Annotated in this window: 45 protein-coding genes (1 of these 45 running past the window's edge); 18 read left to right on the forward strand and 27 right to left on the reverse strand. The window is 64.0% G+C overall.

The annotated features are described in order from the left end of the window. Both AAGA68_11900 and AAGA68_11905 read left to right on the forward strand, forming a co-directional pair. Positions 1–3860, forward strand: a 3860-nt coding sequence (locus AAGA68_11900; GenBank protein MEM9385757.1) for a cadherin domain-containing protein, incomplete at its 5' end; no start/stop codon positions are given. A gap of 156 nt (positions 3861–4016) precedes the next feature. Further along, complete coding sequence (locus AAGA68_11905) at positions 4017–6047, forward strand: hypothetical protein (GenBank protein MEM9385758.1); 2031 nt, start codon at positions 4017–4019, stop codon at positions 6045–6047. Between the two features lie 19 nt (positions 6048–6066). Here AAGA68_11905 and AAGA68_11910 read toward each other — a convergent pair whose 3' ends face one another. Genes AAGA68_11910 through AAGA68_11920 form a run of 3 tightly spaced genes read right to left on the reverse strand, consistent with a single transcriptional unit; the run spans position 6067 to position 8654 of the window. Next, positions 6067–6990 (reverse strand): prenyltransferase, encoded by a 924-nt coding sequence (locus AAGA68_11910; protein MEM9385759.1) that lies wholly within the window; start codon positions 6988–6990, stop codon positions 6067–6069. 21 nt (positions 6991–7011) lie between these two features. Continuing rightward, positions 7012–7707 (reverse strand): ferrochelatase, encoded by a 696-nt coding sequence (locus tag AAGA68_11915; protein ID MEM9385760.1) that lies wholly within the window; start codon positions 7705–7707, stop codon positions 7012–7014. A 5-nt stretch (positions 7708–7712) separates the two neighbouring features. Further along, positions 7713–8654 carry a prenyltransferase gene (locus tag AAGA68_11920; protein MEM9385761.1) on the reverse strand — a complete coding sequence of 314 codons (942 nt, stop codon included), beginning with the start codon at positions 8652–8654 and terminating at the stop codon, positions 7713–7715. 626 nt (positions 8655–9280) lie between these two features. Between AAGA68_11920 and AAGA68_11925 the strand changes: the two genes are divergently transcribed. The 6 genes from AAGA68_11925 (at position 9281) to AAGA68_11950 (ending at position 19135) form a co-directional block, all read left to right on the forward strand. Further along, on the forward strand, positions 9281–10327 hold the full coding sequence (locus tag AAGA68_11925; protein ID MEM9385762.1) for a 2Fe-2S iron-sulfur cluster binding domain-containing protein: 1047 nt from the start codon (positions 9281–9283) through the stop codon (positions 10325–10327). Positions 10328–10498: 171 nt separating this feature from the next. Next, positions 10499–13687 (forward strand): outer membrane lipoprotein-sorting protein, encoded by a 3189-nt coding sequence (locus AAGA68_11930; GenBank protein MEM9385763.1) that lies wholly within the window; start codon positions 10499–10501, stop codon positions 13685–13687. Then, entirely contained in the window at positions 13684–15039 is a 1356-nt protein-coding gene (locus AAGA68_11935; protein ID MEM9385764.1) for a DUF1302 family protein, read from the forward strand. Before AAGA68_11930 ends, AAGA68_11935 begins: the two co-directional genes overlap by 4 nt. Before the next feature lie 258 nt (positions 15040–15297). Next, positions 15298–15960 carry a proprotein convertase P-domain-containing protein gene (locus tag AAGA68_11940; protein ID MEM9385765.1) on the forward strand — a complete coding sequence of 221 codons (663 nt, stop codon included), beginning with the start codon at positions 15298–15300 and terminating at the stop codon, positions 15958–15960. A 461-nt stretch (positions 15961–16421) separates the two neighbouring features. Continuing rightward, positions 16422–17633, forward strand: a complete 1212-nt coding sequence (locus AAGA68_11945; GenBank protein ID MEM9385766.1) for a hypothetical protein — start codon at positions 16422–16424, stop codon at positions 17631–17633. Positions 17634–17650: 17 nt separating this feature from the next. After that, positions 17651–19135: a hypothetical protein gene (locus tag AAGA68_11950; protein ID MEM9385767.1), complete on the forward strand. Its 1485-nt coding sequence runs from the start codon at positions 17651–17653 to the stop codon at positions 19133–19135. A gap of 57 nt (positions 19136–19192) precedes the next feature. On the opposite strand, the gene AAGA68_11955 is transcribed toward AAGA68_11950, so the two are convergent. From AAGA68_11955 to AAGA68_11970, 4 genes are all read right to left on the reverse strand, one after another. After that, positions 19193–22435, reverse strand: a complete 3243-nt coding sequence (locus AAGA68_11955; protein ID MEM9385768.1) for an error-prone DNA polymerase — start codon at positions 22433–22435, stop codon at positions 19193–19195. Between the two features lie 177 nt (positions 22436–22612). Continuing rightward, the gene (locus tag AAGA68_11960) at positions 22613–23287 is read right to left on the reverse strand and encodes a hypothetical protein (protein MEM9385769.1); all 675 of its coding nucleotides are present in this window, start codon (positions 23285–23287) and stop codon (positions 22613–22615) included. Further along, positions 23259–23507: a hypothetical protein gene (locus AAGA68_11965; protein ID MEM9385770.1), complete on the reverse strand. Its 249-nt coding sequence runs from the start codon at positions 23505–23507 to the stop codon at positions 23259–23261. Before AAGA68_11965 ends, AAGA68_11960 begins: the two co-directional genes overlap by 29 nt. A 4-nt stretch (positions 23508–23511) precedes the next feature. Then, a complete protein-coding gene (locus AAGA68_11970) occupies positions 23512–23766 on the reverse strand; it encodes a DUF2147 domain-containing protein (GenBank protein ID MEM9385771.1) in 255 nt (84 codons plus the stop codon). A gap of 313 nt (positions 23767–24079) precedes the next feature. Here AAGA68_11970 and AAGA68_11975 point away from each other — a divergent pair, with 313 nt between their 5' ends. Continuing rightward, positions 24080–24673 carry a TetR/AcrR family transcriptional regulator gene (locus AAGA68_11975; GenBank protein ID MEM9385772.1) on the forward strand — a complete coding sequence of 198 codons (594 nt, stop codon included), beginning with the start codon at positions 24080–24082 and terminating at the stop codon, positions 24671–24673. A gap of 106 nt (positions 24674–24779) precedes the next feature. Here AAGA68_11975 and AAGA68_11980 read toward each other — a convergent pair whose 3' ends face one another. Next, entirely contained in the window at positions 24780–25235 is a 456-nt protein-coding gene (locus tag AAGA68_11980) for a DUF2147 domain-containing protein (protein ID MEM9385773.1), read from the reverse strand. A gap of 396 nt (positions 25236–25631) precedes the next feature. Between AAGA68_11980 and AAGA68_11985 the strand changes: the two genes are divergently transcribed. The 3 genes from AAGA68_11985 (at position 25632) to AAGA68_11995 (ending at position 27622) form a co-directional block, all read left to right on the forward strand. Continuing rightward, positions 25632–25955: a helix-turn-helix domain-containing protein gene (locus AAGA68_11985; protein ID MEM9385774.1), complete on the forward strand. Its 324-nt coding sequence runs from the start codon at positions 25632–25634 to the stop codon at positions 25953–25955. A gap of 160 nt (positions 25956–26115) precedes the next feature. Then, positions 26116–26601 (forward strand): MipA/OmpV family protein, encoded by a 486-nt coding sequence (locus tag AAGA68_11990; GenBank protein ID MEM9385775.1) that lies wholly within the window; start codon positions 26116–26118, stop codon positions 26599–26601. 202 nt (positions 26602–26803) lie between these two features. Then, on the forward strand, positions 26804–27622 hold the full coding sequence (locus AAGA68_11995) for a DUF5694 domain-containing protein (protein ID MEM9385776.1): 819 nt from the start codon (positions 26804–26806) through the stop codon (positions 27620–27622). Between the two features lie 46 nt (positions 27623–27668). Here the strand turns inward: AAGA68_11995 and AAGA68_12000 are convergent, their stop codons facing one another. The 4 genes from AAGA68_12000 to lexA form a co-directional block, all read right to left on the reverse strand. Further along, on the reverse strand, positions 27669–28787 hold the full coding sequence (locus AAGA68_12000) for an AI-2E family transporter (protein MEM9385777.1): 1119 nt from the start codon (positions 28785–28787) through the stop codon (positions 27669–27671). 692 nt (positions 28788–29479) lie between these two features. Continuing rightward, positions 29480–31051 carry a DNA polymerase Y family protein gene (locus AAGA68_12005; protein ID MEM9385778.1) on the reverse strand — a complete coding sequence of 524 codons (1572 nt, stop codon included), beginning with the start codon at positions 31049–31051 and terminating at the stop codon, positions 29480–29482. Between the two features lie 12 nt (positions 31052–31063). Next, entirely contained in the window at positions 31064–31765 is a 702-nt protein-coding gene (gene imuA / locus AAGA68_12010; protein MEM9385779.1) for a translesion DNA synthesis-associated protein ImuA, read from the reverse strand. A gap of 85 nt (positions 31766–31850) precedes the next feature. After that, entirely contained in the window at positions 31851–32456 is a 606-nt protein-coding gene (gene lexA, locus AAGA68_12015) for a transcriptional repressor LexA (GenBank protein MEM9385780.1), read from the reverse strand. A 182-nt stretch (positions 32457–32638) separates the two neighbouring features. On the opposite strand from lexA, the gene AAGA68_12020 reads away from it, so the two are divergent. Next, positions 32639–34975 (forward strand): EAL domain-containing protein, encoded by a 2337-nt coding sequence (locus AAGA68_12020; protein ID MEM9385781.1) that lies wholly within the window; start codon positions 32639–32641, stop codon positions 34973–34975. Between the two features lie 130 nt (positions 34976–35105). Continuing rightward, positions 35106–35336, forward strand: a complete 231-nt coding sequence (locus AAGA68_12025; GenBank protein ID MEM9385782.1) for a hypothetical protein — start codon at positions 35106–35108, stop codon at positions 35334–35336. Between the two features lie 84 nt (positions 35337–35420). On the opposite strand, the gene AAGA68_12030 is transcribed toward AAGA68_12025, so the two are convergent. From AAGA68_12030 to AAGA68_12040, 3 genes are read right to left on the reverse strand one after another with little or no spacing between them, the layout of a single operon-like run. After that, a complete protein-coding gene (locus AAGA68_12030; protein MEM9385783.1) occupies positions 35421–36389 on the reverse strand; it encodes a beta-ketoacyl-ACP synthase III in 969 nt (322 codons plus the stop codon). Between the two features lie 45 nt (positions 36390–36434). Then, positions 36435–36635, reverse strand: coding sequence for a 50S ribosomal protein L32 (gene rpmF, locus AAGA68_12035; GenBank protein MEM9385784.1), 201 nt, complete (start codon positions 36633–36635; stop codon positions 36435–36437). Between the two features lie 5 nt (positions 36636–36640). After that, on the reverse strand, positions 36641–37186 hold the full coding sequence (locus tag AAGA68_12040; protein MEM9385785.1) for a YceD family protein: 546 nt from the start codon (positions 37184–37186) through the stop codon (positions 36641–36643). Between the two features lie 32 nt (positions 37187–37218). Between AAGA68_12040 and AAGA68_12045 the strand changes: the two genes are divergently transcribed. Beyond that, positions 37219–37860, forward strand: a complete 642-nt coding sequence (locus AAGA68_12045) for a Maf family nucleotide pyrophosphatase (protein MEM9385786.1) — start codon at positions 37219–37221, stop codon at positions 37858–37860. Between the two features lie 157 nt (positions 37861–38017). Here AAGA68_12045 and AAGA68_12050 read toward each other — a convergent pair whose 3' ends face one another. Further along, positions 38018–39028: an RluA family pseudouridine synthase gene (locus tag AAGA68_12050; protein MEM9385787.1), complete on the reverse strand. Its 1011-nt coding sequence runs from the start codon at positions 39026–39028 to the stop codon at positions 38018–38020. 493 nt (positions 39029–39521) lie between these two features. On the opposite strand from AAGA68_12050, the gene AAGA68_12055 reads away from it, so the two are divergent. Then, entirely contained in the window at positions 39522–42239 is a 2718-nt protein-coding gene (locus AAGA68_12055) for an Rne/Rng family ribonuclease (GenBank protein MEM9385788.1), read from the forward strand. A gap of 7 nt (positions 42240–42246) precedes the next feature. On the opposite strand, the gene AAGA68_12060 is transcribed toward AAGA68_12055, so the two are convergent. From AAGA68_12060 to AAGA68_12110, 11 genes are all read right to left on the reverse strand, one after another. Next, entirely contained in the window at positions 42247–42741 is a 495-nt protein-coding gene (locus AAGA68_12060; protein MEM9385789.1) for a low molecular weight protein-tyrosine-phosphatase, read from the reverse strand. 19 nt (positions 42742–42760) lie between these two features. Next, positions 42761–43504, reverse strand: a complete 744-nt coding sequence (kdsB, locus tag AAGA68_12065) for a 3-deoxy-manno-octulosonate cytidylyltransferase (GenBank protein MEM9385790.1) — start codon at positions 43502–43504, stop codon at positions 42761–42763. 48 nt (positions 43505–43552) lie between these two features. Continuing rightward, complete coding sequence (locus AAGA68_12070; protein ID MEM9385791.1) at positions 43553–43747, reverse strand: Trm112 family protein; 195 nt, start codon at positions 43745–43747, stop codon at positions 43553–43555. Continuing rightward, positions 43737–44777, reverse strand: coding sequence for a tetraacyldisaccharide 4'-kinase (gene lpxK / locus AAGA68_12075; protein MEM9385792.1), 1041 nt, complete (start codon positions 44775–44777; stop codon positions 43737–43739). The genes AAGA68_12070 and lpxK overlap by 11 nt, the downstream gene beginning before the upstream one ends. Positions 44778–44854: 77 nt before the next feature. Then, positions 44855–46654: a lipid A export permease/ATP-binding protein MsbA gene (gene msbA, locus AAGA68_12080; protein ID MEM9385793.1), complete on the reverse strand. Its 1800-nt coding sequence runs from the start codon at positions 46652–46654 to the stop codon at positions 44855–44857. Positions 46655–46685: 31 nt separating this feature from the next. Further along, positions 46686–47126 carry a biopolymer transporter ExbD gene (locus AAGA68_12085; GenBank protein ID MEM9385794.1) on the reverse strand — a complete coding sequence of 147 codons (441 nt, stop codon included), beginning with the start codon at positions 47124–47126 and terminating at the stop codon, positions 46686–46688. Continuing rightward, positions 47123–47878, reverse strand: a complete 756-nt coding sequence (locus AAGA68_12090; protein ID MEM9385795.1) for a MotA/TolQ/ExbB proton channel family protein — start codon at positions 47876–47878, stop codon at positions 47123–47125. Before AAGA68_12090 ends, AAGA68_12085 begins: the two co-directional genes overlap by 4 nt. Before the next feature lie 75 nt (positions 47879–47953). Continuing rightward, positions 47954–50275, reverse strand: a complete 2322-nt coding sequence (locus AAGA68_12095; GenBank protein ID MEM9385796.1) for a DNA internalization-related competence protein ComEC/Rec2 — start codon at positions 50273–50275, stop codon at positions 47954–47956. A 115-nt stretch (positions 50276–50390) separates the two neighbouring features. After that, positions 50391–51098 carry an ATP-binding cassette domain-containing protein gene (locus AAGA68_12100; GenBank protein ID MEM9385797.1) on the reverse strand — a complete coding sequence of 236 codons (708 nt, stop codon included), beginning with the start codon at positions 51096–51098 and terminating at the stop codon, positions 50391–50393. After that, positions 51088–52344, reverse strand: a complete 1257-nt coding sequence (locus AAGA68_12105; GenBank protein ID MEM9385798.1) for a lipoprotein-releasing ABC transporter permease subunit — start codon at positions 52342–52344, stop codon at positions 51088–51090. The genes AAGA68_12100 and AAGA68_12105 overlap by 11 nt, the downstream gene beginning before the upstream one ends. Before the next feature lie 6 nt (positions 52345–52350). Continuing rightward, the gene (locus AAGA68_12110; GenBank protein ID MEM9385799.1) at positions 52351–53604 is read right to left on the reverse strand and encodes a lipoprotein-releasing ABC transporter permease subunit; all 1254 of its coding nucleotides are present in this window, start codon (positions 53602–53604) and stop codon (positions 52351–52353) included. A 286-nt stretch (positions 53605–53890) separates the two neighbouring features. Between AAGA68_12110 and AAGA68_12115 the strand changes: the two genes are divergently transcribed. Together AAGA68_12115 and mfd are read left to right on the forward strand one after the other, a co-directional pair. Next, on the forward strand, positions 53891–54247 hold the full coding sequence (locus tag AAGA68_12115) for a hypothetical protein (protein MEM9385800.1): 357 nt from the start codon (positions 53891–53893) through the stop codon (positions 54245–54247). A 125-nt stretch (positions 54248–54372) separates the two neighbouring features. Continuing rightward, positions 54373–57671, forward strand: partial view of a transcription-repair coupling factor gene (gene mfd / locus AAGA68_12120; GenBank protein ID MEM9385801.1) — the 5' portion only. The gene runs 190 nt beyond the window's last position; only the first 3299 of its 3489 coding nucleotides appear in the window; it begins with the start codon at positions 54373–54375; its stop codon lies off the right edge, out of view.

Raw genomic sequence — 57671 nt, forward strand, 5'->3', positions numbered from 1 at the left:
CCGCAGTCGGTGACGGGGATGGCGCTGCCAATTCCATCGCCGAGAGTGCCTCCATAGGCGACTCGGTCGGCGTGACGGCGTTCGCCAACGACGCCGACGGCTCCGCTAACGGCGTCGCGTACTCCCTGAGCGAAAACCCACATGAGGCCTTCGCCATCGATCCGACTACGGGCGAAGTCACTGTTGCAAATCCGGCGAGCTTGGACTTCGAATCAGCTCAGTCAATGCAGATCGAAGTGACCGCTACCTCGCAAGACGGATCCTCGTCGGCGCAAACCTTCGATATCGCGGTCACGGATAGCAACGAGTTCGACGTCTCTCCAGTCAGTGACCACGATGGTGCGGCAAATTCAATCGCCGAAGACGCTTCCGTCGGAGACTACGTCGGTGTTACAGCCATCGCCGATGACGCCGACGGTTCAGCGAACGGCATCGAGTACTCGTTGAGTGAAAACCCCAGCGGTACCTTCGCGATCGATCCAACTACGGGCGAAGTGACTGTTGCAGATCCGGCGGGTTTGGACTTCGAATCGGCCCAGTCTATGCAGATCGAAGTCACTGCCACCTCGCAGGATGGCTCCACCTCAACCCAGCGCTTTGAGATCGATATCGCCAACGTCGACGAATATGACACCTCGTCCGTGAGCGACACGGACGGCGCAGCCAGTACGCTCTCCGAGAGCGCTGGCAATGGCACCGCCGTCGGTATCACCGCCTTCGCAAGCGATGCGGACGGAGTCAATAACGAGGTGACCTACTCCCTCAGTGCTAACCCAAACGACGCCTTTGCCATCGATGCGAACACCGGTGTGGTCACGGTTAACGACAGCACCGCGCTCGATTTCGAGTCCGGCAACACGATGCAGATCGAGGTCACGGCGAGCTCCGCCGACGGTTCCTCCAGTGAGCAGATCTTCGATATCGCGCTCACCGATCAGAACGAATTCCACGTCTCCGCCGTGGGCGATACGGACGAGGCGGCCAACTTCATCTCCGAGAACGCCTCGGCCGGGGACACGGTCGGCGTGACGGCCTTCGCCTCCGACGGCGACAGCACCGATAGCAGCGTTAGCTACAGCCTCAGCGACGACGCGGGCGGTGCCTTTGCGATCGATGCAAGTACCGGCGAGGTGACCGTCGCCGATCCGTCGGCGATCGACTACGAGTCGAACGCCAGCCTGCAGATCGAAGTCACCGCCACCTCCGAGGATGGCTCGGCAACCAAGCAGCTGTTCAACATCGAGGTGGGCAACGAGTCCGAAGGGCTGTTCACGGTCAGCGCAGAGACGGAGACCTTCGACGATGGCGCCTCTGGCTGGTCCAACGATGCTACGACTGGCGAAGGCGACTCCGGCTTCGGTGCTTTCTTAGGTCGCTTTGGTTCCGCCGACGGGGCTGAGGCCACCACCAAGGACTTCGGTGTCGCCGACGATGCCGAGTTCGTCACAGTCACCTTCGACTTCTATGAGATCGACAGCTGGGATGCTGGCTATTGGGGTCCCGACGCGGGCATGGAGTCGTTCCTCGTCGACGTCAACGGCGAGCGCGTGCTCGAGGAGAGCTTCACCCACGAGAGCAGCAGCCGTCCCACCGACGTGGACCGCCAAGGCGGCTCGGATGGAGTGACGTACACGATCGATTCCGAAGAGTCCGTACAGATGGGCTACTCGGGCTGGGCCGACCAGGTGCATGAGATCACCATCACCATCGAGGCGCCGGAAGAAGGTGTCATGGCCCTCGCTTTCGGCAGCACCCTGCACCAGTCCCTGCGTGATGAATCCTACGGTATCGACAACATCCGCGTGCAGAGCTTCGACAGCGACGGCAACGAGATGCTCGTGATCGAAGAGGGCGCCGCAGGCGGGGAAGTGGTGGGCGTGCTCGCCGCGACCGACAGCGCCAGCGGGTCGGTGAGCTACGCGCTTGCCGACGCGGAGTCACCCTTCGAGATCGTCGACGGCAAACTGCAGGTGAAGGACGGCGCCACCGTCGACTACGAAGCCCAGTCCTCCTACGATCTTGAGATCGTCGCCACCGATGATAACGGTGAAGTGGAAGCGCAGACCATCACGGTCCACGTGGCCGACCGCAGCGGGGCAGACGACACCGCGGATGCAGGCGCTGCCGGAGCCCCGGGCGGCGGCGACCCCACCAGCAGCGTCGGCGCCGTCACGGACAGCGATGGAGATGGCAACAGCGTCTCGGAGAATGCCGGCACAGGCGTTAGCGTCGGCATCGTGGCCCGCGCCGTCGATGGCGATATCGGCGACGCCGTCACCTACTCCCTGAGCGAGAACGCGGGCGGTGCCTTCGCCATCGACCCAGATTCGGGGCTAGTGACTGTTGCCGACAGCGACGCGATCGACTTTGAGTCCGCCCAGTTGATGCGGATCGAGGTGACCGCTACCTCGCAGGACGGCTCGAGCTCCAGCCAGACCTTCGATATCGCGATCACCGACCACGATGAGTTCGACCTCTCCCCTGTGCTCGACAGCGACGACGCACGGAACTCCATCGACGTGACCCACGTCGCGAGCGAGGTGCCCCAGAGCGTAGCGATCGGCATCGACGTGCCGGCTTCGGTCGTCGAGGGCAGCGAGCTGCACTTCGTGGTCGAGGGCGTGCCAGAAGGTGCGAGCCTCTCCGCCGGACATGATCAGGGCGACGGCACCTGGCTGGTGAGCGCAGACGAGGCGAGCGATCTCACGCTGACTCCGCCGGCGGATGGTTCCGGGGCGGAACTGACCGTTACTCCCGTCGAGGTCAGCGCCGGCGGTGACAACCTATTGATCAACGGCAGCTTCGAGAGTGAGTCGGTACACAACTGGACCCAGGTCACGGAGCTCGATGGGTGGGAGACGGTCGGCCGCACCGAGCTGTGGGAGTCAGGCTTCTCTGGCACCGAAGCGAGCGACGGCCAAGTGTCCATCGAGCTGGACGCCAACCGCGGCGGCGCCGAGGGCATCTATCAGAACGTCGACGTCGCCGAGGGCGAAGTGCATCAGGTCAGCTTCGACCTGCGCCAGCGCCCGAGCACCGCCGAAGACACCAACACGGTGGAGGTGTATTGGAACGGCGAACTAGTGATGGAAGTCACCCCGGACTCCACGCAGTGGGAGACCGTGACCTTCGAGGTGACCGGCTCGGACGGCACTGACCAGCTGATGTTCATGGAGTCGAGCGAAGACTCGGACAGCTACGGCGCCCACATCGACAATGTCTCCCTGGTGCAGCTAGAGGTGGAGCACGAGCATCCGGCCCAAGCATTCGTGTGGGAGGAGCAGGAGGGCGTGGCCGCGGGGGACAGCGTGGGCATCACCGCCGCGGCCTCCGACGGCGACAGCTCCGACGATGTCACCTACACTCTGACGGAAAACCCCAACGACGCCTTCGCTATCGACGCGCAGACCGGTGAGGTCATCGTGGCCGACGTCGATGCCGCGCGCGAGCTCGGGGGCAGTTCGGTGGAGCTCCAGATTACCGCCACCTCGGCCGATGGGAGCAGCTCGTCGCAGGCCTTCGCGGTCGATGTGACGCGCGACAGTGACGCCGACGAGACCTTCACCGGTGGCGCGGGCGACGATACGGTGGAAGGTGCTGGCGGCGACGATCTTTACCAATTCTTCACCATGGACTCGGGCACCAACAGCTTCGACGGCGGCACCGGCTGGGACGCGGTGGAGCTGGAGGTACCTGCCGGTGGCGATGACACCCCGTGGACGATCGAGGTCGGCGGTGAGACCCTCGACTACGATCTAGATGCAGGCACGATCAATCTCGATGGCGACGCTAGCGGTACGATCACCTACGAGGACGGCAGCCAGCTAGAGTTCGAGCGTTTGGACAACATCTTCTGGTAGAGCGATCCCCGACCAATCACGGTCTCGCCACCGCCGCCGGACCTAGGAATGCCCCTGGCAGGGGCAAACGGTCATCGCCCGTACTCCTTCGATCAATGACGTTCCCGGGATACCCTCGCGGTATCTCAGACCGACTTGCTAAAGGAGTAGCTCGCGATGCTGCTGCAGTCCACGAACTCCAATCTCGCCCTCCTGCGCTGCGTGCGCCAAGCGTTAGCCCAAGGGGCGTCAATCCCCCGCGGCCGAACTCGACTCTGCGTGGTCGCCCTCGGCGCGCTCGGTGCAGCGAGCGGCGCCACCGCCGAGGACTTTGCACCGGTCATCGACCTAGGGGACCTGGCGGCCGGGGACGGTAGCGGCGGCTTCGTCCTGAACGGGGCAGAGGTCTACGACGAACTCGGGGTGGGCCTGGCCGGCCTTGGCGACCTCAACGGCGATGGCATCGACGACTTCATCGTCGCGACCGACAACGAGGACTTCGTCGCCAACCAGCCCAGTCAGGCCTACGTGGTATTCGGCTCCGACCAGGGCTTCCCCAGCGAGTTCAACCCCTCAGCGCTCGCCGACGGCGACGGCAGCACCGGCTTCGTGATCAACGGTATAAGTAACGTCGGGCGCTACGCCGCGGTTAACGCCGCAGGGGACATCAACGGCGACGGGCATGAGGACCTGGTCATCGGTTCGCCCGGCGAGCAGGCCGACGGTCTACCGCCCAACTCCGGCGTGGCCTACGTGGTGTTCGGTAACGAGAGCGGCTTTCCTCCCAGCGTCGATCTGCCGAGCCTCGACGGCAGCAACGGGTTCGCCATGCTCGGAATTGAGATCGGCGACTACGCGGGAGATGCGGTCAGCGGTGCGGGAGACATCAACGGTGATGGCGTGGATGACCTGGTTATCGGCGCCAGCGGCATCGACCAAGGCCTGATCGTCAATACCGGGGGAGCGTACGTCGTCTTCGGTAGCCGGCAAGGCTTCCCGGCGAACTTCCCCTTGGCGCTGCTCGGCAGCGGAGACGGCACCCGTGGCTTCGCCATCCGGGCGCCGGTCGACAGCTTCGGTAGCGTCGGCGTCGGCGTGGGAAGCGCGGGCGATGTCAACGACGATGGCGTGGACGACGTACTGATCGGCGGCCCCTTCTCGGGGAGCACCAACGGCGAGGCCTACCTCCTTTACGGGACGACCCAAGGCTTCACGCCAGTCGTCGATCTCGCGGACATCGCCGCCGGAGACGGCAGCGTTGGCACGGTCTTCCGCGGTGCGAACGGCGAGCGCGTCGGCGAGTTCCTCACCGAAGTCGGCGACTTCAACGGCGACAGCGTGAGCGACTTGATCATCTCCCAAGAAGACGGTGCCTACCTCTTACTCGGCAACCCGTCCGGGTTCCCCGCCGAGTTCGAACTCGAACGCCTCACCACCGGCGATGGCAGTGAGGGGGCCCTGCTTAGCGGGATGGGCGTGGATCGCGCGAACGCCGTGGGAGACGTCAATAACGACGGCCTTGCAGATGTCATCGTCAGTGACTCAGCGGCTGACGTGGGCGGTAACACCTTCGTCGGCCGCACCTACGTCGTGTTCGGCACGCGCCGAGCCTTTCCGGGTGTCTTCGCCCTGGATACGCTGGCCCAAGCCGAGGGCAGTGCCGGCTTCGTGCTCGAGGGCATCGATGGCGTGGACCGATCGGGCTACGCAATCGGCGGAGTCGGCGACATCAACGGTGATGGTACCGATGACCTCGCCATCGGCGCCTTCGCTGCCGATCCTGCAGGCCAAGCCAGCGCAGGGGAGGCCTACGTAGTCTACGGACGCCCATCGCAGGTGAGCTTCTCCGTCGAGGGCCTGGCCACCCTAGGTGCCCTTTGCCTAAACCTAACGGATCCTCAAACTGTATTCATCCCCTCGCCAGGCCAAGGCCTGTCCGCTGAGGTGTTCTGCGCCAGCACGGCGCCCTTCTCCGCTGGCGAAGGTGATGAGCTGAGGCTGATTGCAATCGGCAATAACTTCCGTGCACAGCTGTCGGGCCGCGTCATTGGCGTGATAGATGCCACCGCCAACTGCATCAACCTCACCAGTGGGCAGAACGTGATCGCACGCCTCGCAGAGGACGGTCGCTGGGACTGCGCGGCGGCAGGCTTGACGCTCGAGGACGGCGACCGAGTGAACGTGGTGCTCAGCGGTATGGCCCAATGATCGACCGCGCCTGGCGTGGTTACCACACCTCGAGTTGGCGGAGTATGGCGAGGGAAATACCCAAGGTCATTGCCGCGTTCGCACTTAGGATAAGGAACACGCGGACCAGCATCGAGCGTCGACCAGGTGTGGCCCTGGGCGAGACGCACTGAGCGACGGCGAACATGGCAGGACCGGCGATCACGGCCCAGGTTGTGAGCGCGTTAGCGCCGAAGGGAGAGACGGCGATGAAGGCGGCGATGCCTATCCCCTGAAGCACGAGCGCGAGACGCTGCGCAGGGCCCTGCCCGAGGAGCACGGCTAGGGTTCGTTTTGCGCTATGGGCATCACTCGGTTGATCGGGTAGGGCCGTGGCGATAGCCCCTGCCAGCTGGAGGGGAAGCGTGGCGAGAAGCAGCGGCCAGGGAAACCCGCCCAGCGTGCCGGCCTGGGCGTAGTAGCCGAACGTCGGCAGTACCACGCCTAAGCCCACCATCTGCAGTAGTTCGCCGCCCCCCCGGTAAGACAGGCGCAGCGGTCGATAGCTGTAGGCCCAAAGCAACAAGACGGCGAGGCCTGCGAAAATTGGCGCTAGGACGCGCGAGTAAGCGCTGGCCAGCACGCCCGCAACCGACACCAGCAGCGCCGCGCACACGATGGCCGCGATCGCAAGAGCTCGGCCGGAGAGATGCCCGTCGACGAGCACTCGGCTACCGCCGGAGAAGGGCGTGGCCGTTCGGTTGTGGCGATCTGTTTCGACGTCGGCGACGTCGTTGGCGAAGACGATGTAGAGCTGATCGAGCAGCGCAAAGAGCAGCAACCACGCGAAGATGATCCAAGAGAACCGCGTAGGTGCCGGTAGCGCTAGCACCTGGCCGAAGATCAAGGAAGGAGCGATGTTACTCTGTGCCGCTGGGCGCGCGGCGCGCACCCACTCGCCTAGGCGCACGCGAGCACAAGCCACGCGGCAGCGCGATGCCGCCGATCACTTCGCAATGCCAAGCTCCGCAGCCAACTCCGCCCGGTGTTCAGCGAAGCGAGCGCCCCACTGCGCACGCCCGAGTCGATCCCATGTAGGGACGGGAATCTGCCCACGCTCGGCCAGCATCTCGTGTAGGAGGCGCTCGTCCTGGGGCTCCCGGGAAAATCCGAAGGGGTTACGTGGGCGCTCGTCGCGCAGGCGTCCGTACTTCGCATCATCCTGCGCGATCAGCTCTTGCAGCTCCTGGCGCCTGCGCTCCAGGTAGGTCAAAAAGCCCTCATCGAAAGGCCCGATATGGGCCCGGCGTCCGGGTGCCTTAGCCACCCATTTTGCCCAATCGAATCCATAGGTGAAATCATGCACGTAGCGGAAGCGGATCACCGAGTGCATTCCGAAGCCGTCTATCAGCGCGACGAGGCGATCGCCCATTGCCTCCGTGGCATCGACACTCGCGCGATCAGCGAGCGCCTGCACGATGAGGTCGAGGTCCCAAAACACATTTTCGGGAAAGTGCATGGCGATGGCGCGCACCACTCGCTCCGTCTGCCGATACAAGGCGACGGCGTGGGCAGCCTCGAGACCCAAGGTCTGCCACAGCACCGCAAAGGACGTGGGGTGTGAGCGCCCCGGGCAGAGCGACACCCGCTCGCCTACTTCTTCATCTAGCCACGCATCGAGCGCGCCTCCATCGGTTGCCATCGCCGTCATCTCAGCTCAGCTAGTGCCGCGAGTATCGCGGCCATGATCGTCGCGCTCCACCAGATCGCGCGGTGAAGCTCTAGCTTATACCGACCCTGCTCGCGAAACGCATCAGTGACCGCACCTCGGGTCCGGGAGAGCAAGCGGGGCACGAAAGCGAACACCACTGCTGCCCCGAACGCCGTTACCGCCCAGGGCACGCGCTGCGGCATCCACCACGGTGAGCAAAGCCAACCGATCGCGCCCACCGCTAGCAGGGCTTCCACAAGCCGCCTCGTGGCTTGATTCCCCACGGTGCTCGCCACGGTGCGCTTCCCGCCCCGGCGATCACTGCGCTCATCTGAGAGCCCGCTCGCGAGAGCACTCGCAAGGGAAAGCACGATGAACGGGCCAAGCAGCAGATAGGTCGAGCTCCAGAGCTCCCCCGCCTGCGCGTAGGCATTCATCCATGGCAGCACGGCGCCAACGCCGAGGGCCTCGAGCACCTCACCTCCGCCTCGATAGTTCAGGCGCACGGGGGGCAAGGTGTACGCCCAGAAGATCGCAAGCGCCGTGCCGCCTGCGAGGCCAAGGCCCGGGCGTGCCAGCCACCCTTCGAAGACAAAGCCTACGACAAGAGCACACCCCCCTGCGGCGACGCCTGCGATGAGCAAGGCACGACCCGGCAAAATGCGGTCGGGAATGGTCTTCGCCGAGCAGCCGTCGGGGAACATTTCGCGCTTGATGCGATCGACCGCTGCATCGCCCCAGTCATTCAAAAAGACGATGTACAGGAGATCAGCGATGACGAACAGCAGACCGAAGCAGAGCGCCGCGGCGCTCACGCCTCCTCCTACGTAGGCACCGAGCCCCTGACCGAACGCCATGGGCACTAGGAGCTTCGGCCAGCTCTGCGGTTTGGCCGCGTAGACCCAGCGGGACCCTGGGCTCAAGAATTGCGTCGTCACGACATTCGATCTTCCAACGGGTGGGCGCCGGAGACCTGGGGCTACCGCCACTCGAGGCCGATCCTGCCTGCGCCGTCGATTGGACCATACCCGCAGGCGAGGTCTCCACTCGGCCCCTTCGACCGACCCCATCGCCACTGCGTTGACGTAAGACTCGAGCACTGCCAAAGCGTCACCGATGACCCGCAATAGCTCAGCAGCTTTCACGATCAGCCCGCTGATCGCCCAGACGGGTGCCGTCCGGGCGCAGGAAAGGAGTGAGCCCGCACGCTCCTGCGAGACCCTCCGGCAACACCCATGGGGTCTCGCAGACGACGATCTTCTACGCAGCGCGTCCCCCCAATGGAGCCACTGCCTGCCGATGACCAGCATCGCCTTACGTGATGATGGCTACTTCAGCCCTACGTCGCCCCCATGGGGCTCGGACACCTCAAGCCGAGGGTCCGATCGGCCGCTAACCGCACAACTACCCTTCGTCTCGCGTCTTCCATTGCCCGAAGTGATCGGGGACGACTTGGCGCGACAGGCCGACCCACAGCGATCGACGCGGCAACCGAGCGAACTGGATAGCAGACTGCGCTCGGCGCCCTGCTAAGCTGTGGCCCGCGCTTCGAAAGCCCCCAGTCATGTCAAAGTTCAAATCCACTCTCCACCGCCGCGTCACCCTGACCAACGGCACTGAGTTCGACGTAGCTCCTGGCCAAACCCTGCTGCAGGCTGGACTGCAGGCAGGGCTCGACTGGCCGAACGGCTGCCGCGTCGGCCTGTGCGGCAGCTGCCGCTGCCGCGTGACGCGTGGAACGGTCCGAGCCCTCACGAGCTTCTCTGGCGTGCTCGATGCACAGCAGCAGAGTCAAGGTCATGTTCTCGCATGCCGCAGCGAACTCGAGAGCGATCTCACGGTGGACAGCGATCGCCTCTTCGCTGGACTAGGACCGGAAGATGCGGATATCGACGGCGTGATCTCCGGTGTAGAGCAGCTGACGCCACTTGTCTGCTTGGTAGAAGTCGCGCTCGATCACGCCCACGCGCGTGGCTACAGCGGCGGTCAGTACGCACGCCTCGAGGTGCCAAACGTCATCTCGCCCCGATGCTTCTCCTTCGCCAACGCCTGCCGCGGTGACGGCGGGCTGCGCTTCTTCGTACGCTTGTTTCCCGGTGGGCAGTTGGGTGACTGGTTGAGCAGCGCCAATCGCATTGGGTCCGCCGTCCGAGTGAGCCGACCATTCGGCCATTTCGTCATGCGCAACACCCATCGCCCCGCACTCTACTTCGCGGGCGGCACGGGGTTGGCCCCGGTGCTGGCGATGCTTGAAGAGCTCGCGAGCCGGCCAGCTGCCGAGCAGCCGCCCGTGCGCGTGGCGTACGCCGCACGTGATCAGCAGCACCTGTTTCACCGACGCTATCTGGATCCGATCGTCGACCGATGGGCGGCGGGTACGCGCTTTGATTTCGTCAATGTGCTATCGCGCGAGCCGCGTCCGAGCAGTTGGCGTGGGCTGCGCGGGCACTTCTTTGATCACCTGCCTCTGCTTACGGCTGGCTTCGAGCAGGCTGATGCTTACCTGTGCGGCCCCCCGGGTCTGGTCGACGCCACTCAGCTCTTTCTGATCAAGGCCGGTTTTGCGCCTGAACGAATTTCCGCGGATCGCTTCCTGCCGTCTTTCACCTAGCCACCCAACGCCCCCGTAGATCACTTTCCCGCAGTCCCTCGTACCTCTCCTAAGGGCGCCTGCGCCCCCCTGGCTCCACGACTTGCTTAGGGAAGAGATGATGACTAAGACGGGATCAATGCTCGAGCGCCGGTCAGTCGGGACGGAGACTAGAGCGTGGGAGGCGACCAGATGACGTCGCAACGGCTGCACCAGCGACGCTCCCTATTCGAAACCTTAACTTCACGACCCCGATGGGTGCTCCTGCTCAGCGCGGGCTGGTTGGTGTGGTCTGGCGTTGGCCTCACGCACCTGCACAAGGACGTCTCCCTAGAGGCCTTCGTGCCGCCAGATCATCCCTCACTCCTCGCCGACCGCGAGATCGATGCCACCTTCGCGGTGGGCGACCCCATGGCGCTGGCGGTGGAGGTGGAGCAGGGGCGATCCGTCTTCGAACCACAGGTGCTGGCACTGGTTGAGCGCCTGACACGTGCTGTCGAAGGGCTAGACAACGTAGTGGCGAACCGCGTGGTGTCTCTCGCGACCGAGTCGAGCATCAGCGGCACTGCACAGGCCCTACACGTCGACCGGTACCTACTGGCCACGCCCATCAACCAGCTCAGCGCCACCGACAGCCGCGGGCGCTGGCGGCAGATGCCCCCGCACCAAGGCACGCTGGTGTCTTGGAATGAGCGCGGCGCGATGGTGCTGTTCGAGCTGATGGACGATGACCTTGCCACGCAGACCTACGCGAATCTGCAGGAGTTGATCGAGGACTACGCGACCGACGGAATCCGCTTCCACATCGCCGGCCCGGCGGCGGTGAGCGCAATCCTCAGCGACCGCATCGATAAGGATGCGAAGGCGATGCAGCCACTGGTGTTTCTGGTCGTCCTCGGCTTCCTCTACCTGGCCTTCCGCCGCGTGCAGGCGCTGATAGCACCGCTGGTGGTAATCGCAGGCGCGACCGTGGGCGCGATGGGCGTGATGGCTTGGAATGGGGTGCCGTACTTCGCGATCACCAACGCTCTACCCGTGATCCTGGTGGCGATAGCAGTTGCCGATGCGATCCACATCCTGTCGCACTTCTACGCCCTACGTGCGAGCGCGTCACCGCAACGCACGCGCGAGCTGGTGGTCGAGACCATGAACGTCATGGCCAAGCCCATTACCCTCACAACGATCACGACGATGGCCGGCTTTGCAGGCATCGCGCTCACGTCCATCATGCCGCCGATCACATACTTTGCCTGGTATGCAGCCCTAGGCGTGTTCCTAGCCTGGGTGTTCTCCATGCTCACGCTGCCGAACCTCCTAGTTGTGCTGCGGCCACTGCCGAGCGCGGTGTTCCGCGGCGAGCCCTCGTCAGGCGGACTCGGTAACTGGTGGCTGCGGGTTAGCCAGAGCGCTGCTCGACGGCCTAAAGCAACGCTGCTCCTGGTGCTTATGGCCATCACGATCGGTGGATGGCAAGCGAGCAGCCTGCGCTTTGACCGCTCGCAGGTAGAGAACTTCGCCCCGGATGATCCCGTGCGTATCGCCGATGAATTCATCAACGAGACCTTTGCGGGCACCGCGTTCCTCGACGTGCTCGTCGAGGCGAGCGAGACCGGCGGCTTGCTGAGAACGAGCGCCATGGAGCGTATCGCACAGCTGCAGCGGTACATCGACGCGCAGGCGCACGTACGGATCAGCGTGTCGATCGTCGACTATCTATCGTTGCTTCACCAGGCGCTGCTGGTGGACGTGGGCGGCACCGGCGGGCGGGCCCTCCAGCCCCGTTCCCTGCCCGACGAGGAAGATGCCATCGCGCAGTACCTGCTGGTCTACGAGGCATCAGGGGATCCGACCGACTTCGAAGAGGAGATCGACAGTACGGGCACGCGAGCCCTAATCCGTATTGCCCTGGACGCCTCCCACTACTCGCGTACCCGCGATGCCGTGGAGTCCATCGATCGCTACCTACGAGACCACTTCAACGACGCCCAGCTCTCCGCACGACTCGGCGGAAACGTCAACCTCACCTACCACTGGATGCATCGTCTTCAGGCGACCCACGTGGTGGGCGTTCTGCTATCTCTGCTGCTGGTGACGCTAACGGCGGTGCTGCTCCTACGCTCTGTCGGCATCGGAGTGCTCGCCGTCGCGCCCGTGAGCCTTACGATCCTCCTGCTTTACGCGGTGATGGCGAGCCTGCAGGTGTACCTGGAGCCTGCGACCAGCATGTTCGCCGCCATCTCCGTCGGGCTGGGGGTGGACTTCGCGATTCATCTGATCGTGCGCCTTCGCGCAGCAGGCAAGCGCCATGGGCAAGCGCTCGACCTGGTGCTGCGCGAAGCGGTGCCCCCGACCGCTCGCGCCTGTTTTTTCAATGCGGCCGCGCTGGGCGTCGGGTTCTGCGTACTGACGGCCAGCGATCTGCTTACCTTGCAGCGTTTCGGAGCGATGATCGCGCTGGCAGCCTTCGCGAGCTTCGTGCTCGCGCTGATCGTCATTCCCGCCTGCTACGGCCTTCTGCGCCTTCGATCGCCGATCCCGGGCGCTAGGCGCCCAAGCCGTGCAATCGCCAGCAGTCTCATCGCCCTGCTCCTCGGCGGACTCTGCATCACCCCCGCTCCATCAGCACGGGCGATGGTCGAGGTGGACGGCGACTGGGTGGCCCAGCAGGTGGCCGCGCGGCCGGAGGGGCTCGCCGTGCGGCGAGTCATCGATATGACGCTCACGGACCGGCGCGGCGCCACCAAGCAACGACAGGCCGTCGTACTCAAGCGAACCCCAGCTGACGGACAGCGCGAAACGCGCATCACCTACAGCGCTCCTCGCGCTGTGCGCCACACCTCTTTCCTGAGTCACGATCGTGGATCGTCCGGTGAAGATCTGCGTTGGCTGTATCTGCCTGCCACACGAAAGGTCAGACGCATTCCGGCGAATGAACGCGGCGACCACTTTCTCGGCACCGACTTCTCTTACGAAGACGTGCAGAGCGAACTGAAGTTCGATCTCGCCGACTACCGCTTCGAGTTGCTCGAGTCCCCCGGGCCGGGTCGCTACCTATTGGCGGGGGTCGCGGTGAACGCCCAGATCGCTCGTCAACTGGGCTACGGACGCATCGAAGCGCTCATCGACGGCGAGAGCTGGCTGCCCATTAGTATCGAGTTCTTCGACCCCGAGCTGCGCCCATTAAAGATCATCGAGGTACGTCGCCAAGCGCGCATCGACGGCATTTGGACAGCACTCGAGATTCACGCGCAGCACCTTCAGCAGCAACACAGCACCCTATTCACCTATCGCGACGTGACCTATCCGGAACAACTGGACGAGGGCTACTTCGACGCTCGGCGCCTGCTCCGCCACCTGTCGCAGGCACAGCTCGATCCATGAGCCCAAAGGGAGCACGAACAACCCTCGTCGTCTTGTCGCTGGCGGCTTCGGCGAGCGCAACTGCCGCCACGCTGACGATCGAGGAGACATCGCTGCAGGCCCGCGTGGCCTACCAGCACGCGAGCGCTCGAGCGCAGAGTATCTCCACCCTAAGTACGCTGGAAGGCGGGTTCACCGTACGCTGGCGTGAGTCTCTAAGCTTGCGGGCTAGCGCATGGGTGGAGAGCGACGCCAGCGGCAGGCTGCGCCCGCGCGACTTCGACGAGCGCCGCTTCGATCACGCGAGCAACCTGAATCGTGCGATCGACCTTGGCTCCCACGCCAACCTCGAGTTGCGAGACCTGTACCTACAATGGCAGGGAGAGCGCACGCAGGTGCGGCTCGGCAAGCAGCAGGTGGTGTGGGGCAAGCTCGATGGGCTTCGCGTACTGGATCAGGTGCACCCTGCCGATTTCCACCGCTTTCTGCTGCTGGATGACGCCCGCCGCCGCCTGCCCCAGTGGGGAGTACACAGCACGCACTACCTACCGCGTTGGAGCTTCGAGGCGTTGGCCCTGGTGGACAACACGGTGCACGACATCGCCGACCCGGGAGGCTGGTTCGCCTTTCGCGCCCCGCGCCTGCGCTACGGGTTCTCGGGCGATTCGGTAACGGAGAGCGTGGGAGTCCGCTCCGATCTCCCAGACCCATGGTCCGATCTCACGCTTGGCGCGCGCGCCTCGCGCCAAGTTGGAGTCCATGAGATTGCCTTCGTCGCCAAGCGCGGTCACGACTTCGAGGGGATCGGCGAACTGCGTGCAGCGCCAGCGGACGCGGCGACTGCATCTTCCTTACTGCTCGTGCGACAGTTTCCGCGCCAAGACCTCCTGGGTGCGTCCTGGGAGAGCAGCCTGGGTCGCGTGGTGATGCGCGCAGAGCTGGCCTTTCAGCCCCAACGGCGCTTCAACGTGCGCGACACGCAGCAGCAGGATCTGAGCACCACGCGAGCGAATCAATGGCTGGTGGGTCTCGCCCTCGATGCCGACCTGCCCTTCGGCATCCTGGCCAGCACCCAATTGCTGCTCGATCGCGTGGTGAGCGCATCGCCCGGGCTGGTGCGGCCGCAGGAGGATTGGATCGCCACCCTCAGCCTCCGGCGCAAGCTGCGGTACGACGCTCTGCAGGTGCAGCTTCGCTACCTAGGCGACCTGAGGGTGGGGGACGGCATGATCGACCTCGGCCTGCGCTACGCGATTAACGACCGTATCGCCCTGGCCCTCAGACATGCACAGTTCCACGGCGACGCGACCGGTCTTTTCGGCCAGTTCGCCGACCGTGACTTGGTCGAACTTCGGGTCGAGGCTAGCCTGTAGGCGCACGCGAGGACGTTGCTGTGAGCTCACTCTAGCGCGGCTTCCTGCGCGCGCGGGGGACTAGCGAGTTGCGCTCGCTAGGCCGCGCAGGCGACTGGGGGAGCTAATCGGCCGATCCTCAAGACGCGTTTGACCTGGAAAAAACTATAAAAATCAGTGGCCTTTTTAGCACAGCGGATCTTTTACACGGAGACCTTTACTACGCACCCAGGCACGGTAAACTCATCGCAGTACGATAAGAACCATGGACGGACCATCGTGAAACTCAACGCTCTCGGCGCCGCCGCAGCCGCACTACTGCTCCCGCTGTCGGGATTCGCAGTTACCACCGGCTTTTACCAAACCGAGGTCGGGCTAGGCCTGGATATTCCCGACAACACTCCGGCTGGGATCACTAGCACCATCGAAGCGATTGCGGGTGATACGCTGCTCGGGTTTGTGCCGGAATCGGGCGGGCTCATCGAAGACGTGGAGGTGGTGATCAGTCTCGACCACACCTTCATCGGCGACCTGATCATCACCCTGACCTCGCCCGAAGGCACCGAGATTACCCTTCTGGACCGCCCCTCCGGTGATGCTGCCTTCGACAGTTCAAATCTCGATGGCCAGTCCTTTATCTATTTCACCGACCGCTCGATCGTTGACGCGGACACCGCTGGCGCGGGCTGCGGTACCGATGACATCGTCGGCTTGGACTGCCAGGGAATCTTCGCTCCCGTAGACGTCACAACGGCCCTCGCCGGCGAAAATCTTCTCGGCGTGTGGACCCTGACGGTCTCGGACAACGCCCTCATCGACACGGGCGACCTAAACGGTTGGTACATCGAGATCGACTTCACGCCCGTTCCACTGCCCGCCAGTGCTTGGATGCTCATCGCAGCACTGGGCGGCTTGGGCATGATGCGCCGTCGCCGCGGGTAGTTCTCTCGCGCCGGGAGCCGCCAGCCTCCTATCGAATGCCTAGCACGAAGGCCGCCGTCGAGCGGCCTTTTTGCTTTTTGCCGAATAAATAGAAGACATGCGCATCGCATGCGGGTGTACCGGCTTCGACCCGCCTTAGAATCGCTGCCAACCGACACCCCTGCACACGAGCTCGGCCGGAGCGTGCGGACGCTAGCGTCCGTGCGTAACACTCCGTCAGCACTCTGTTGCTAGCTCATTTGCCTTCCGAGCTTCCTTGAAATGCGAAGGCAGCCACACCCAAGGCACTAAACAGGAAGAACTCGGGACCGAAGAGCTCTCGGCACTTTTGGGCCTTCTCAGGAGGGAAATCGGTGCTCGAGCTTGACAGATGCCGCGCTAGCTCTGGGAAAGCGTGCATGCGGACGGATCTCGCTCACCCAGAACCGCCGGGTATTCACAACGCAACGGGGACCTAGGAAGTGCAGGTAAAGCTTGAGGAAGATTCACTGGCCGAACTCGCCTACCAGTCGAGGCTTGGGCTGTTTGCGAGTGTCATGACGGACGGGCCGGAACTACTTAAAGACGCGCTTCACTGGGCGCTAGCACAACCCGATGACCCGCCTGAGCCCGAAGAAGGTATGCAGAAGCGGCGGACGGACTATCGCATACTCACGACCTTTGGCCAGTCGTTAAAGAAGTGTGGTGACGAACTCTTTGGCACCGTGGCCAAGCCCCGGAGCGAAGAGAACTCACCTGAGATCAAGATTCTTCTGCTAGACCCTCTCTGCGAACTGTCTCGCCTCAGGGAGGGTGAGCTAAAGGACAACAATCTGGACATCAAGCTCGGATTGATGCAGATCTTCAGTGCCCTTCGAGATAACAAGCACGTCGACCACAGCCTAATACCCGCAGATCTCGGTGACGGTGACGTCAACGCCTACGCGCGAACGATCCAAGATCTTGGCAAAGATGTAAATGTTTTTCTTCGCTTTTATCAGACCATGCCGAGTGGCATCAGCTACTTCTTCAAGGATCTACTCATCAAAGGGTTTACTCCCTTCAGAGTTGCTTCCAAGCAGTCGGTATGGGACATCATCGTCAATCACTTAGATCGCGATGATGACCGCTACGATCACTTCTCACGCGAATTTGATCGAATGTGGACCGATGGATCCTACACGGATCCCGGGGGCGCCCCGCCGAGCGGGTACAACATCTTCATTTCGCATACTTTCCCAAGAGGAGAAGACCAACACCTGCGGGAGGCTGGAATGATCCGACTGCAGGAACTGAGGTCGCTCATAGAGAGCTGGATGCCTGCACCCGAGTCTGATCGTGCCCGCGCGACATCTGTGGTCTACCTCAGCGCCGATGACTATCGGAACCAGGACTGGACCCTTCGACTACCAAGTGAAATGCGGCAAGCCTCTATCCAAATCATGATACTAGAGGAGGGTCAAGACCAGCTATCGGAGTACCAAGCGATGGAGCTAGGACACTTCTGGGTGGGTAACAAGGCCATCATTCCTCTTCAAATAGGCAGCAGGTCGATCGACAGCGAGGTGCTTCGAGCGAAATCCCCTGTTCACTGGAGCGGACATACATCGGATCAGACTGCGATGAGAGCCCTGCGCGAGAGAATCTTCGAAGCGCTGAAGAAGACTCCCGGGGCAACAGTATTCGATAACTGAAGAGTTTCGGGAGCTCAATGAGCAAGCAGCTTTATAGTGACGTGGCTTTCCTGACAAGCCAGGATGCCTACGTAGCGATGGAGCAGGATCTTCGAGCAGCTAGGAGCCTGTCGCTCACGTCTCTGCAGCTCGACCCTCCGGAGACTGGTACCGGTGCGAAATACAAGCTCGCGTACTTTCAGGCCGTTGATACCCTCATCGCGGACAGATCAGTCGGCTCGAAACCCGTGCGTCGCCTCACCGTTGTCTCGCCAGGGAGACTCGTTGGCATTCGGGCCAGCGTGGCGCGAAGTCTCAGCAGCAACCACTACCAGCTGCGCGAGCTAATTTTGGCCTCAGGCACAACGATATGGAACTTGCAGATTTTCGAGGGATCCGCGCTCTACCTGATGGATCCCGAGGTTTCGCAGGACAATGCCAACACCTACATTCGGCACGTGCGTATTGCGTATCACCAACGTTGGGCCGACGTATTCACTCACTTCCAGCGCCTGTATGACTCTTACTGGGAAGGTCGCGTCCCCGGTGTCGGGACTGAACCTCTCAAGACAGGAGCAGGGATCACTAGACGACTGGATGAGCTTGCGGAGGTGGAGCCGTTCCGCGATACAAGATCAGACGCGCGACGTCCAGTGCTGTTACGGCTGGAGGATGTTGATACACCTGAAGGATTCGAGAGCTGCACGACAGTCCCAGACGTTGGTGCCGCAGTCGAAACCTTGCTGACGAAGATACGAAGGCACGAATACCGCGATCTAATCCCCTACCCAGCATCCGATCTGAAGGAGCGAGTCTCGCGAGGCTCGACCGCTCTTCTTTTCGATCCAAGTGGAGAAGAGCTGCTAAGCCACATCAGCCTCAAGCCACTCCTAAACCCAGAAATTGCACGTGGGCTTGCATCGCTTGCTTGTCTTGATGGTGCCTTCGAGGTCTTCGAGATGGCGACCGGTTGGACTCACCCGAGCGTACGAGGGCGTGGATTCAGCAGTCGCTTGCGGAGAAATCTACTGCGTTCGATGCGTAGCCCCAATAGGGTCTTTGTGGGTTTTTGCAGAGGTCTCGGTGCGTCACCTGTGTTGCAGCGTCTGCGCTGGAAGTGCATTCCGTGGGATCAATTTCCGTACGTTAGCTCGCTAATCGGGTGGCGAGAGTCAGGAGCGTTCTACAAGACCGGGATCGGACTGCTGAGTCGTTGCCAAGAACCGTTCAACCAAGAATCCAGAACGTTCGAGATGACCCGTAAGACCGATCCCGATTACTTAGCGGATTGGCAAGGACGCGTTCACTTCTGGTGCAACTCCGAACATGACTCGCGGCGAATAGACGACCATCTCCGTAGCGTTGTTTCACTTTACGCCAACTCTCCTGAACTCCCAAATGAGCTAGGCAACTGCGCGTCTGCGATAGAACTCTGGCGAGCGATGATTAAGGTCGGAATACCCGAACGCCCAGAGTTGGCTGCCGCAGCCTATGCGGCACCTGATAAGCAGGCTTTACGCTAGTCAGCGAACGCAGCGGCCTTAATCAGCAGGCGCGCGTCACGGATAACCCACTTAGGATCATCGGAAGTCTCGCGACCGCGCCGTCAAGCCACCGAGGAGGTGGCTGACGTCCTCCAGGCGCCGCGCAACCACGTGCAACACCTTACCCTCGCGCTGTACCGTACCGATCACACACAGTAGCCGTGAGCCTAGCAACTCCCGCCGTTGACGCTGCGCAATCGACGGCCACACCACGATGTTCATTCCCCCGCTATCATCTTCTAAGGTCACGAAGGTGACTCCACTCGCCGTAGCCGGTCGCTGACGCGACACCACCAAGCCCGCCACGCGCACCAACGTGTGCTTCTCCAGGTCCCACAGGCTATCGCCACGGCGCACGCCACGCGCCTCCAACTGCTTACGGATCAGGGCTACGGGATGGGCACGCAAGGAGAGCCCCACACTCGCGTAGTCCGCCACCACGTCTTCTCCGATGCGGGGCGTCCGTAGCAGCGGCTCGCCCTCACTAGCCGCAGGCACATCCAACGGGGTGGGCTCCGCCACCCCCGCCACCTCCCACCGGGCCAGATGGCGATTTCCGCTGAGACCGCTCAGCGCTCCGGCGCCCGCCAAGGCGTGGAGAGCCTTCTGATCCAACCCTGCACGACGCGCCAGATCCTGCACATCACGAAACGGCCGCCGGCAACGCGCCTCAACGATGGCCTGGGCGGATACTTCCGGCAGACCTTTCACCATTCGTAGCCCCAGGCGCATTGCAGGTCCCTTCGCACCCGTCGGCAGGATGACAGGTGCCCCGTTTTCCTGTGGATCAATTTGGGGCGGCGCTCTGACGCCCGTTCGGTGGGCCGTGTTAGCCGTGATGGCGCCGCGCGCCTCTAGCACGCAATCCCACCCGCTCACGTGCACGTCCACGGGTCGCACCTCCACCCCGTGGCGCACGGCGTCCTGCACCAGCTGCGAAGGCGCGTAGAAGCCCATCGGTTGGCTGTTGAGGAGGGCCGCAGCAAAGGCCGCCGGCTCGTAGCGCTTAAGCCATGCTGAGACGTACACCAGTAGTGAGAAACTGGCCGCATGCGACTCGGGAAAACCGTATTCCCCAAAGCCCATGATCTGCTTGAACACCTGCTCGGCGAAGGCCTCGTCGTAGCCACGCTCGCGCATGCCGTCCATGAGCTTGGCCTGAAACGGCTCCAAGCCCCCGCGCCGCTTCCACGCTGCCATCGCCCGGCGCAGCTGATCCGCCTCGCCCGGCGTGAAGCCCGCCGCCACCACGGCCAGCTCCATCACCTGCTCCTGGAAGATGGGCACACCTAAGGTACGCGATAGCACATCGCGTACGGCATCACTCGGATAGCTCACGGGCTCCAAACCATCGCGTCGACGCAGGTAGGGGTGCACCATGTCGCCCTGGATAGGCCCGGGCCGTACGATCGCCACCTCGATGACCAAGTCGTAGAAGCGCCGCGGCTTCAGGCGCGGCAGCATACTCATCTGGGCTCGCGATTCGATCTGAAACACGCCCACCGTGTCCGCCTGGCAGATCATGTCGTAGACCTTGGGATCCTCCGCCGGCACGTTGTGCAGGCCAAGATCGCCGCCGCGCCAGCCGTTCACCATCTCGAAGGCGCGTCGGATGGCCGTAAGCATGCCAAGGCCGAGCACGTCCACCTTGAGCAGGCCTAGGTCTTCGAGATCATCCTTGTCCCACTGGATGACCGTGCGCTCGTCCATGGCGGCATTCTCGACCGGCACCAACTCCGCCAAGGGCCCTCGAGAGATGACGAAGCCCCCCACGTGCTGGGAGAGATGGCGGGGAAAGCCGAGCAGCTGCCCCACCAACACGAGGAGGCGACGGATCACGGCGGATGCCGGATCGAAGCCCGCCTCGCGGATGTTGGAGTCGTCTACCGTGCCCTGCCAACGATCGACGGTGCGCGCCAGGCGATCCACCTGCAGGAGATCCAGGCCCAAGGCCTTACCCACATCACGGACGGCGCTGCGCGCGCGATAGGAGATCACCGTGGCGGCCAGCGCTGCGCGGCCTCGCCCGTACTTGCGGTAGAGATACTGGATCACCAGCTCACGCCGCTCATGCTCGAAGTCGACGTCGATATCCGGCGGCTCGTTACGCTCCTTGGAGATGAAGCGTTCGAAGAGCATGTTCGAACGCGAGGGATCGACGGAGATGATACCGAGGCAGTAGCAAACGGCAGAGTTAGCTGCCGAGCCACGCCCCTGGCAGAGGATGCGCTGGCTGCGAGCGAAGCGCACTACGTCGTGCACCGTAAGGAAGAAGGGCTCGTAGCGAAGTTCCGCGATGAGTTCCAGCTCCCGCTTGATCTGGCTCATCACATCGTCCGGAACGCCCTCGGGCCAACGCTCGCGCATACCGTCTCGGGTCAGCTTGCGTAGGTGACTGGTGGGCGTTTCGCCCTCGGGCACGAGTTCGGCGGGGTACTCGTAGCGCAGCTCATCGAGGGAGAAGCGACAGCGCTCGGCGATGGCCACGCTCTCGCGCAGCAGGCGCGCGGGGTAGAAGCGCTGTAAGGACTGCATCGGGCGCAGATGACGCTCGCCGTTCGGGAACAGAGCATCACCGGCCTCGGCGACGGGAGTGCCGAGGCGGATGGCGGTCATCGTGTCCTGCAGGGCGCGGCGACTGCGCACGTGCATGTGCACGTCGCCGGCAGCAGTGAGGGGCAATGCCAGCGTGTGGCCCAGAGCCTTCAGGGTGGCGAGGCGCTCGCGATCGTCGCCGAAGGCGTGGAGTTCGACGGTGATCCACAGGCGCGCCGGGAAGCGCTCGCGTAGCCAGCGACCGGTGAGCTCGGCAGCGGCATCGACGCGCGCTGGTGGGACCCAGAGGGCGAGGCATTCGTCGAGGTCGGCGTGCGCGTCGCCTAGATCGTCCTGCAGCAGCTCGTAGTCCCCCTTCTTCGCACGGCGTCGGGTGCGAGTGATCAGGCGACACAGCTGACCGTAGCCACGGCGAGTGGTGGCGAGGAGGATGAGGCGCAGCGGCAGATACTCGTCCTCCGCGCGCGGCGTTGTGCGAAGCTCGCTGCCAACGATGATAGCGAGATCGGTCTCCTTCGCGGCCGTGTGCGCGCGCACGATGCCGGCCACGGAGCACTCGTCGGTAATGGCGAGCGCACGGTACCCGAGGGCAGCCGCCTGACGTACGAGTTCCTCAGGCTGCGAGGCGCCGCGCAGGAAGCTGAAGCTGGTAATGCAGTGGAGCTCGGCGTAAGCGGGCGCTGCCTCGGCGGCAGCGCTGCTCCTGCGTGGCGGTGGGGACACGGGTTCGACTCGTCACTCATGGACGATCTTTATACTGGTTATCTAACCAGTATCACAAGGCGAAACACATTGGCCGAGATAGCGTCCAAGCGATCGCCGCCTGCAGCCTCCGTTATTATCGTCAAGCCGAGGACAAGGCGGAGCGACGCCCGCTTCGCTCCACCACAAACACGTGGCCTACGATGGCCCGAGCTGGTTCAACAGTTCGAGGCTATCTGCCCAAAGGTCCGCCCCGGCCTCCGCTCCTCTCGCCAATGCGGAAGGCTGGACATCGATCAAGGCCTGGTCACGCACACACAGGTATCCGCCGTTACACGCCGGCGACCGATGACCAAGCAACACATCCGCGTAAGCCGCCGCCGCCGCTTCCAAGGTGCTCGTGCGATCAGCTGGCATCAGTAGGGGCACGATACGCTTGACCACTGCCGCGAGCAGCGGTGGGAACTCGCGCGCCAATCGCGTACTCGGTACGAACCCAGGGTCGAAACTCGCCGAGCAGAGCTTGGGGAATCGCCTAGCGATTTCCTTCGCCATAACGATGCAACACAGCTTCGATGCGGTGTAGGCTCGCCCCGCAGCACGCGGCCCAAAGCGATCTCGCTCAGGATCACGATGCGGATACGCCAGCCACTCGGCGTCCGCGTGACGCGGGGCTGGTGTGGGGGTCTTCTCCGCAGGATCATGCGTGCCGCTTCCGGTCATGGCCACGATGGCCTGGTCAGTCAACTGTTCGCGCAAGCACTGAAAGAGCAAGAAGTGGGAGAGAAAATTCACTTGGAAGCTGCGCTCGATGCCATCCTCCGTGAACCCGATGTTCGGGGCGTTAACCCCGTGCGTTGAGTCCAAGGCCACAGACGGGCACGCCCGCGAGCTCTCCGCAAAAGCGTCGCACGCTCGCGAGAGACTCAAGATTGAGGGGCAGCACCCTCACCTGCCCGCCCGCCAGCGCGTCCGCCGCAGCCGCTGATCGCGCACCCACGATGATCGGGTTCGCAACGCACTCGCGAATCCTCGCCAGTGCAACGGCACCGAATCCGCTGGTCACGCCCGTGAGGACGTAAGCTGATTCCATGTTGTTACTCCGGCTCGCTCTGCGCGGCAGGATACGCAGGGCTTCGATAGCCAGCGCTCGGCAGCGGTGCGTTCGCAGGGTAGCGAGGAAGGGTCGCAGTGCGTCCGAGTAGGGAGACTCCCACGAATCCGCGCATCTTCAAGTCACCTTCTCGAAGCCAAAGCTTGCCTCGGTAGGTACGGCCGTTGTCTGGCGCGTACACCCGACCGCCGATCCAACGGCTCTGACCGTCGAAGCGAAATCCACTTAGGAAAGGCACCCAAGCAGATTCCGCCCCCGGAGGCTCTGCACCGGATTCGCCGTATCGATTGGGACAGTCGCGCTCCAGCCCACCCGACCGCAGACCGATCCATCATCATGCGCGTAGATCTCTACGATGCGATCGCGGTCAGGGTTCCAGTAGAGTCCTAAGATACCGTCGGCTTGCGGCGCGCCTACGACGGCAGGCATGAGCACTAGATGGGACAGAAAAGCGATGACGAGACGCACAGCAAATCCTTGATAACAAAATATACATTTTGTCATTTAAAGATCGCTTGCACGTAAAAAGCAAGTGATCTACCGGTATTCCAATGAAAAAGACACGTCGACAAAACGACACTTCCGTAACGCGCCGCGCGATCGAACAGGAAGCAGCGAGGCTGATGGCCGTGGAGGGTGTAGCGGCACTCAACTTGTCCAGAATTGCCGATTCGCTGCAGATGACCCACGGCAATATCTATCGACACTTCCCGTCGAAGGGCGCTCTAGCTGCCGAAGTGGCCGCGCAGTGGATGGTGCAGATGCGAACCGCCTGCGAGAAGGCTGTCGCGCGAAAACGGACCGTGCGCTCACGCTTGCTCGCCCTGGTGTTGACGATCCGCGAACAACTCATGCTGCGCGCTGACGATGATGACGCCCTCTCAGTCTACGAGTTCGTCCTGAAGCACAAACCCGCGGAGGCGCTCGCCCATCATGGACACCGACAGCAACTGGTCGCCACGATCATGCACCAGGCGGGCTGGCCCCGAACCGACCACACCGCAGCCCAGGCCGATGCCATCCTGGATGGCCTGCGATTCTTCACAGACCCCTACGCCATCTCCCTAAACGCAGGTATCGATTTATCCGCGCGCCTTGAATCCCTCGTGGAACTACTGAGTGATTACATCGAGCGCAAGACCTAGTGGCGACGTCCAACGAGCTCCACCACGGCATCGGCTACCGCGATGACCGACAGGACGCCACGCAGGCAGACGCATCGATGCGAGTTCAGCACGCACCGGCGTGTTGCTATTGGCTAGCAGCCGACGGCGACGGCTCAGCCACCCGCGTCCAGCGCTGCGTTCGACCGAACATGGGCGCACCGACGTAGCCACGCACCTCAAGCGTTCGACGGTCCAGCAGCTGCAGGCGTGACTTGTACTCTTTTCCTAAGTCCGGGTCGTAGATCCGCCCGCCTACCCAACGTTTGCCCTTAAAGCGATAGCCGTAGATCAGCCGCAAATCTAGGAGGGGACGGGTGCGCAGGGCCGGGTCCGGGTTGTTCACATCAAGGGCATCAGGTCTCAAGCCGGCGGGCGCACCGATGATCACGCCGAAGTACTCATCGCCACTGCGCACGATTCGAATCCAGCCGTCTCCATCCTCATTCAGCCAAACCCCTAGGATACGCTCGGAGAGGGGGCTGCCTGTAGCCGTCCCCTGGTCGTCCGCCAGCGCGTCCCCCGCTAACCCCGAGGCGTGCATAACAGCAAGGCAAGGACACGCGTAAGCGACCATTCTGTGGAGTTGATCATGCTCTTTACCTTTGACTATCTAAACTATAGTGACTCCTGATATAGCACTAATAAGGATCGAGAAAGTCATCGTTCCGACCAGACATGAGGTGGCCGGTGAATTCAGCGCGGAATCGCTGCCGAGGCAGCAGTGCGGAGGAGCGGGTTGACAGGGCACGACTGGAAAGCCGCAATCAGCCCGTCAGTGTCTGTAGTCGCGTTACGCACACACGACTTGGCCGTGTCTCGATTGGCGCTTCACCGGTCGAGGCCGGGCCGCTGATACGCTCCTGAGCTATGGCACTATGTAGCACGAGGGCGACACGTCTCGACGCCAAGATCGGGAGTGCGCCTGAGGAGTGACTCCATGTACAACAACAAGTGCCCCGTCGGCCGCACCATGAACGTGATCGGCGAACGGTGGACCGTGATGCTGCTACGCGACCTCCTGCTCAATCCGACCCGGCGCTTCCAAGACTTTCTCAACGGCCACGATGGCCTCTCGCCCAATACCCTCTCCGCACGTCTGAAGTGGCTCGAGGAACAGGGCATTGTCGAACGCTACTTCTACGAGGAGCGCCCACCCCGCGCCGACTACCGTTTGACCAAAAAGGGAAAGGAGCTAGGTCCCGTGCTGCTCGCGATGAGGCGCTGGGGTGAGAAGCACTCGGCACCCGTTACGCCCGACTGAAACCGAACGATATCGTCGCTCGTGCTTTAACTATAGTTTTCGGAGTAGTTCTCAAATTAATAGCTACTGGTTGATCTCAAGAACTACGACACTCACGCATAGAAAAGGCCCGACAAGACGCCTGCTGGCCTGCACAGCGGCCGCGGCAATTGCCGTGGGCATGACCCAGAGCGGATGGGCTCAACAACCATCAGCGCAGGCAGCACCTGCCTCCAACGCGAGCGACTTCATCGCCGTGGGCGCCGCACAGATCCTGGAGTACGAAGGTGCTGATGCCAGTCGCATCGTTCCCTTCGTTGCCGGTCGCCTGCCGCTGTTCGGTCGCCAACTGGAGATTGACGGGCTGCAGCTGCGCTACGACCTACTCGACTCCCCCGTGTGGCGAGCCGGACCGGGGATCAGCGCGACCATTCCCCGAGGCGATACTGCCGATTCGAACGCCGTCGCACTGCTGCCCTCGATTGGGGTTGGCTTAGAACTGGGCGCCTACGCCGGGTTCAGAATTCCCTTCAGCGCGGCCAAGGAGGGCGCCCTCTCCGGCTACCTATTCGCCCGGCGCGATATGGCCAGCGCCCATGACGGTTGGTTGGTCACGGCCGACATGGCACGCGCAATCGATCGGCTTGCAAGGAAGCCGAGGTGCTAAAGAGGCGGCATGGGCTGGCAAGCAACGCTCCGGACAACGCCGTTCCCACCCATAGGGCCGTTCCACACTCCATCCCCAGACACCGGGAGGTCGCGCGGCCTCCCCACGGTCGCCGCCGCGTGACCACTCCTGCGAGGATTCCAACCCCTAGGTGCGCGCTGACATCCAACGCAGTTTCATCCAGTCGAGGGACACGCGAGTGATGCAGCGCACACCTAACTCTCTGACCGTCATGCTGACCCTCATCGCCAGCGTCGCGATCATGCCCACCGCCTTCGCCGAGAACGCCGAAGCGCCCGCCCAAGTCATGCTCATCGGCGTCTGGCACTTCGCCAACCCTGGCTTGGACATGGTGAAGACCGACGTCATCGACGTGGCCACCGACGAGAACCAGGCCTACCTCGAGGGACTCACGGACCGTCTCGCCGAATTCGCTCCCACCGCCGTGCTGCTCGAATTCGACCCCGCTGACCAACAGAAGATGCAGGCGCGCTACAACGACTACCGTGCGGGCAACGTCGAGCTAGGGATCAACGAGATCTATCAGCTCGGCTTCCGCATCGCGCATAAATCCGATCTCAACGAGATCCACAGCTTCGACGAGCGCACGGTGCAGTGGCTGGCCGAGCCCATGATGGCGCGCATGGAAAGCCTGCCGGCCCGCAAAGCGGAGTTCGAAGGCCTCATCGAGACGATAGGTAAGGATATCGCCGAACAACATCGGACGATGACCATGGCGCAGCTACTGCGTGTGCACAACTCACAGGAGGAAGATCGCCGCAACAAGGATCTATACCTGCGATTCAACGACGTCGGCGTGGGCGAGGATTTCTCCGGTGCCGACGCCACTGCGAGCTGGTGGCATCGCAACTTCCGCATGTACGCGCACATCCAGCACCACGCCACTCCCGGCGAACGCGTGCTGGTGATCGCCGGCCAGGGCCATACGGCCATCCTGCGCGACTTGCTAGATCTCGACTCCCTACGCGAGGCGGTCGCTTTCGATCCCTACATCGATTGATGCCCTGCGGCGGCGGGTGATGACACCGGCTGCGTCGCCGCTCGATTCAGTCTTCACGTCGCTCGGCGGCCTTGCGCACTTCCTGCCCCGGCGCCGCCGGAAGGGTCATCGCGCCGTGGAACTGCGGCGTGCGACGATAGATATCCAGCACCGTGACCAGCACTCCGGCCAGCACGGGACCGAGGATAATGCCGACGGGACCGAAGGCGCCCAGGCCGCCGAGGGTACTGATCAGAATCATCAGGTCGGACATCTTCGTGTCGCTACCGACCAGGCGCGGGCGCAAAATGTTGTCGATGGTGCCGACCACCAGGCCACCCCAAAGCAGCAGACCAACGCCGGCCATCAACTCTCCCTGGGCGATGAGATAGATACCCGCTGGCGCCCAGATGATTGGCGGCCCCACCAGAGGCATCGCCGACACCGGCACCACCAAGGCACCCCAGAAAGCCGCACCCTCGAGGCCAGCCACCTCGAAGCCGATCCCCACCAACAGCCCCTGCACGAGGCCGATGATCAGGATGCCCTTCAAGGTTGCACGGGTGACCGAAAGGCCCTTGTGGATGATGTGCTCGCGGTCCTTCTCCGTGAGGGGCAGGTTGCGCAGGAGTTCATCGAACATCGACGGCCCCCACATGAGGAAGAAAAACATGGCGTAGACCATGATGAACTGCTTGAAGATGAAGCCGACCGTGCCTTGTGTCGCCTTGCTCACGTACTGCACAAGGAAACGTCCCGCTGTCCCTACCCACTGCGCGAGTTGCTCGATGGCGCGGTTGGTGAAGGGTTGGAGCTGCTCGGGAATGGTGAGCCATGCCGGCAGGTTGGCAAGCACCTCATCGGGATTGCGCACGCGCTCCTCTACCCAGGGCAAGGCGACCTGCCCCACTCGCACCGCCTCTACGGCGACGAGGGAGAACAGGGCGAGCAGCGGCAGGCCAAGCCCCACCGCGGAAATGAGCAGAACGAGGGCGGAAGCCAGCGCCTCACGGCCGCCCACTGCCTTCAGTACGCGCTGGTAAAGCGGGTGGAGCATGACGCTCAGCACTGCGGCCGTCGCCAGCGTCAGCATGAAGGGGCGGATCATGCCCAGGAAGGCGACTAGGGCCAGCACCACCAACACCACGATAAAAGCGTTGCGATGATCGCGCGCGGGGGTCTGCATGCGCGGGGAGTCCTCTCAAGCGATGGAATGCGAGCGCCAAGCCTAGCAGCTCTTGCGCCTAGTGGGCCGCTTGGTAAATGAGGTAGCGCTCAGTCTGCGTAGGGGCAGCGTCAGCAAGGCGCGTAGCGCAGCCAATGGCATCGCCATTGGCAAGCGATGCAACGCCGCGGACGCTGCCCCTGGGCAGACCCGAAGGGCGAGTAGCACCTTATTTACCAAGCGGCCCACTAGCGCCCCAGATGAGGCCGAGTGCACAACACAATCAGTTCTCCTTCCAATCCCATGCGTACAACATGAAGGGCTGCGCGGCTTCGGGGTCTTCGGTCCCTGCGAACAGGCGGTGCGCCGCATGGTTGTCAGGCTGCATGCCGACCCACCCGTAGGTACATCGACGGGGGCGGCCGCAGCGAGCACAGCGTGCGTAAGACGCCGCCCAATGCCTCGCTGGCGATAAGCATCGGCGACGTCGATTCCATTCAGAAATAACTGCGGGCCTTGTCCGGATGAAAGTACTCAAAGGAGGAACACATGCCGACCATCTGCCCGCCACTGAGCGCGACGATGAGCACGTGGTGCGGATCGTTGAGGAAATTGGTCAGGCCAGGTGATCGAACACGCCATCGGCCACACGCTTGAGCGCGGCGTCGCCGGCGGCGCTCAGGCGTCGAATCGCGAGTCCCCTTGCGCGTCGCTTAAGCGAAGATCCCCTGTAGGAACCATTGGCCACTGCGGCAATCACGATACACCCAGAGCTGCTCGCCCTGCGTGTCCCTCGCCACAAAGTAGTCGCGACGTACATCCGCCCCGTCCCACCAACCGCTCTCGATGCGCTCCGGCCCCTGGGCCAGGGTCAACACCCCGCGACGCCGTGGGCGCTGCGTACATCGATCGACCGTCAGCGGTTCTGACTGACGCAGAATCCAAAGGGGTCGCTGGCGCGCTAACGCTGGCGTGACACGCGTGCCTGGCTCGACGCTGTGCCAAGCGGCTTCGGGGCGATGATCAGCCACTTGCGCGATACCGTGGACGCGACGCTCCCCAAGGCGCGTGCGCAGGCGCTCGAGCAGGCGCTGCGCGTCCTCTTCCACCCGCGTCGCCCGATCGAATAAATCCCCATTGCCCGCCTGCTGCGTACAGACCTCCAGTGCGTGCAGCTCCAGCTCCAACACCGGCGCTTCCAAGCGCTGCTGATCCAATCGCTCACGCAATAGATCCATCAGGTAGTGACCATCGGTCACCGGATTACTCAACCCTAGGGTCAGCGCCTGCACGGTGCGATTCTCGAGCAGCAGATCCACACGCAAGCGGCGCACGGCCGCCTGGCGAGCGATGAGAAACCGCTCCAACTCGCCAAGCAGTCGCTCCAGCGCAATCTCGAGCAGTGCGGTGGCATCCATAGGCGCCGGCAGCTCGAGCCGAGTGGAGAAGGCCAAAGGCGCTCGCCAGGGGGTCACCGGCTCGGCAAGACGGCCTAGGGCGCGGTCGAGGGCCTGCAGGGGAGCCTTACCGAAGCGGCGGGCGAAAGCGCCGCGGGGCAGGCGCAGGCAGTCAGCCAAACTGCACACGCCCATACCCTGCAAGCGCTCCACGGTCTTCTCCGGCCAGCGCAGACACGTAAGATCCAGAGCCCCCAGGGCGCTGGCCAACTTGTCTTCATGGAAGACCGCGTGCTCGCGGCGGTCCCGAGCGAGCCACACGGCGGCCTGGGGCGTGGGCGCTAGCGAGAGCATCGCCGAGTACCCCAACTCCCCCTGCAACCCTCGACGAATACGTGCGGACAAGCGCCGATACCCACCAAACAGGCGGAAGCTACCTCGCACTTCCAACAACAAGGCATCCGGGGGTGAGGTGCTCAACACGGAAGTAAAACGCATCGCCCAGCTGGCCAGGCGTTCCAAAGCTGCCTCCGTCCGAAGGGCATCGAAGGCGCGCGTGAGCAACCAGGGAGACAGGGCGTACGCCGCGCTCAGTCCCATGCCACGGTGGATGCCGGCACGCCTTGCGGATTCGTTGAGATCCACCACCACGCCCTGCGCGCCCACGCCCTGCACCACCACCAACGGCGTGTCCCCATCCCCCTGCGCGCGCCCAGCACACTCGAGGGCAAGATGTGGGAATCGCACGCACAGCCACAAGCGCTCGGGCAAGGCCGCGCCCTGGCTGGCGGCGGTACTCTGCGGCACCACGGCAGGCGCCGGCTGTGGTGTCGGGGACGGCGTCGCCGAGGCTTGCCGCCCCGGCACGATCGGTTCTTCACCAGACATGGGAAAGGCCGGTCAGGTGGGGTAGGAACAGTGGACGCGACCTGGTCGCGTCCCCCGGCACTTCACGATATCGACATCGATGCCCAATGACGCGGAGGGGCCTACCGCAAGGCGCAGGGCAGCGGGCGACGGTGTGCCTCGGTGGCGTTGATCGCGAAAGGCAACGCCCCAGGCACGCCCCTCCTGGGCGGCGAGTTGCAGGCGGCGCAACCCGCGATCGTCCACCCGCGAGAACCACCCGAGCACGGCTGCGCACAGACCGGAACGCAAGGTTTGCTCCGCGGCCCACAGGGCCTGCTTGTCACCTTTCGCCATGGCCTCGGTCTCCACCACGAGCACCCGCTCCAAGCTGATCCCCGCAGCTGCCAGCGCGGGCGCATAAGGCACATGAGGCGGCGCGATCCAGGCGATCCACGCATTCTCACGCTTCGCGTCAGTGAGCTGCGCAAGGGCCGGCAACAGTAAGGACAGCTCGCCGAGACCGTCCCGGCCAGTTAGCATTTCTGTTAAAGCACCGACCGGCCAGCCGCCACCGGGCAGCATCTCATCTAGGGCAGGCCAGCCGGTGGGCAAGGTCGCCAAGCGGTGAGGCGCCTGTGTCTGACGCCCGCGCCAGATGCGTGTGTCCGCCAGCAAGCTGGCCACCTCGTCGCCGCGAGTCAGCTCAGCATTGATCGACGATGAGAACCCATCGACTTGCATAGCGAGAAACACGCCCCTCGACTGACGTAACACCAAAACCACTGGGGCAAACGAAGCCCGCTGTCGCTAGGGGCAGCGGGCGAGGCAGAACGCGAGCTCAGTGGGCGCGGATGATGCCGACCACAACGCCCTCGATCACCAGCTCCTGCTCCGCAAGATCGACGGTGATCGGCTCGAACTCCGGGTTCTCCGGCAACAGCCACACCACCTTGCCCTTCTGCCGATAGCGTTTCACGGTGACCTCGTCATCCAGGCGCGCCACCACGATTTGGCTGCTGCGCACCTCGGGCGTGCGGTGCACGGCCACGAGATCGCCGTCGAGGATGCCGGCATCGCGCATGCTCATGCCGCAGACCTGCAGCAGGTAGTGGGGCTGGGGATGAAACAGATCGGGATCGATGCGGTAACGCCCCTCGATGTGCTCCTCTGCGAGGATCGGCGCACCCGCCGCGACCCGACCGACCAGCGGCAAGCCCATTTGGTTAGTAATTTGTTTAGCCTTGAGCTGAATACCGCGCGACGCACCGGGCACCAGCTCGATCACCCCTTTGCGCTGCAGGGCGCGCAGGTGGTCCTCCGCGGCGTTGGGGCGAAAACCCAACTCCTCGGCGATCTCCGCCCGCGTGGGTGGAATACCCGTCTCCTCGATAACCCGCTCGATGAGCGCCAGTATCTCGGCCTGGCGGGGAGTGAGTTCGTCCATGAGTGGCACACCTGTATACATTACCAGAGCTGTGATTATATCCAGCTGATCGGCGGTGGCAATGGCAGGCGTTCTCAATCTCTTCGAAAGCCTCTCCCTGCTTGAATCTATGACATAAATTTCAAAGTTGGGAAAAACGGCCCAAATTTGTTGACCTCGTCCCCGGAGTCCTTGATGATGCGTTGAAGAGAAGACTGGCCACCGATGCGCCACGTCTGCGCCCTTTGCTGACAACAACGGACGACATGCAGGAAATCGACCCGGCTGCGGACCAGCTCGACGACGACGGTCCGCCCGCCCGCCAAAGCGCCCAACCTCGCCCTTCACCGGCGCCTGCATTGGATGACCTCGCGGCCTTGCACGTACCGCCGATGCGCGCCGATGACACTTGCGTGGTGATGTGGGAGTCGGAACCAACCCGCGCTTTCCATACCTGGGTCAACCCCCACGCCGAGCAGCTCCTAGGATTCCCCCGCCACCGTTGGCAAACTGAGCCCGACTTCTGGGCTGAGCGCCTGCACCCGCAAGATCGCGACCGCACTCACAAGGCCTTCCACCAGGCCCTCGAGGCCCACGGACACTGCCGGCAGACCTACCGCCTGCTGCACGCTGATGGGTCCGTGCGCTGGGTTGAAGAACACGTGAAGACCGTCGATTACCCCGCCAGCGAGGACGGTCTTGCCCCTCAACGCCTCCGCGGCACGATGATCGACGTGACCGACTACCATCAGGAGATCAATGCGCTCGAGCGCAGCCGCGCCTACTACCGCTCCCTATTTGAGGACGCCCCTGCGATCTACTTCGTGCTCGATGAGCACGGGATCGTCCGGCGCATCAACCAGCACGGCGCCGATCAGCTCTCCTACACGCCCTCACAGCTGATCGGCCAGCATTTCGTCCAGCTGCAGGCAGGCGAGGATGTCATCGATATCACCCGCCTGATCTTGGAGAGCGATGCGCACTCGAGCGAATGGCACAACACCACTCTGCGCTGTGCTGACAAGCGCCTACTGCCGGTCCGCCTGCGCACCATGCGGGCCGAAGCAACGCAGATGCTGGAAGACGCTCCACTACCAGCGCCAGCACTGCTAGTCAGCTGTGAACCTCTCCCAAGCGTAGCCACCACCGCACCAAACGACACCGACAGTGCTGCCGATGCGCTCACGGGCCTTGCCAAGCGCGCACAGTTCGAACGGCACCTTCAGCACCTGCTTTACCGCCACTACGAACAGCCGGGCGAACATGTGCTGGCGGTCATCGACATCGATCAGTTCGGCCTCGCCAACTATCGCTTCGGGCAAAGCGCGGGGGATGCGCTGCTGCGCGAGGTGGCGGAGATTCTCCAGGACCACATGCGCCGCGGCGATCTGATCGGACGCACCGGCAGCGACGAGTTTGCGGTCATCCTCGAACGCTGTCCCATGCGACAAGCCAAGGTGCTGTGCGAAGGCGCTATCGACGCGATAAGTCAGCACGACTTCGAATGGGCTGACCACAGCGTTCGCCTAACCGCGAGCGCCGGCCTGGTCAAAATCGACGCTAACCTCCAGAGCGTGTCGGAGTTGATGAGCGCCGCCGATGCGGCGCGCCGCGAAGCCTCCGCCCAGAGCCTCAGCGGTATCCGCCTGATCGATCCTGCCGCCACCCCGAGCGTGCATCGAAACAGCGACGTCGCCCTGGCCGCAGAGCTTCAGAACGCCCTGGAAGACGGCCGCCTGGAGCTCTTCTACCAGCCGATTCGCCAACTCTACGACAGCACCGGTCACCCCTGTGCGACGAGCGAAGGCCCGCCGGCACACTACGAACTACTGCTGCGCGTGCGTCGCAACCAGCTACTCATGAGTCCGCAGCAGATTCTGCTCGCCGCGGAACGCCACCACCTGATCGGCGAAGTCGATCGTTGGGTACTCACCGAAGCGACCCGCTGGCTCGACCGACGACCCGAGCACGTGGTGGCCCGCGAGATGTGCTGTATCAATGTGTCCGCCAAGTCGATCTGCGATAGGCAGTTCATCGACTTCGCGCGCAGTCGCCTGCGCGCCCTAGGTGATCGCGCCAGCTCCATCTGCTTCGAGATCACTGAGACCGCCATCATCGGCAACCTCGATGACGCGGTCACGGGCATGGAGCGTTTGCGCGCTACTGGGTGCGACTTCTCCCTCGACGATTTCGGCAGCGGCTCCGCCTCCTTCCCCTACCTACGTAAACTGCCCGTAAGCTACCTCAAGATTGACGGTAGCTTCGTGCGCGAGGCAGGCGCGAGCGACGACGACGCTCGCTTCCTGGAACTAATCAACCAGATCGGCCATCACGCGGGCAAACAGACCGTAGCCGAGTTCGTGGAGAACGAACACACCCTGTGTCGAGTGCGCGACATCGGGCTCGACTTCGCACAGGGCTACGAAATCGGACGCCCACGCCCTCTGGAGCACTTCGGTATCGCCGTAACCGCATCCCCGCCGGTGGTTGCCTCACATAGCGCCACGATCACCCCCTTCCCGAACGTCCGCTCCGTCTAGGCACGCGGACCCGCCCACCGTGTGGCGCGAGTTCACACCGCATCCCCCTAGTCGTGTGACCAGGTTCACACAATCCATAAGGAAAAAACCCTATACTTGCCGTCCCCTGACTTATGGACGGAGTCAAATCATGAGCGCAGCGGCTACGCTGAAGCCGACCGACACGACGGTCGAAGACGCGCCGGATAGGGGTTGGGATCCCTACCGCGTCTGGAAGGAACAAGTTGAGGGCAGCCCCCACCAGGAAGACGCACTGCGGCAGACGACGGCCGTGAGTGTCACTCCCCTACAGCGCCCCGCCGCGCAAGACACCTGGAGCCCCTATCAGGTGTGGATGCAGCACGTCGCCCGCAAGCCCTAGGTGCGTGCCTGGCCGCCTGAGGCCACCACTTCAAGTTGCTCTGAGCTGAGGAGCTGCGGCCGCGGCCCCTCGAAGACGTGCGACCTAGAAGCGCACCAGGGCTGAGCCCCAGGTAAACCCGCCGCCGAATGCCTCGAGCAGCATCAGATCACCGCGCTTGATACGCCCGTCACGCACCGCTACATCGAGAGCCATGGGGACGGAAGCTGTGGAGGTGTTTCCATGCTCTTCCACGGTGGTGACGACGCGCTCCATCGGCATATCAAGCTTCTTCGCAATCGCCTGGATGATGCGGATGTTGGCTTGGTGGGGCACCAGCCAGTCGACGTCACTCTTCGCGACGCCGTTGGCGGCGAGGGCTTCCATCACCGCACCCCCCAAGGTGTTCACAGCGACCCGGAACACCTCGTTGCCCTTCATCCGCACGAAGTCCCTGCCCGAGCGAATGTTATCGAAGCCCTTGGAGATCCCCGACGGCACCCCGAGCAGCTCATGGTGCTTACCATCGGCATGCAGGTGCGTGCTAAGCACGCCGGTTTCCTCCGACGGGGTCAGCACTACCGCGCCGGCACCATCACCGAACAGCACACAGGTACCGCGATCGGTCCAATCGATAATCCGAGAGATGGACTCGGCGCCAACCACCAGGGCACAGCGCGCCGCGCCACTGCGAACGAATTTGTCCGCCACACCCAATGCGTAGATGAAGCCAGCGCAAGCAGCCTCAAGGGAAAAGGCGGGAAAGCCGTACGCGCCGAGACGGTCCTGCAGCAAGCACCCGACATTGGGGAAGACCTGATCGGGCGTGGTGGTGCCGACCACGATGAGATCAAGATCGCAGGGCTGAACGCCAGCCGCCTCTAGCGCCTGGCGCGACGCCTTTTCGGCGAGATCACAGGTGGTCTCACCTTCCGACACGACGTGGCGTTTGCCGATTCCCGTGCGAGCGCGAATCCACTCGTCCGAGGTGTCGACCATCTTCTCCAGGTCGTGGTTCGTGATGACTTTCTCAGGTAGATACCGGCCGGTGCCGGCGATCCTCGGATAGATCACCTAGTACTCCCTTCGATCCATCACCACCGCGGGTCGAACGACGACTTACTCCTCGTCGTCGATCTCGATCTCGGCCTTTGGCTCGATCACCCGCTTGCCGCGGTAGTAGCCGTCGGCAGACACGCGATGGCGAAGATGGGTCTCGCCGCTGGTGGGGTCGATGGACAGGGCTGGCTTCTTCAAGCCGTCGTGGGCGCGGCGCATGCCTCGCTTCGACGGGGTTGTGCGGTTCTGCTGAACAGCCATGGTTGCTACTCCGTTTGGTTGTCTTCCGTGCGCCCCATTCCCGCCAACGCGGTGGCGAAGGGACGCTGTGTCTCTTTCTGCTCGCGCGCCTCACCCTCTCGAGGCGCCTGCACGTCAACGCCCCCGGGCAACACCGGCGGCTCGCAATCTTGGTGGCTCGGGAAATCTGGCAGTGCGAGCAGCACTTCCTCTTCCAGGATATCCACCAATCTGCCCATCAGGTCGGGCGCGTAGTGCACGTCAGCCGTGTCCGGCAGGGCGTCCATCGCCGCCTCGGTCCCGACCACCACCAGATCGATGTCTCGATCCACCTCGATCGCCACCGGACGCAGACAGCGACAGCAACTCACGCTAACCTCGCCGCTCACACGACCGCACAGGCGCACCCCGTGTGCGTGGGGTTCGGCGTCAACGTGCAGGGTAACTTCGTCCTCGGCGGCACCGACCTCGCGCAGGCGCTCGCATCGATCGAGCGTGACGTTGAGCTCGAAACCAGCACGCCGCTCGCCGAGGCGCTCGTAAGACAAGCGGTCGAACAATGAGATGCGCATAAACCGCCAAATGTAAATCGGAGCCCCTGCACGTGTCAAAAAAAGGCGTCGAAACAGCGTCCCCTACCGTAGTCCTCGCCTCCGGCTCGAGCTATCGCCGTGAGCTGCTGACTCGACTGCAAATCCCCTTCGACACGCTCTCGCCCGATGTCGATGAGACCCCCATGCCGAACGAACAGCCGCCCGCCCTCGCGGCCCGACTCGCCTGCGCGAAGGCCGACACCGCCCGGGAGCACCTCGCTGAGGCGCAGCCCGCCCTGGTGATCGGCAGCGACCAGGTGGCCGAGTGTGAGGGTCGCATCCTGGGCAAACCGGGAACCCGGGAGCGCGCCTTCGAGCAGCTGCAGCACAGTGCCGGGCGCGTGGTGACCTACCACACGGCGGTGTGTGTGCTGGGCCCGCAAGCAGGGGCGCTACAGCAGCACATAGACGTCACCCGCGTCGTGCTTCGTCCTCTCGATCCACGCGAGATCGAGGCCTACCTAGATCACGAGCATGCACTGGACTGTGCGGGCGCCCTAAAGTCCGAGGGATTAGGGATCACGCTGATGAGCACCTTCCACAGCAATGACCCTACGGCGCTGGTCGGCCTACCAATGATCTGGCTCAGCACGACCCTACGCTCGCTGGGCGTTGCGATACCGGCCGCAACTCAGGGCGCACAGCAGCGCTAGGGTCCTGTCCCGCAAGTTCGTTGAAGAGGTCGCACGGGGCTTTTCGTTCCTAGGCGCGGCGCGAGGACGAGCGTGGCAGGTCCCACGGGAGGAGGCGCAACGTGTTCAGGGGCGAAAAGGTGCCGCGAAGTCATCAACGAACTTCTAACTCAGGACACTAGGGGCGCCGAGCACCGCGGTTGCGTCCGCGCGCCACCACGCTAGCCTGCCTCTCCTCCAAGCGGTCGATGGTGCCGCGAAGAGCATCGTCCAGCGGCGCACTCATATGGAATGGCTCGCCGCTGTCGGGCCAGTCGAAGGCCACCGAGTGGGCATGAAGAAACATACGCTCCAGGCCTGGCGGAGCGCCCGCCTCCTCATCCCCGTAACGCGGATCGCCCGCCAAGGGGTGGCCGGCATGGGCAGCGTGCACGCGGATCTGATGGGTGCGCCCGGTCTCCAGCTCGGCCTCAAGTAAGCTCCAGCGACCGAACAGCTGGATAGGGCGGAAACGAGTCCGCGCCGCCTTTCCCGCCTTATCGACACTCACCCAACGCTCGCCGCCGCGCCGCTGGTGCGTCAAGAGAGGCGCATCGATCAGCTGCTCGCCCAACTGCCAATCCCCCTTGACCAATGCCAGGTACCGCTTGTCCATGCGATGCTCTCGAAGATTCTCGTGTAACCATCTGAGTAAACTTCGTTTCTTAGCAATTAAGAGACAGCCTGAGGTCTCGCGATCGAGGCGATGCACGAGCTCCATGGCGCGCTCATCAGGGCGCATATGGCGTAACGTCTCGATCGCACCCACGCGGATACCGCTCCCTCCATGGACCGCCAGACCGGCGGGCTTATTCAAGACCAGCAGGCGCCGATCCTCGTAGAGGATGCACGTTTCGAGGCGAGAGGCCATGGCGCTGGCGGCGCCGGCGGAGCGACTCGCGGCGTCCTGCGGCGCGGTGCGGCGTACAGGCGGAATGCGAATGCGATCACCAGCTTGCAGTCGATAGCTCACGGCCACCCGACCACCATTCGCTCGCACCTCGCCCTTGCGGACGATGCGGTAGACCACGCTGCGGGGCACGTCGCCAAGCTCGCGCAGAAGGAAGTTGTCCAGCCGTTGGCCGGCGAACTCGGGATCCACGATCACCTGCCGCACGGAGGAATGCTCGCCCGGGCGGTTCACGGGCAACTCCGAACTGGCTCCACAGGCCTCAACGAGGTGCAGTACTGGTTTGGCATGACGTGCTCTGTTATCCTCCGCGGGTACGTATAACCGCGTGACATGCCGGCATTTTTCCGGCGCAGGCCGCGCCCACGAGGGCGGCTGGCGCGAGTGTCCGTACAGGCCCCCGAAGCGCGCCATACTGCGTTTTTCGGGCCCGGGATTCAATTGAACCCTGGGTCGCCCTCAGGCCGGCCGGCAGCGCTGGCGCCCGCTTTCGAGTCGCGCGTCTGGCGTCGTTCGTCACCCGTCTCCGTTTCCGTTCGACGCTTCCGGATCTTCGGACCCGGAACATCGGTCGGTGAGTTTTTTCCGGCAGCGCCCCGCCGCCTATCGTCGCGCGCAAGGGCAGCAGCCGAGCTGGAGCCAAGTGTGTCTGCAACGACCACCATGAACGCGAAATTCAGCGACGCCCCTGCCGAGCGCCCAGCAGGCGACCCCCTCTTCGGTCAGACCACTCATGAAAAGAATTCTCGTCAATGCAACTCAGCAAGAAGAGTTGCGCCTGGCCACCGTAGATGGCCAAAAGCTCTATGATCTCGACATCGAGACACCCTCAAGGGAACAGAAAAAGGGCAATATTTACAAAGGGCGTATCACTCGAATCGAACGTAGCTTAGAAGCTGCGTTCGTCGACTACGGCGCCGAGCGCCACGGCTTCTTGCCACTCAAGGAAGTGGCTCGTAGCTACTTCCAGAGCAAGCCCGATGGCGGCTCGCGGATCGATATCAAGGAAGTACTGCGCGAGGGCCAGGAAGTTGTCGTGCAGGTAGAGAAGGAGGAGCGCGGCAACAAGGGCGCGGCGCTGACGACCTTTATCAGCCTCGCCGGTCGCTTCCTGGTGCTGATGCCCAACAACCCCCGCGCCGGCGGTGTGTCCCGCCGGATCGAGGCGGAAGACCGGGCCGAGATGCGCGAGATCCTTGCCAGCCTGGACGTTCCCGAGGGCATGGGCCTGATCGTTCGCACGGCCGGAGTAGGCCGATCTCAGGAGGAGCTCGACTGGGACCTGCGCTACCTCATGAGCTTGTGGACCAGCATCGAGGAGGCCTGCGCTGGCCGTTCCGCCTCCTTCTTGGTGTACCAGGATTCAAATCTGATGATTCGCGCCCTGCGCGATCACTTCAACGCCGATATCGGCGAGATCCTCATCGACGATCCGACGGTCTTCAAAGACGCCAAGACCTTCGTCGAGCAGGTCATGCCTACGCAGACCCGTCGCGTGAAGCTCTACGAGGACGAGGTCCCCCTGTTTACTCGCTTCCAGATCGAGAGTCAGATCGAGTCGGCCTTCGCCCACACGGTGAGCCTTCCCTCGGGCGGCAGCATCGTCATCGATCCGACCGAGGCACTGGTGTCCATCGACATCAACAGCGCCCGAGCCACCAAGGGCGACGACATCGAAACCACCGCGCTCAATACCAACCTCGAAGCCGCTGACGAGATCGCCCGCCAGCTGCGCCTGCGCGACATCGGCGGTCTCATCGTCATCGACTTCATCGACATGGGCCCCTCGCGCAACCAACGTGAGGTGGAAAACCGCTTGCGCGAGGCAGTGAAGATGGATCGCGCGCGGATCCAAATCGGCCGGATCTCGCGCTTCGGCCTCCTGGAGATGTCACGCCAACGCTTGCGCCCCTCCCTCGAAGAGTCGGCCACCATCGTCTGCCCGCGGTGTAACGGCCAAGGCTACATTCGCGATGTGGAGTCGCTTTCCCTGGCCTGCCTGCGCCTGATCGGCGAAGAGGCGCGCAAAGATAAGACGGCGCTGGTGGTCGCCCAAGTACCGGTCGAGGTAGGGACCTACCTGCTCAACGAGAAGCGTGAAAACCTCGCCAGCATAGAGACGCGCACTGGGGTGCGAGTCGTCATGGTGCCGACGCCTAAGCTGGAGACGCCAAACTACAACCTGCGCCGGGTGCGCACCGACGAGGTGGATCTGCCGGAGAACGCTGACGTGAGCTACCGGCTTGCCCCGCCGGAAGAGGAGGATGCGCCCAAGATCGCGCCCACTCCCCCGGCCCGCTCCGAAGCGCCGGCAGTTCAGAACGTTGTGCCAGACTCGCCGGCGCCCGCCCCGAGCCCGGACAAGGTGGCCGATCAACCTGAACCGCAGCCCGGCGTGATCACGAAGATGATGGCGTGGATGTCTGGCGTGCTCGGCGGCGAAGCCCAAGACGAGACGCCCGCGGAAGACCCCGCGCCCAAGGCACGTAGTCGAACGGCGAACGGCTCTCGGCGCGGCGGCGGTCCGAGCGGCGGGCGTGCAGCCAACGGTAGCAGCGGCTCCGGTCAGTCGCGCAGCGCCGGTGCCGGGGGGCGCAAGCGAGGCGGCCGACGTAGCGGAAGTAGCCGTCGCACCGAGGGGGACGGCACGCGCAGTGCGAATGCTGACAGTCGATCAGCTCGCGACGGCGACAATCGAACGGAGGGCGGTAGCCGCCGTTCCCGCAGCCGTCGCGGCAGCGGCGGCGGTGAGGAGAACGCCGGCGCCAACGCGAGCAACGAACAGCAGCAGTCACGGCGCAGCCGCGGTGGCCGTGGCGGAAATCGCCGGGGCAACGCGGCCGGCGATGGAGAGAACGCTGCCGCGGTGGCCGCCGCTGCGACGCCAGACGCGGCCGTAGAGGCCAACGCGAAGTCGGAGGCGCCCAAGAACGAGCCCTCCTCTAACGGCCCGCAGGACGGAACCAACGCCAGCCCAGAGGGCGGCGAGCGTCCCAGCGGTCGCCGCCGCGGCCGCCGTGGGGGCCGTCGTCGCAGGCGCGGTGGCGCTGGCACGGGCGAGGGCGAAGGGGCACCGAACGCTGGCCCGGACGCTACCCAGCAGATCAGCGCCGAGACCGGCGGCAGCGGCGCGCCGCGGGCCGATGGCACCGCCGAGGCGAAGGCATCCCGCGAGGGAGGAGATGCCGGGCCCAGCCGACGCCGAGCTCCGGGTAGCGAGTCGACGGAGGGCACCAGCAAGACGGCAGCCAAAGAGTCGGCCGCCCCGCCGGAGCCGAAGGTCGCCGCCAGGGCGGCGGATGAAAACGCGACGCCTGCGGCCCCCAGTGCGCCTGCATCGGAGGCCCCCAAACCGCTGCCTAGCGCGCCCGCATCTGCACCATCCTCAGGTGACACTGGCGGCGGCGACAGCGCACCGCCAAAGCCGCCAGCCGCGGCGGCGAATGACTAGCGTCGCGTCAACCAGGGGCCTGCCGGCGCAAGTGCGCGAGTAGGCCCTCGGCAGCTTCCTCCACGAGATCGAGTACCCGCTCAAAGCCCAGGCCGTCGCCATAATACGGATCCGGCACCTCCTCGACGTCGGCCTTGGCTGCGAAGCTCAGTAGCAATCCAACCTCAGCGGTGGCATCAGTCGGCGCCATCGACTGGAGGACCCCAAGGTTGTCTCGGTCCATCGCGAGAATCATCGAGTAGCGGTAGAAGTCGTCCGCCGCGACCTGGCGAGCTCGTTGCGCCGAGAGGTCGTAGCCCCGGGCAAGAGCTGCGGCTTGGGAGCGGCGGTCAGGTGGCTGACCCACGTGGTAGGCGTGCGTGCCGGCTGAATCTAGCGCACAGGAAAGATCGGGTGCGCGCGCCTGGACCACGCTCTCGAACACCCCTTGAGCAGTGGGCGATCGGCAGATGTTGCCCATACAAACGAAGAGTACGGAAGCTTGCCGGTGCGTCTTGGCCACGCGTTGAACTCCTAAGCGATCAGGTAAGAAAGGACTCTCGGACAAGCGCCAGGTCCTGCGCGGTGTCGACTCCCCGGGGTGGCAGTTCCTCGGCGAGCGCGACGCGGATCCGCATGCCGAGCCACAGGGCGCGCAGCTGCTCGAGGCGTTCACGTTGCTCCAGAACCGGGGCAGGGACACCTGCCAGGCGCAGTAGCGAACGTACCCGATAGGCGTACAAGCCAATGTGGCGCAGGGCCAGCGGTGTGCCCGGCGCAGGCACGCCCTCACGATCGAAGGGGATCGAAGCGCGAGAGAAGTACATGGCATCGCCCTTCTGATCGCAGACCACCTTGACTACGTCGTCGCTGGCGAGTTCGTCGGTCGTCTCAATTGGCCAGGCGAGGGTCGCGAGGTCGGCCCCAGCGTCCTCGGCAAGCAAAGCAGCACACTGACCGATCACCGCAGGCGGGATGAGCGGCTCGTCCCCCTGCACGTTCACCACTACCTCGTCCTCGGGCCAAGCGCGCGCTCGCGCAACCTCAGCGATGCGGTCCGTTCCGGATTGGTGAGCGACATCGGTCATCTGAACATCGCCGCCGGCGGCGCGCACCGCCTTGGCGATTTCCGCATGATCGGTGGCGACCAGTACTTGGCGGGCTCCGGCGCGCTGGGCGCGGCGCATCACGCGCACCACTAGGGGCTCACCGGCGATGTCGAGGAGGGCTTTGCCGGGCAGACGCACGGAGGCGTGGCGTGCCGGGATGACAATGCGGAAGGTCATGGGGGCGGGGCCGCCGGAGGGCGGTCCGGCGTTCTCGAGCCCGTAAGCTCAAGCGCCAGCTTTGCGGTCCAGCTCTTCCAAGCTCAGCTTGCGCGCTTCTTCCTCCAGCATGACCGGGATGCCGTCGTGAATGGGAAAGGCGAGCCGGTCAGCTCGGCACACCAGTTCCTTTTGCCCAGGCCAGTACTCGAGCTCTCCCTTGCACACCGGACAGGCGACGATCTCCAGAAGCTTACGGTCCATTTGGGGCTCCTTGCGCGCACAGCGCGACAACCGACGCCACGAGGTTCCTACGGGCCTCAGGCGCCATCCGCACGTCCAAGCGCACCGCCCAACAGCGCGCGTCCGCGAAAGAACGGCATTTTACCGCATCCTTCTCGGTCATCAGCACTGGCATATCGTCGTCGAAGTCGATCGCCTGCGCCTCAAACACCGCATGGTCCGACAAGGGGTGCTCGAGGATCTCCAAACCGACCTCGCGCAGGAGAGTGAAAAATCGGCTGGGATGGGCAATGCCGGCAACGGCGTGGACTGGCCGGCCGACGAACTCGGCAAGGGCGCGTTGCCGTCGCGGCGTAGCGACTGAATAGGTTGTCGTCAGCAGCGCCTCGGCTCGCAGCGGTGTTGGCGCACCGTTTGGCAAGGGAATACTGCGCGGCTTCTCGACAGCGCCCCCGACGCGAGACCTCGACTCAGCACCGGTGATTACCAGGGTGTTGACGTCGCTGAGTCGCGCAAGGGGCTCGCGCAGGGGGCCGCTTGGCAGAAGGCGTCGATTGCCGACGCCCCGCTCGCCGTCTAGGAGCACGATCTCGAGATCTCTGCTCAACCGCAGGTGCTGGAGCCCGTCATCGGCGAGCAGCACGTCAACCTCCCCCGCTAGGGTACGCGCCGCCGCCACACGATCACGCCCCGCGACCACGGGCGATCCGCTGAGCATGGCTAGCAATACCGGCTCATCGCCAACCGCGCGCGCATCGCTAGACGCATCGACGCGAACGGGCTGGTCGCCGCGCGCGCGCTGCGCGCCGTACCCTCGCGTGATGATCCCCACCCGTAACCCCGCATCCTCGCGAAGGCAACGCGCGAGATAGCTCGCAAAGGGCGTCTTGCCCGTACCGCCCACCGTGATATTGCCGATCACCACCACCGGCGTACCGACGCGGTGGGCGCTCAGCGAACCTTTTTGATAGGCCCGGTAACGGGCAGCGACGACCGCCCGAAACAACCACTCTAGCGGCGCGGTGAGCAGCGAGTATGCGAGGCAGGACACGCGGCGCCATCCCGACGCCTGCGCGGCGGGGTACCACACGCGATTTAGGGCGGACTCGATCCTCGCCTGCGCCCCGCTCACGGCGCGGCAGGCCCACGAATCGCTGGTCCGGACTCGCCCGCCGCTGACTCGAGCTCGCCCTGGCTGCGCTGCAGCTGATGCAAGCTCGCGTAATGGCCATTCTTCGCTAGAAGCGACGAGTGCGGACCCTGCTCCACGATCTGCCCGTCGTGCAGCACAACGATCCGATCCGCGTTCTCGATTGTCGACAGGCGGTGGGCGATCACTAGCGTCGTGCGACCGCGCACGAGCGTCTCCAGGGCCGCTCGTATGTGATGCTCGCTCTGCGTATCGAGGGCCGAGGTCGCCTCGTCAAGGATCAGAATGGGCGCTCCCTTTAGCAAGGCTCGCGCGATGGAGATCCGCTGCCGCTGGCCCCCCGAGAGCAGTACGCCGCGATCGCCGACCTGCGTTTGCAACCCCTGCGGAAGCGCCTGCGCGAACTCGCTAACGTGGGCTGCTCGAGCCACGGCGTCCAACTCCTGCGGCGACACGCTACGCGGGGCTCCGTAGGCAATGTTGGCGGCAATCGTATCGTTGAAGAGGGTGACGTCTTGGCTCACCAGTGCGATCTGGTCACGCAAGCTGTCGAGAGCGTAGTCGCCCAGGGCACGCCCATCGAGGGTAATGCGGCCCTCACTCACCTCGTAGAAGCGGGGCAACAGGCTCACGAGAGAAGTCTTGCCCGAACCGGATCGACCCACGAAAGCCACGGTCTCGCCGGCGCTGATCTGCAGGTCGATGTCGCGCAGGACATAGCCCTTGCTCGGGTCGTACGCCAAACCAACCCGCTCAAAGTTCACTTCGCCCCGCGCTCGCCCCACGCGCAGCTCTCCGCCCGTGTGCTCCACCGGTGAGTCGAGCAGCGCGAAGATGTTCTCGCCCGCCGCGATGCCTTGCTGCAGACTTGAGTTCAGCCCCGTCAGTCGCTTTAGCGGTGCCATCATCAAGGTCATCGCGCCGAGGAAGGCGGCGAAGCTACCTGCGGTGATCTCCATCGTCTCCAACGTCGCCACGAACACGATGCTCGCCACGCCGATCGCTGCCAGCATCATGATCGATGCATCGCTAGCGCCCTGGGCCACGACCAATCGCATATGGAGCTTTCGGTTTAGGTCGCTGGCGCGGGCGAAGCGTTCCGCCTCGCGCTCTTGACTATTGAATATCTTCACCACGCGATGGGAGGAGATGACTTCTTCCGCCACTCGAGTCACACTCCCCATCGACTCCTGGATGCGCTTGTTGTAGCGGCGGAAGCGCTTGCCTACCCAAACGATGACGAGGCCGATCATCGGCGCAACCACCGCAATGAACAGGGTGAGCAGCGCGCTCAGATAGAGCATGAGCGCGAAAAGCCCCACGATCGTCAAGGTATCGCGCACGAGCACCGCCAACGTCTTGGTAGTGGAGTGCGCGACCTGCTCTATGTTGTAGGTGAGGCGCGACAACATCTCTCCGGCAGAGCTGCTGTCGTAGCCTGCACAGGACATTCGCAGGTAGTGTTCAAGCACCTCCTCTCGCAGACGCGTGATGACCTGACGGGAGACCCAGTTCGTGCAGTACTCACCCACGAAACCCGCCACGCCGCGCAGGGCGAACAGACCGAGGACCGCCACGGGGATGATCATCACGACGCCGCGATCACGCTCGGCGAAGCTGCCGTCGAGAAGCGGCTTTATCAAAAAAGCGAAACCGCTATCGGTGCCCGCGTAGAGCAGGTTCGCGAATACAGCAGCGATAAGCACACCCCGATGGGCCAGCGCGTAGGCGATAAGACGTCGGTAAACACTGGCCGTACCTGGCCCTGACGCGCTCATAGGGTACAACTGCGGCCGCGGCTCGCCGCCTCTAAGGGCTGGGGCTGCCGCCGCTGTTGACGGTGGCAATGTCCACGCGCGTGAGGCCAATGCGCGCCGCTACATCCATCGCGCTCACCACCGCTTGGTGCGTAGCGTTCGCATCGGCACGAACCACTAGAGAGACGCCACTCGGGTCGTTGAGATCCTCACCGAGTTCGCGTTCCAGGGCGCGGCGCAGAGTGCGTGGCTGATCGTTGACCAACGCCTTACCGTTGACGAAGTAGCCTCCTGCGGCGGACACCGCCACCTCGATGGATCGCTGATCGGGCGTAGCTTCGTCGAGGGAAGCCTCAGGCAGTTGGATGCTCAGCTCCGTCTCTTGCACGAAGCTGGTAGAGACCATGAAGAAGATGAGCAGTAACAAGACCACGTCGATCAACGAAGTCAGGTTGACGTCTGGCTCTTCGTTGCCGCGAGCGCTGAGCTTCACGAGTTCGCTCGACGCCGTGAGGCACGCGTGTCTGGTGTGGGCGAGGGCTTGCCGGCCCTGCCCGCCGCCTGATCTCGCCGCTCACCGCGGTTGCCGGCGCGTGCCGCCCGCCCCGCCTCAGCGGTGGCCGCAGGGGCGATTGAACCGCCGTCGCCGCGCACCAGCGCATCGACGAGCGTGATCGCCTCCTGCTCCATTTCCAATACCAAGGTGTCCACGCGACGGCGCAGGTAGCGGTAGGCCACCAGCGCCGGAATCGCGATGGAGAGCCCCGCCGCCGTGGTGATGAGCGCCTCGGAGATGCCGCCGGCGAGCACCTCGGGGTTGCCCACCCCCTGCAGGGTGATCGCCGCGAAAACCTTCACCATGCCGACGACGGTGCCAAGTAGACCGAGCAGGGGTGAGATCGCTGCGATGGTACCGAGCGTGTTGAGGAAGCGCTCCAGGTCGTGAACCACCTGACGCCCGGTGTCTTCGATGCCCTCTTTGATAAGTTCCCGGTTTGCGTTGCGACGCGCCACGCCGGCGGCGAGGATACGCCCGAGCGGCGAATTCTCACGTAGCGCACGCACGTGACGATCGTCGAGTTGTTGCTTTTCCACCCACACGGCGACCTTGGCGGAGAGGTCGGCTGGCAATACCCGTTTGCGCTGTAGCGCCCACAGGCGTTCGACGGTGATGGCCGCAGCCACTACCGAGCACATGATCAAGGGCAACATCAGCCAGCCGCCGGCGCTCACGATTTCGAACATGGTGAGATTGCTGCTCCGGACCGCAAGAGTGGCGCAGATGATACGTGATCCGCGCCAGCGCTGCCTTCGACGCCGCTAGGGGACTGACCAGTATCGCCGCCCTCGACGGCGCTCACCGCTCACGCGGGAGACCTCCCCCGGCCGCAGGGTCACCGTCAATGCACCGTCACTGGCCGTCACGTGGATGGCGGCGCCGGCGCGCGTCCAACGCGCGCGCACCGACTGTCGCGGGAAGTTCCAGCGATTCGCGTAGCCGCAGGCGAACAAAACGTGCTCGGGCGTCGTGGCGCCGACGAAGGCGGACGTCGACGAACTGGCACTGCCGTGGTGAGGGGCGAGTAACACATCCACGTCCAACGCCGAAGTCGCTTGCTGCAACAGATGGGCTTCCGCTCGCGATTGGATGTCACCGGTGAGCAGCACGCTGCGCTCGCGCGTCTCCTCGCCCACGGCGATGCGCAGTACACAGGAACCATCGTTCCCTTTCCAACCGGACGACGCGGGGTGCAACACCGCGAAGCGCACCCCATTCCACTCCCAGCCTTGGCCAGCCCGGCAGGCCGGCCACGGCGTGTCGGCGCCGCCAGCCAACACAGGCGTGCCGGGGTAGAAGCGCAGCACATCGCCTAGGCCACCGGCGTGGTCGCTATCGCCATGGGAGAGCACGATGCGATCCAGGGACCGAACTCCGCGACCGGCCAGGAACGGCGCCACCACCGCCGCGCCCGCGCTGCCGCCGCCGAAGTACGCTGGACCCGCGTCGTAGAGCATGACGTGATCACGTGTCTCGACGACGCTCGCCATCCCTTGGCCGACGTCGAGGAGCGTCACCCGCACGACATCGGATGGAAGGGCCGCAGGTCGAGTCTGCACAAGTATGGACATGAACAGCCGGGTACAGAGAAGGCCGCCGAGTCGGCGCCCGGGCAGGCCATGCGCGAGCAGCAGGAGCACCCCCGCTTGGGCGAGGAGCAATGCCCAAAGCGCGGGGCGATGCGCGACCTCAAGGCGGATCATGGGCGATGTACCCAACCACTTCAGGCCACCGAGCACCGCAAGCAAGCACTGCCCCGCCAGCCACAGCGGCCAGCTTGCCAGCGATGGCGACACTGCGGCGGCGAGCACACCGATCAAGCTAATCGGCACGATGGCCACAGCAAAGATCGGCACGACGAGTAGATTGGCGACCGGTGCGATGAGACTGATCTGACTGAACACCGATACACCGAGCGGCAACAGACCCAGTCCCAATCGGAGCTGAGCCATCACCCACGAGCGCGTGACCGTCGCCTCTACGCGCCCAAGCACAAGGCAGGTCACCGCCAGAAAGGACAGCCAGAACCCCTCGTCCAATGGAGCCAAGGGATCGAGTATCAGCACGCCGAGCAGTGCCAAGGCTAGCGCCCTAGGCGCGCTCGCCTGTCGCCCTAGGCATCTCGCGCCCAAGACCACGGCCAGGCCCAACAGTGCCCGTTGCGTAGGCACCGTAAAACCGGCGAGCAGAGCGTAGGCGCAGGCGGCGAGCAGAGCGAAGAGCAACGGCCCCCGCGCAGGCGCTGGGCGTACCCCAAAACTACAGCCGACCCTGGAGAGTACGAGACACAGCCCGCTGAGCAAGCCGATGTGTAAGCCGGAGATGGCGAACAGATGGCCCGTCCCCGTGATGGTCAAGGTCTCCCGAACTGACGGCTCAAAGGGCTTCCCCAGTCCGAGCGTCAGGGCGGCGAGCAGCGGGTAGGCCTCGCTGAGCGAAGGCGGCAGGGCTGCGCCCAGGCGCTCGGCTAACGCACGGCGTAGGCGGGCCACTGCGGCGCGCCCCTCAGGCCCTGCCACCTGCTCGTGCGGCTGCTCTGCCCGCACCCAGGCGCGCCCATCGATGTGTGCGCGGAACCAGCGGCGCTCGCGCGAGGAGATTCCCGGGTTGGCGTTTGCCCTTGGCAGGCCCACGCGCAACACGAGCGACCAGCGGCTTCCCGGCTCCAGCGGCTCACAGGCAAGCTCACCATACCATCGCACTTGCAAGCGAAGACGCTGCCGACGCCCGTTTAGCGCCAGCGTGTCCATCATCAATTCGCAGCGATCCGCTCGCTGCACGGGCACGCCCACCACCTGCGCCAACGCGCGCACGCTCATACCGTGCTGACTCACAGGAAGGCGACCGTCCAGCCGAACGCCAGCGGCGAGGACGACCCAGACCACCATTGCGACGCCGCCGAGCAAAGCCCCCGCAGCACGCCGACGACGCCAGCGCCAGCCCGCGGCAAGTACAAGCACGGCGGTGACCGTGCCGATCGCCAACGCCGTTGGCAAGGGCAGGACGGGCAGCGTCGGTAGCCGATGCACCAGACAAACGGCCAGCAGGACTGCGCAGGCGATACTTGGCGACACGGCGTCCATCCCTGACCTCGTGAAGAGCGCAGTGGGACAAATCACCACTACTCCTCGGCAAGAGCCAAGGATCGCCGCGTAGCCAGCACCCGATTCGCCGCCTATCCGGTCGTTTTTGCCAGATTCAGGGGGCTTCTTCGTGCAGACCAGACTCGTCTAAGCGACAGATCCGGTCCATCGCCGCGGCCAGCTGAGGGTCGTGGGTCACCACGACAAGGCTCGCCCCCGTGTCCTCGTTCAGCTTGAGCATCTGCTCAAACACCTGTCGGCCCGTGGGGCGGTCCAGATTGCCGGTGGGTTCGTCCGCCAGCACCACCACGGGCGAGGTGACCAAGGCACGGGCGACAGCCGCGCGCTGACGTTCGCCTCCGGAGAGTTCCGAGGGTCGATGGCGTATGCGAGCACCCAGCCCCACCCGCTCTAGCAAGTCCCGTGCCCTAGGCAGTGCCTGCGCGGGGGGTTGCCGTCGGATCAGTAGCGGCATCGCCACATTCTCCAGGGCACTGAACTCTGGCAATAGGTGGTGGAACTGATAGACAAAGCCCACGTGCTGGTTGCGCCAGCGCCCGCGTGCCGCCTCGCCCAAGGAAGCGACGTCCTCGCCGTTGATCACCACCCTTCCCTCGCTAGGCGTATCGAGACCGCCTAGGAGCTGCAGCAGAGTCGTCTTACCTGAGCCCGAGGCACCGATGATGGCTAGGCGCTCCCCCTTTTCGACGTGCAGGTCGATGCCCTTCAGCACGTCGATTCGATGCTCGCCGTCACCGAAGCGTCGAACCAACCCCTCACAGGCGAGTGAGCAGTCAGCGGCGGAAGGGGAATCAGCTCTCATGGCGTAGGGTCTCCGCCGGCGCCGTAGTCGAGGCGCGCCAGGCTGGATACAGGGTGGACAGCAGAGAGAGGGCCAACGCCGTCCCGCAGATGAGTGTGAGGTCCGCCAAGCGCAGGTCCGCGGGCAGATCATCGATATAGTAGATGCTGGCATCGATCAGCGAGCCGCCGATGAGCACCTCCGCCCAGGCCACCAGTCGATCGAGGTTGAGCGTCACCAGCGCACCGGCAAGCAACCCTGCGAGCGTACCGACGATCCCTATCGTGCCCCCTTGGATCACGAAAACACCAAGCATACTTGCTGGGGAAGCGCCGTTGGTGCGCAAAATCGCGATGTCAGCGCGTTTCTCATTCACCACCATGATGAGGGTTGAGACGATATTAAAGGCGGCCACAGCCACCACCAGCAGCAGGATAATGAACATCACACTCTTGGTGAGGGCGATCGCGCGGAAGAAGTTGGCGTGCTCGCGGGTCCAGTCGCGTACGTAGAAGATCTCGCCGACTTCCAAGGCGATATCGCGAACGGCACGCGGCGCGTCGAAGAGATCGTGAAAGCGCAATCGAACACCTGTCACCCGATCCCCCAATCGGTAAAGCGCCTGCGCGTCCCGTAGCAACACGAAGGCGAGACGTCGATCGTACTCGTGCATACCAGCCTCGAAGATCCCTGCCACCTCGAAGCGCCGCTGCCTCGGCAACACGCCGGCAGGCGTAACGTTAGCCTCGGGGATTAGCAGCGTAACGCGGTCGCCCACATCCACGCCTAGGGAGTCCGCTAGGGCACGCCCGATCAGAACGCGAAAGCGTGCCTCTGCCAAGGCCGCCAGGGAACCCCGCTGAAGGTGCATCTCGAGGGCAGCCACCAGAGCCTCCCGCTCAGGCGCCACGCCGCGAACTTGGACGCCGCTGGTGAGACCATGGTCGCTCACCAACAGCCCCTGCCCGTCTACGAATGGCGCCGTGGCGGCCACCCGAGTGTCGCGCCTCGCCGCACCTTCGACCGCAGACCAATCCTCGATGGGCCCTCCATAGCCCATGACGGCACCGTGCGATGTGACATCGAGGATGCGCTCGCGCAGCTCGCGCTCGAAGCCGTTCATCACTGACAGCACGACGATCAGCACGAAGACGCCGGTCGCAATCCCTGCCATCGATACCAGGGAGATGAACGAGAGGAACCCAGGCCCTCGGCCGCTGCGCACGTAGCGCCACCCAATCGCCAGCTCGTAGGGGCTGAGTAACATGGCCACCTACTCGTAGCGCAAGGCGTCTGCAGGCTGCGTGCGTGCCGCTCGCCGGGCCGGATACAGGGTGGACAGGGCGGATAGGGCGAAGGCACCGAGGGTAATCAGGCTAACTTCGTGTACCCGCACGTCGGTGGGGATATCGTTGAGGTAATAGACGTCGGTGGGAATCAGCTTGATCCGAAGCACGCCCTCGACGGCGGGTACGAGGGTCTCCAGATTGAGCGTGATGAGAAGGCCTAGGGCCAGGCCCCCAAGCACGCCGATCAAGCCGATCAAGCACCCCTGAGTGAGGAAAACGAAGGTCACGCTACGCGGGGTCAGCCCCATCGTGCGCAGGATCGCGATATCCGTGCGCTTGTCATTGACCACCATGACCAAGGTGGCGACCACGTTGAAGGCAGCTACTGCCACGATCAACGAGAGAATCAGCGTCATCATAAACTTCTCAGTAGCCACAGCGCGAAAGTAGGACGCTTGCTCATCGGCCCAATCCTCCACCGTAAACCCCACTGGCAGGCGCTCCTGCCACCGTTCAGCAACTGCCGGTGCGGTCATCAGATCCTCGAGCTGAACGCGGACGCCGTCCAGGTGTGAGCGCTCACGGCCGAGCAGGGCGGCGACGTCACTTCGATGCATGACCAGCCGGGTACTGTCGATCTCCTGCACACCATCTTCGATGATCCCGGCCACCGTGATGCGCTCGAAGCTGGGTGTCACTTTGCCCCTCGGCCCTACCTTCGGCACCAGTAGATTCAAGCGCTCCCCCACTTTCGCACCGAGCAGCGCTGCTAGGCCCGCGCCGACCAACGCAGCGCGACTGTTCACGGTCACGCCTGAAAGATCACCGGCGACTAAGGAGTTCTCGAGTTGCCGCGATACGGTGGGCGCAGTCGGATCGAGGCCTTCCACGCGCGTCCCACGCAAACGAGCCCCACGAGCCAACATGCCCTCCCCCTCGACGTAGGCCGTTACACCGCTCACCCCGTGGCCCCGACTCAAGGCCTCTAGCACGGGGGCCCAACCCTCCTGCGGAGCAGCCCCAGGATGGCGCACGGTGACGTGAGCACTCACTGCTAAGAGGTTGTCGCGCAGCTCTGCGCTGAACCCGTTCATGACGGAGATGACCGTAATCAGGGCGGCGACACCAACGCCGATGCCCACGGTGGACGCCAGGGCGATGAAGGACACGAAGCGGTTGCGCGTACGCGCACGCAGGTAGCGCAAACTGAGAAGCAGTTCCAGGGGGCGGATCATCATGGAAAGAGTGGGACCCCACACGCAGAACCGTGGTTCCAGAGGCGGCAGACTCGCGGTCGGTGCGAATCTCCGTGCTGGCCGAAGCAGTATCGGCAAGCTTCAAGCCCGCCCACCATTGGTATCTAAATCAACTGGTTGGACGGCTGCGCGGATGTTAAGGCGAAGCGTCTGGCGACGCAACAACGGGATTTAGGGTCTGTCAACGATTGTGAATCGGGGTAGGCCGGTGATAAAAACTGGCTCTCACGCCCTACCGGGGGCGCGATCGGAGTAGGAGAACGTCGCGATGTTTAAGCGTACCCAGGCGCCTGCCATCACACTTCCCCGACACGCAATGGAGCGCCCGCTACGGCTGGCGGCGGCGGTCGGTGCGGCCGCTTTGGCTGTGTTCGCCCTCGGCGCACTAGTGGCGAGCTCGGCGCGAGCCGACGAGCTGCGGATGGAGCCGATCACCGAGCGCGGCAACATGGCCGTGCCTGCCAGGGGCATGACCATGGACCGCGTGCGCAACAGCTTCGGCCAGCCTTCCGGCCAGCGTGCGGCGGTGGGCGACCCACCGATCACCCGTTGGGAATACGACGGCTTTGTGGTCTACTTCGAATATCAGTACGTCCTGCACACGGTCGTCAAACGCGTCCGCTAGCAGTCCCGCGCCAAACGGATTTTCCAACGCCTCAATCGCACCATACGCCGGGCCTGACCTTCACCGACAGGTCGGCAGGTGGCGCTGCGGACGGGGTTGCGGCGCGCGTCGACCATGACTAACGCATGCCAGATTCCCCCGACTCGCGGGCGAGCGTGTTCGCCCCACCCGTCGCCGATGGCGATCACGCCCTGGCCTGGGGCGCACTGCAGGGCAGTGCTTACGCGCTAGGCCTCACGCGCGCCGCAGCCCGCTCGGACGCTCCGCTTGTGGTGATCGCCAATAGCGCGCGTGACACCGAGCAGCTCGCCGCCGAGATCAAGTTCTTCGCCAGCGCCGAGAGTGACCTGCCGGTCCTGCAGTTCCCCGAGTGGGAGACGCTTCCGTACGACGCCTTCGCTCCACACCCGGATATCATCGCCACCCGCTTGAGCGCAATGGCACGCCTGCCGTCGTTGCAAAGGGGTGTCCTGGTGCTGAACCTCGCGACCTTGCTGCAACGGCTCGCGCCGCGCAGCTTCGTCGACGGCAGCAGCTTGGCCCTCGCCGCCGGCGACCTCCTCGACCTAGACGCAGCCCGTCGCCGCCTAGACGAAGCGGGCTATATCAATGTGGCGCAGGTGCACGAGCACGGCGAGTACGCGATCCGCGGCGCCCTCCTCGACCTGTTCCCCACTGGCGCCGAGGCTCCCCTGCGGATCGATCTGTTCGACGATGAGATCGAGAGCATTCGACGCTTCGACCCCACCACCCAGCGCTCCATCGATAGGCTAGACAAGGTATCGCTATTGCCAGCCCGTGAGTTCCCACTCACGGAAGATGGCATCAAGCAGTTCCGCTCAGCTTACCGAAAGCGCTTCGAAGGCGATCCGAACCGATCGGTCATCTACGCGGAAGTCTCCCGTGGCGTCCCGCCAGGGGGCATCGAGTACTTCCTACCCCTGTTCTTCGAGCGCACGGCGTCGCTCTTCGACTACCTACCCGAGCAGGTGTCAATGGCCTGGCGGGACGGCCTCGAGGAAGCCATCAACGCGGTCTGGTCCGAGCTCGAATCGCGCTACGACCAGCTGGCCCACGACATCGAGCGGCCAATCCTCACGCCGGACGAGTTGGCCCTGCAACCGGCGCGCGTGATGGAGCTGCTAGCGCAGCACTCTCGGGTGCAGGCTAGCCCGCACGCGATCGACCTCGAGCTCGATCCGCGGCGAGCCGTGAACTTCGCCACCTCCCAACCCCCCAAGCTGCCGATAGACCCCCGAGCTGAACAGCCGGCCGCCAAACTACTGGACTTCGCTGCCACCTTCGACGGGCGCCTGCTGCTCGCAGCCGAATCGGCCGGGCGCCGAGAGCAGCTGCAAGACACCCTGCGTGAGACCGCCCTCGCCAACCTCAAGCAGGTGAGCTCTTGGGGCGAGTTCTTGGAAACAGGCGATGCACACTGCGTGCTCATCGCTCCCCTGGAGCGGGGCCTAGTGCTGAGCGAGGCGGGCATCGCGCTGATCAGCGAAACTCAGCTGCTCGGCGAACGCGCGCGTCGGCGCCACCGGCGCAAGGCGGAAGCCGACCCCGAGTCGATCATCCGCGATCTCACGGACCTGCGCGAGGGCGCGCCAGTGGTACACGAGGAGTACGGTGTCGGCCGCTACCTCGGGTTGACTACCCTTCAGGTCGGCAGTACGCGCAACGAATTCCTCACCCTGCAGTACGCGGGCGGCGACAAGCTCTACGTGCCAGTGCACGCCCTTCACCTCATCACTCGCTACACGGGGGCCTCACCGGAATCCGCGCCCCTGCATCGCCTAGGCACGGACCAGTGGGCCAAGGCGCGCTCACGCGCGGCCAAGCGCATCCGCGACGTCGCCGCAGAACTGCTCGATATCTACGCGCGCCGCGCCGCGCGCAAGGGCCATGCGTTCAGCTTCTCCGAACGCGATACGACGATCTTCTCATCGGGCTTCCCCTTCGAAGAGACACCTGATCAGCTCGAAGCGATCGCCTCGGTGATCAACGATCTGCGCGCACCGCAACCGATGGATCGGATCGTCTGTGGCGATGTAGGTTTCGGCAAGACAGAGGTGGCGATGCGGGCCGCCTTCGTCGCCGTTCAGGGCGGCAAGCAGGTAGCCGTTCTCGTTCCCACTACCTTGCTCGCCCAGCAGCACTACCAGACCTTCACCGATCGCTTCGCCGACTGGCCCGTACGGGTGGAGGTCATCTCACGTTTCCGCTCCAGCAAGCAGATGAGCACCATCTTGGAAGGCGTTGAAAGCGGCACCGTCGATATCATCGTCGGCACCCATCGCCTGCTCCAATCGAGTGTGAAGTTCAAGAACTTAGGGCTGGCCATCGTAGATGAGGAGCAACGCTTCGGCGTGCGCCAGAAGGAGCGCCTGCGGGCCCTGCGCGCCGAGGTCGACTTGCTCACGCTGACCGCCACGCCGATTCCCCGCACCCTCAATATGGCGATGGGCGGCGTGCGCGACCTGTCCCTTATCACCACGCCACCGGAAGACCGCTTGGGGGTGAAGACCTTTGTCACCCCCTGGAACGCGCCGCTGATCCGGGAGGCCTTTCTGCGCGAGATCAAACGCGGCGGGCAGGTGTTCTTTGTCCACAACTCGGTCGAGACCATCGAAGCGATGGCGAAGAAGCTCCAGGAGCTCGTGCCGGAGGCTAGCATTCGCATCGGGCACGGGCAGATGCGCGAGCGTGACCTAGAGCACGTGATGCTCGACTTCTACCATCGACGCTTTAACACGCTCCTGTGCACCACGATCATCGAGAGCGGCATCGACGTACCCACGGCCAATACGATAGTGATCGACCGCGCAGACCGCTTTGGCCTCGCCCAGCTGCATCAGATGCGCGGCCGCGTGGGACGCTCCCACCACCGCGCCTACGCCTACCTGATCGCACCCCCACGAGAGGCGATGACCGCCGACGCGGTAAAGCGCCTAGAGGCGATCGAGTCCCTTGAGGAACTCGGCGCCGGCTTCGCCTTGGCCACCCATGACCTCGAGATTCGCGGCGCCGGGGAACTGCTCGGCGACGAGCAGAGTGGGCAGATCCAAGAGATCGGCTTCGCTCTGTATACGGAGTTGCTCCAGCGCGCCGTCGACGCCCTCAAGCGGGGCGAGGTACCGGACCTGGAGGGTAATTCAGATCACGGTCCGGAGATCGATCTGCACACCCCCGCCCTGCTGCCTGAGCAGTACATGCCGGACGTGCACATGCGCCTGGTACTCTACAAGCGCATCGCGAGCATGGATGATGAGAGCGCCCTGAAAGATCTCAAGGTAGAGATGATCGACCGCTTCGGACTACTGCCGCCACCTGCCCAGCTTTTGTTCGAGATCGCCCACCTGCGTGTGCTGGCCGCACCGCTTGGCATCGGCAAGATAGATGCGGGCGCCGCCAGCGGACG

Source organism: Pseudomonadota bacterium (genome assembly GCA_039193195.1).
In the GTDB taxonomy this organism is placed as follows: Bacteria; Pseudomonadota; Gammaproteobacteria; order Steroidobacterales; family JBCBZW01; genus JBCBZW01.

Bases quoted from the DNA above. Each gene is read 5' to 3' on its own strand.
- AAGA68_12055 (MEM9385788.1), top strand. From the start codon at position 39,522: ATGAAAAGAATTCTCGTCAATGCAACTCAGCAAGAAGAGTTGCGCCTG.
- AAGA68_12115 (MEM9385800.1), top strand. From the start codon at position 53,891: ATGTTTAAGCGTACCCAGGCGCCTGCCATCACACTTCCCCGACACGCA.
- AAGA68_11925 (MEM9385762.1), top strand. From the start codon at position 9,281: ATGTCAAAGTTCAAATCCACTCTCCACCGCCGCGTCACCCTGACCAAC.
- AAGA68_12110 (MEM9385799.1), bottom strand. From the start codon at position 53,604: ATGATGATCCGCCCCCTGGAACTGCTTCTCAGTTTGCGCTACCTGCGT.
- AAGA68_12005 (MEM9385778.1), bottom strand. From the start codon at position 31,051: ATGTCTGGTGAAGAACCGATCGTGCCGGGGCGGCAAGCCTCGGCGACG.
- AAGA68_11995 (MEM9385776.1), top strand. From the start codon at position 26,804: ATGCAGCGCACACCTAACTCTCTGACCGTCATGCTGACCCTCATCGCC.
- AAGA68_12100 (MEM9385797.1), bottom strand. From the start codon at position 51,098: ATGAGAGCTGATTCCCCTTCCGCCGCTGACTGCTCACTCGCCTGTGAG.
- AAGA68_11915 (MEM9385760.1), bottom strand. From the start codon at position 7,707: ATGGCAACCGATGGAGGCGCGCTCGATGCGTGGCTAGATGAAGAAGTA.
- msbA (MEM9385793.1), bottom strand. From the start codon at position 46,654: ATGAGCGCGTCAGGGCCAGGTACGGCCAGTGTTTACCGACGTCTTATC.
- AAGA68_11980 (MEM9385773.1), bottom strand. From the start codon at position 25,235: ATGCACGCCTCGGGGTTAGCGGGGGACGCGCTGGCGGACGACCAGGGG.
- AAGA68_12040 (MEM9385785.1), bottom strand. From the start codon at position 37,186: ATGCGCATCTCATTGTTCGACCGCTTGTCTTACGAGCGCCTCGGCGAG.
- AAGA68_12105 (MEM9385798.1), bottom strand. From the start codon at position 52,344: ATGTTACTCAGCCCCTACGAGCTGGCGATTGGGTGGCGCTACGTGCGC.
- AAGA68_12070 (MEM9385791.1), bottom strand. From the start codon at position 43,747: ATGGACCGTAAGCTTCTGGAGATCGTCGCCTGTCCGGTGTGCAAGGGA.
- kdsB (MEM9385790.1), bottom strand. From the start codon at position 43,504: ATGACCTTCCGCATTGTCATCCCGGCACGCCACGCCTCCGTGCGTCTG.
- AAGA68_11985 (MEM9385774.1), top strand. From the start codon at position 25,632: ATGTACAACAACAAGTGCCCCGTCGGCCGCACCATGAACGTGATCGGC.
- AAGA68_11950 (MEM9385767.1), top strand. From the start codon at position 17,651: ATGAGCAAGCAGCTTTATAGTGACGTGGCTTTCCTGACAAGCCAGGAT.
- AAGA68_12090 (MEM9385795.1), bottom strand. From the start codon at position 47,878: ATGTTCGAAATCGTGAGCGCCGGCGGCTGGCTGATGTTGCCCTTGATC.
- AAGA68_12025 (MEM9385782.1), top strand. From the start codon at position 35,106: ATGAGCGCAGCGGCTACGCTGAAGCCGACCGACACGACGGTCGAAGAC.
- AAGA68_11930 (MEM9385763.1), top strand. From the start codon at position 10,499: ATGACGTCGCAACGGCTGCACCAGCGACGCTCCCTATTCGAAACCTTA.
- rpmF (MEM9385784.1), bottom strand. From the start codon at position 36,635: ATGGCTGTTCAGCAGAACCGCACAACCCCGTCGAAGCGAGGCATGCGC.
- AAGA68_11905 (MEM9385758.1), top strand. From the start codon at position 4,017: ATGCTGCTGCAGTCCACGAACTCCAATCTCGCCCTCCTGCGCTGCGTG.
- AAGA68_12095 (MEM9385796.1), bottom strand. From the start codon at position 50,275: ATGGACGCCGTGTCGCCAAGTATCGCCTGCGCAGTCCTGCTGGCCGTT.
- AAGA68_11990 (MEM9385775.1), top strand. From the start codon at position 26,116: ATGACCCAGAGCGGATGGGCTCAACAACCATCAGCGCAGGCAGCACCT.
- AAGA68_11935 (MEM9385764.1), top strand. From the start codon at position 13,684: ATGAGCCCAAAGGGAGCACGAACAACCCTCGTCGTCTTGTCGCTGGCG.
- AAGA68_11965 (MEM9385770.1), bottom strand. From the start codon at position 23,507: ATGGAATCAGCTTACGTCCTCACGGGCGTGACCAGCGGATTCGGTGCC.
- lexA (MEM9385780.1), bottom strand. From the start codon at position 32,456: ATGGACGAACTCACTCCCCGCCAGGCCGAGATACTGGCGCTCATCGAG.
- AAGA68_11975 (MEM9385772.1), top strand. From the start codon at position 24,080: ATGAAAAAGACACGTCGACAAAACGACACTTCCGTAACGCGCCGCGCG.
- AAGA68_12000 (MEM9385777.1), bottom strand. From the start codon at position 28,787: ATGCAGACCCCCGCGCGCGATCATCGCAACGCTTTTATCGTGGTGTTG.